Source organism: Bradyrhizobium sp. TM239, assembly GCF_036247985.1.
In the GTDB taxonomy this organism is placed as follows: domain Bacteria; phylum Pseudomonadota; class Alphaproteobacteria; order Rhizobiales; family Xanthobacteraceae; genus Bradyrhizobium; species Bradyrhizobium ottawaense.
Window position 1 is genome coordinate 56349 of record NZ_BTIR01000010.1, and the last position, 55429, is coordinate 111777.

Genomic DNA, 55429 nt, shown 5'->3' on the forward strand with positions numbered 1-55429 from the left:
CGTACCCCAACGCGGCGACGGCCACGGTGCCAATTGCAACCCTCGCGGCCATCGGGATTGCGAGCGTCTCCGCCTTCCCACGTTTGGCCTTGGCCCGCTTAGCCATATCTTTCTCCAGGGGTCACTGTGCCTGAAGAGGTACCCAGCAAAATTTAAGAAACTTCGAAGCGATAGCGCCCGGACGGGAACCGTCGGTGATGGTTAACGGCGCACTCTTGGGGCGTCACTTTCTACAGCAGAGCCTGGAACAGGCGCTCGAACTCGCTCGCAGTCACGCGCCCGCTGTTTGCGAGGTCCTTCAGTCTCACGACGAATTGCGCGGACGTTGCCAGCCGCTCCTCGTCCCGCAGCTCGTCGAGCCACGCGGGATCGTCACCTTCATACAGCAGCATGTCGGAGATGAGCGGGGTCTTGGAGAGTCGGTCATAGCTGTCGGCCGGCCGCGCTTCGTATGCATCAAGCTGCCACCACGCTTCGAGGCGGCGTTCGACCCGGGCGCGGAAATCCTCGCGCGTTCTCGCCTGGAGCTCGTCCGCCGTGTAGGTGCGCCAACCCAACGAGCGCATCATCTCCTTCATCCGCAGGACATGCTTCGCCGCCATGGCTTTGGTCGGCGCGTCTCCCGGATAGTCGCCGAACTTGAAGTCGAGATAATCCTCGCCCTTGTTGCGAAGGCAGGCGAACATATCATGGAGCCCTTCGAACAGGCCGATCTCATGCGCACCGATCTGCATCCATTCGAGATGCGCCAGCATGTGATGGGCGACGGCCGCGAACTCGTCGTCCGCCAGCGCCTCGACGAACGGCCGGTGCAGCGCAAGATCGCGTTCGAGCTGAGCGCCGACCTCGACCGCCGGAGGATCGTATTTGAGATCCTGCGAGGCGCGATCGCCAAACACGACGTCGGTCATGCGAATGTCGACGTCCCCGATGAGCCACCGCTTGTCGCCGCTTCCCTTGCGCCGCCACCAACTCATCATGCTTCGGTTCTGGACGTCGCCCCGCGTGCCGTCGGGCAGCAAGGCGTTTCGCGCGGAGACCGGGCTCGTTGTCTGTCCAGCGCAACCCCAACGCACGGTCGCAACGCCGTGTTGCGTCCGGCATGCGATCTGGTTCGGATTCGTTATGACCGGTGCGTTTGTGTCCGGCGAGAATGCGGCCCATGGCGCATACTTCCGGTCATGCAGCGGCTCGCCGATCCATCGCCAGACAAGCTTCGAGTGCCACAGGCGATCACACCACCTCTTCAGCGTCCAATAGGGACGGTGCAGCACGCTATAGTGAAGCTGCTCAAGCAGCGTCAGATCGAGCTGCAGAAAGCGCTGATAAGGATACCTTCGCATGTCGGGCCTCTCGATCCAGCGCGCGAGCGTGCGGGATCGACGTTAAATCACCTTGAAAACTTCGGGAGCACCCGGCGCACCATGGCCCATGCTTAATTTTGCGGTAACAGGGACATCGCTGGTCTCGATGTCTCTCTTGTATCGAGGGCTACCTGTTGCGATGGCAGCACCCTGTTCGGCTCAACCTTCAGAAAGCAGAGGCCAAGGACGGCACGGGCCAGAAGCTGACCTTTCAAAACTCACTCGGTGACCCGTCATCGTCGGAAAACAAGTTGGCCGGAACGGTTCTGCAGCTGAAATTTGGAGGCGGTGACCGCTAGTTGTTTCTTGGAGGATCAACGCACCTAAAGCCCCGCCCATCTTCACGCGGGGACAGTTTTCCTCCTTCTTTGGTACAGCGCTCTATACCGTTTCTGTCAAGAAATGGTTGGTTGGTCGACCCGCTGAACGCCAGGTAAGTTAGGGCCACCACTACAAAGACTACGGGTAGAGTTAAATTTAGCCAGTTTGCCTTTATTGCCGTCCGCAAGCTTCCCGCCGCTTCAACTTCAATGGGGCTTAGCCGATCGAACCTCCACATTGCGTACCCAAATAGAGCTCCCAGGAAGGCGCCTGAAAAGACGCAGGCCCAAAGCAAATCTTTTGTCGTCCCGTAGCCCACGGTATGAGCTAACAATTTCCCGGAGATCAACCCTGATCCTGCACCAAGAATCAAAAGGAAAACTGGCGCCCACGCTTTTGCCGGCCGAATAACCATCGCGGCTGCCGGAAGCGCGACGCAGGTAACTGGCCATGCGATTTGCGCCCCAACCAATACGGGTGCGACAACAACCATTGGCGAGGCGAACGCCAATACGGCACCCAGCCACACAGCTAACAGGGACGGCAGAAAGACGAGGCCGACATACCCCGCGAACAGGGTCGTCCCGATCATCAGCAACGAGATGATCCAAAGCCGCCTATACATTGCTCTCATCCGCCGTTCAAAGGCAGGATATATCCCGAGCGCTTAAATCATCCGGTACGAGCCCGGAGAGTTTTAGTGGATGGTTTGTTCAATGATTAATCGAATGACCTTGGTGTCCGCTTGGGTCACAAGGCGACGATCCCGGCGGCGGGCTGCGTGCCCACTTTACTCTCGAAGCGGATATCGCGGACTTGGAGTCCCCCTCAATTCAGGCCGTGAGGCCCCGCGAGCAGACCCAGCACGATCGAAAACAATTCGTTCTGCGAGGAGATGCCGAGCCGCTGATAGGCGCGCTTGCGGTAGGTCAGGGTCGAATGCAGGCTGATGCCGAGTTCTTGCGAGATCGCCTCGGAGCTGAAACCGAGCAGGATGCGGCGGCAGACCTCCTGCTCACGCGGTGTCAGGTTCGAGAGTGGCGCGCGCGTCGCGAACAATGTGGCGAGGCTCTGATCAGGCGTCGCGGTCGCGGCCTGCTGGAAATGACGTGCGACGCTGGCGCCGATCGCCGGTGCGATCGCCTGGAGCCGCTCGCGCTGGGCGGCGCTGAAACGGCCCTGGGCCGTGATGCGGTAGAAATTGACATAGAAGCAGGTGTCGCCGGTCCAGATCGCGGTCGCGCATTTGTCGACGATGCCAGAATCGTGGAAGAAGATCTTGCGGTAGCGCGCACCATACATGCGCGGCGCGAACGACGGCAGCATGATCGGCGCAGGGCCCTCACCTTCGAACAGCGCATCGCGGTTGGGATCGGATTCGTGGAACTGTCCGGCATAGGCCGCGCCTAGATCGCCGCCGATCGGGATGTTGCCGGCATCGAGCAGGCAGGTCGCGGCACCGGCACGGCTCAGCGCGAACACCATGCAATGGCCGACATCGGCGTGGCGGCGCAGCGTGTCGATCAGGATTTTTGGGAAATCGGAGCGGCCGATGGCGAGCACCGCGGGCGCGATATCGCCTGCCGCTGCAGTTGTGGACGTCCCGCAAGGGCGCATCGTCTTCTCCCTGTCGCTTTTGACGTGGTCTACCAGCAATGGCGGCGCGCCGGAAGGCCGCCCTGCGTGGCAGATTGCGCGAACGTCGCTGAGCCGAATGGACCGTAGCCGCTCGAAATCACTTTCTTCGCAGAATCTGGTCCATTGTCTTTCCCCGGGCCAGTTCGTCGATCAGCTTATCCAAGTAACGGATTTCCCGCATCGTTGGCTCCTTGATGTCCTCCACTCGAACGCCACACACCGCGCCTTTGATGAGGGCGCGCGAGGGGTTGATTGCAGGGGCCTCTGCAAAGAAGGTCTCAAAATCCGTCTGTCCTTCCAGTTGGACTTGCAGCTCCTTCGGACCATAGCCCGTCAACCAAGAGATGATCTGATCGACCTCGGCCTTCGAGCGCCCTTTCTTCTCCGCCTTCGCAACATAGAGCGGGTAAACGCTGGCGAAGCTGGTCGTGTAGATCCGGTGCTTTGGCAACGGAGCCCCCTACCCCGCCGCCGCCTTCGCCGGGGCGACACTGATCGCCAGCTTGCCGTAGCGGTCCGTAAAGGCCTCGGTGTCGATCTCCTCCAGCTTGATCTCGCCGCTCATCACGCCCTGCTTCCAGGCTGCCTGCGCCGGGTCGTTCTGGAACTCCGGCATCACCTCGCGGCCGAACAGCTCCAGCGATTCGCAGATGTGCTCGTGGCTGTTTTTGCCGGCTTGGTTGAGCAGGATGACCTGGTCGATATGCGAGGACTGGAAGCGCTTCAGCTTCTTGCGGATTGTCTCCGGAGAGCCGATCAGGCCGCCGCGCAAGGCTGCCTCCTGCGCCTCCGGATTGTCGCGCTTCCACTTGTTGTACTCGTCCCACATGTTGACGGTGTAGGGCGCCGGACGCTGGCGGTTCTGCGAGGCGCCGTAGAAGCGCAGCGCGAACTGGAAGAAGGTGGCACCGTCGGCGCGCGCACGCGCCTCCTCGTCGGTCTTGGCGCACATGAAGAACGAGACCAGCGCCATGTTCGGGTTGATCTGATAGTCCGCGAGCTTGTGCAGCCGCTTGGTCATCGCGTTGTAATAGGCGTGGACCCAGGCGTGGGCGGCATCCGCACTGACGAACTGGAAGCCGAGCGCGCCAAAGCCGTGGCGGCCGGCGCGCTCGATGGTCGGCAGCTGCGAGCAGGCCATCCATAGCGGCGGATGCGGCTTCTGCACCGGCTTGGGCACGACGTTGCGCAGGGGAATGTCGAAATACTTGCCGTGGTGCTCGGAGCCCGCATCCCTGAACATCGGGAAGATCGCGGCAACCGCCTCCTCGAACACCTCCTTCTTGGTCTCCATGTCGCGGCCGAACGGCGTCAACTCGGTGATGGACGCGCTCTCGCCCATGCCGAACTCGCAGCGGCCGTTGCTGAGCAGATCCAGCACCGCAACGCGCTCGGCAACGCGCGCCGGATGATTGGTGGTGAGCTGCAGGATGCCGTGTCCGAGCCGGATGTTCCTGGTGCGCTGGCTCGCCGCGGCGAGGAAGGATTCCGGCGAGGGCGAGTGCGAATATTCCTCGAGGAAGTGATGCTCGACCACCCAGGCATGGTCGTAGCCGAGCTTGTCGGCAAGCTCCATCTGCGTCAGCGCGTTCTGGTACAGGGCGAGCTCGTCGCCCGCCACCCAGGGCCGCGGCAGCTGCAGCTCGTAGAAGATGCCGAACTTCATGACGCCTCTCCCAAATCTCTCAGATTGTTCTTGTTACTTTCATCTTAGTGGACGAGGCCCCGCTGTCCATCACGGTGCAATTTCCGCGTCACGAGACAAGCCGGATTTACCCAACGCTAACTTGAGTCTACGATACGAATCAGTGCGACAAAATGTGTCGTAATGCGCGTTGATTCATATCAAGCGAGCCATGGTAGGGCTCGTTCACGTAAGCTGCCCGTAAGGCAACGGCCCGGATGCCGTTTTGATTCCAACGAGATTCAGTGAGACCGAATATGTCGGCCCCTGGCGACGATACGACTGACCATACGCGCCGACGGCGCATGGAGATTTTCGCGTTCCTGTTCCTGACGGCGGTCGTGATGCCCGCCCTCGCGGTCGGGACCGTCGGCAGCTACGGGCTGGCCGTGTGGATCTACCAGATGTTCGCGGGCCCGCCCGGCCCGCCTCCGACCCCGCATTGATATCCAGAAAGGCAGGCATATGGCCCAAGCCAAACTCAACCGTCGCGCGCTGATCACGGGACAGGTGCTCGGCGCCGACCGCATCGTGCCCCCGCCCGGGTGCGAGATTGCCAGTATCGTGGTGCAGGCGCGCCCCGAGCATCTCGCGGAGGTCGAAGCCGACATCACCGCCCTCGCAGGCTGCGAGATCTACGGCCGCGACGTGCGCGGCAAGCTCGTGGTCGTGGCCGAGGCGCTGGACGCCGGCAGCCTCGGCACCATGCTCAACACCATCCAGTCCCTGCGGCACGTCTATTCCGCGGCGCTCGTCTTCCACGCCATCGAAACCGCCTAAGGGCCGGGAGAGCCATCATGACATCGCCAAAGCTCGACCGCCGCCAGATGCTGAAGCTGGAGGCTGCCGCGATCGCGGCCGCCGCTGCCGGCATGCCGGTCCCGGCGCTCGCCGCCAATCTCGCCGCCGAGCGGGAGGCGAGCGAATTGAAATGGGACAAGGCCGCCTGCCGTTTCTGCGGCACCGGCTGCTCCGTGATGGTCGCCACCAAGGACAACCGCGTGGTCGCGACCCACGGCGACATCAAGGCCGAGGTCAATCGCGGCCTCAACTGCGTCAAAGGCTATTTCCTCTCCAAGATCATGTACGGCCACGACCGGCTGACGCAGCCGATGCTGCGCAAGGCCAACGGCAAATACGACAAGAACGGCGAGTTCACGCCCGTGTCCTGGACCGAAGCCTTCGACATCATGGAGGTGAAGTGGAAGGAGGCGATGAAGAAGCGCGGACCGAACGGCGTCGCCATGTTCGGCTCGGGCCAGTGGACGATCTGGGAAGGCTATGCCGCCTCGAAACTGTTCAAGGCCGGCTTCCGCACCAACAACATCGACCCCAACGCGCGGCACTGCATGGCGTCGGCCGTCGCCGGCATGATGCGCACCTTCGGCATCGACGAGCCGGCCGGCTGCTACGACGACATCGAGGCGACCGACGCCTTCGTGCTGTGGGGCTCCAACATGGCGGAGATGCACCCCATCCTGTGGACGCGCCTCGCCGACCGCCGGCTCTCGGCGCCGCATGTCCGCGTCGCCGTGCTCTCGACCTTCGAGCACCGCTCGTTCGACCTCGCCGACATCGGCATGGTGTTCAAGCCGCAAACCGACCTCTACATTCTCAACGCCATCGCCCATCACATCATCAAGACCGGCCGGGTCCACAAGGACTTCGTCGCCGCGCACACCATCTTCAGGCGCGGCCAGACCGACATCGGCTACGGCCTGCGGCCCGAGCATCCGCTGCAGAAGAAGGCGACGGGCGCGGCGAAGGCCAACGACTCCACCGACATGAGCTACGACGAATTCGTCAAGTTCGTCTCGGACTACACGCTGGAGAAAGCGGCGGAGATGTCCGGCGTGCCGCTGAACCGCCTCGAGGCGCTGGCCGAGCTCTATGCCGACCCGAAGACCAAGGTGGTCTCGTTCTGGACCATGGGCTTCAACCAGCACACCCGCGGCGTTTGGTGCAACAACCTCGTCTACAACATCCATCTGTTGACCGGAAAGATCTCCTCGCCGGGCAACAGCCCGTTCTCGCTGACCGGGCAGCCTTCCGCCTGCGGCACCGCGCGCGAGGTCGGCACCTTCTCGCACCGCCTCCCCGCAGACATGGTGGTGACCAACAAGGAGCACCGCACCAAGACCGAGCACCTCTGGCTGCTGCCGGAAGGCACCATTCCCGACAAGCCCGGCGCACATGCCGTGTTGCAGAGCCGGATGCTGAAGGACGGCCTGATCAACGCCTATTGGGTGCAGGTCAACAACAACCTCCAGGCCGGCCCCAACTCCAACGAGGAGACCTATCCGGGCTTCCGCAATCCCGACAATTTCATCGTGGTCTCGGACGCCTATCCGTCGGTGACGGCGCTGGCTGCCGATTTGATCCTGCCGACCGCGATGTGGGTGGAGAAGGAAGGCGCTTACGGCAATGCCGAGCGGCGCACGCAGTTCTGGCACCAGCTCGTCAACGCCCCCGGCGAGTCGAAATCCGATCTCTGGCAGCTCATGGAGTTTTCCAAGCGCTTCAAGATCGAGGAGGTCTGGCCCGAGGAGCTGATCGCCAAGAAACCCGAGGTTCGCGGCAAGACCCTGTTCGACGTGCTCTACAAGAACGGCCAGGTCGACAAATTCCCGACCTCCGAGATCGAGGAGGGCTACGCCAACGAGGAATCCAAGGCATTCGGCTTCTACGTGCAGAAGGGGCTGTTCGAAGAATACGCCTCGTTCGGCCGCGGCCATGGCCACGACCTCGCGCCATTCGAGACCTATCACCGCGAGCGCGGCTTGCGCTGGCCTGTCGTCAACGGACAGGAAACCAAATGGCGTTTCCGCGAGGGCAGCGATCCCTACGTCAAGCAGGGCGCCGACGTGCAGTTCTACGGCTATCCGGACGGCAAGGCGCGCATCTTCGCCCTGCCCTACGAGCCGCCGGCGGAATCGCCCGACGGCGAATATCCGTTCTGGCTCTCGACCGGCCGCGTGCTGGAGCACTGGCACTCCGGCACCATGACGCGCCGCGTGCCCGAGCTCTACAAGGCCTTCCCCGAGGCCGTGTGCTTCATGCACCCGGACGATGCGCAGGAGGCGAAACTCCGTCGCGGCGACGAGGTGAAGGTGGCCTCGCGCCGCGGCTTCATCCGCGCCCGTGTCGAGACACGCGGCCGCGACCGGCCGCCCCGTGGGCTGGTCTTCGTGCCGTGGTTCGACGAATCCAAGCTGATCAACAAGGTGACGCTGGACGCCACCGATCCGATCTCGCTGCAAACCGACTACAAGAAATGCGCCGTGCGCATCGAGCGGGTGTGAGCCATGATGAAGCGACTTGGCATTGCCGTGCTGGCGCTCGCGATTGCCGCGGGTGCGAGCGCGCTGACCGCGCAGACGCTCAATTCGGGCCTGCGCGGCCCGACCCCGCTTAACGACGAAGGGCCGGCGCCGACGATGCTGCCGAACCGCAACACCTCCGAGAAGGAGGTGCGCAACTATCCGGAGCAGCCGCCGGTGATCCCGCATACGATCGACGGCTACCAGATCGACCTCAACGGCAACAAGTGCCTGTCCTGCCATGCCCGCGCGCGCACGGCGGAGTCGCAGGCGCCGATGGTCTCGATCACCCACTTCATGGATCGCGACGGCCAGTTCCTGGCCTCGATCTCGCCGCGGCGCTTCTTCTGCACGGAGTGTCACGTGCCGCAGAACACCGCCAATCCGCCCGTGAGCAACGACTTCGTCGACATCGACACGCTGCTCTCGCGCGCAAGCCCCGGTGGCCGCCGATGAGCGCGACCACGGAGGAGTCCAAGCCCAGGCGCGGCTTCATCGCGCGAACCTGGAGCTTTGTGCTCGAGCTCTGGGGCGTGCTGAGGCGCCCGAGCTCTGTGTTCGCGCTCGGCACGCTGGTGCTCGCAGGCTTCGTGGCGGGTGTCATCTTCTGGGGCGGCTTCAACACCGCGCTGGAATTGACCAACACCGAAAAGTTCTGCACCGGCTGTCACGAAATGAAGGACAACGTCTATGCGGAGCTGAAGTCCACCATCCACTTCTCCAACCGCTCCGGTGTCCGCGCCACCTGTCCGGACTGCCACGTGCCGCACAACTGGACCGACAAGATCGCGCGCAAGATGCAGGCGTCCAAGGAAGTCTGGGGCAAGCTCTTCGGCACGATCGACACCCGCGAGAAATTCGTGGATCACCGGCTCGAGCTGGCCGCGCATGAATGGGCGCGCTTCAAGGCCAACGATTCACTGGAATGCCGCAACTGCCACAGCGCGGATTCCATGGACATCACGAAGCAGTCGCCGCGGGCCTCGGTTGCCCATCAACGCTACCTGTTCAGCGGCGAGAAGACCTGCATCGATTGCCACAAGGGCATTGCCCACAAGCTGCCCGACATGCGCGGCGTTCCCGGCTGGCAATAGCGCTTCTGCCCCCGCTTGAACCAGCGGGAGCAATGGCGCCCGCCGGTCCGGTGGGACGAGCCGGGATGCGGCCTCAGACCACGTGCAGCTGCTCGCTGCCGGCTGGAGGCTGACCGAGCAGAGCTGCAAGAGCCGCGATCGCCTCCTGGCTCGGCTCCGGCGTTGCCGCGACCGTCCTGAAATACTCGCCGGAGAAATCGGTCCAGGCTTGCTGGTTGCCGCTGGGAACGCCGATCACGAGGCTCTTGCCGGACTCGATGCAATGGGCAATCAGGTCGCGCAACCCTCCGCCCTCCGCCTCGGCCTTGCCGAACTTGTTGAGAAACACGATCTCGGCGTCGGCGAGCTGGGCTTCGACCAGTTGCGCCGCTTCGAGCAGGCGCGGCGTGGACAGACGGCAGGAGGTCGCACCTGCGCCGAGATCCTCGGAGATCGACATCGACCGGCCGGTGGCGAGCTCGTGCAGAACCATGTCGCAGCGTGTGCGACCCGGCTGCGGTACGTCCTCCTGGATCAGGCCCGCCAGGCTCTTGCCCGAGCCGCGAAGCGCGGTGACGAGATCGGCGAACCACCGGTTCACGGCGGGGCCCGAATCATAGACCAGGGCAACGCTGACGGCGGCGGAAGGCCGGGGCGCGCTATCCGCCGTATCGCGGGATTGCTGAAGCATGTCCATCACCTCGCCGCCTTCGCCTTGGCGACGTCGGCATCCTGCAGGAAGTCGATCATGCGCTGCACGGGGCCGACCTCGTCGATATGCTCGAGCATATCGCGATATCCCTCCTGCGCCTTGGGCGGCAGCTTGTGCGCGATGCCCTGGTGGCAATCGATGCAGGTCTTGCCCTGCGCGAACGCGGTCTGGTGCAGCTTGGAGGCGCGCGGCTCCTGCACCGCATACTCCATGTGGTCGAACTTGTGGCAGTTGCGGCACTCACGCGAATCCGTCGTCTTCATGCCGCGCCACACGCTCTTGGCAAGGTCGATGCGGTGGGCGTTGAACTTCTCGGGCGTGCCGATGGTACCGAGGATCTTGTGCAGCACCTCGTTCGAGGCCTGGATCTTGCGGACGACCTTGTGGCTCCATTCCTTCGGCACGTGGCAATCCGGACAGCTGGCGCGCACGCCGGTGCGGTTCGAATAGTGAACCGTGTTGCGGTATTCGAGATAGACGTTTTCCTTCATCTCGTGACAGGAGATGCAGAACTGCTCGTTGTTCGTCATCTCCATCGCCCAGTTGAAGCCGCCCCAGAACAGGACGCCGCCGGCGAATGCAACGATGGCGATCAGTCCCCAGGCGTAGCGCGCGGTCGGCGAGAAGAACCATCGCCACAGCCGTTTCAGGCGACCCGGCTGCGCTGCTGCGACGGCGGCAGAAGTGCTGGTGTCCTGCATGTCAGCCTCACTTCGCCTGCGTCGCGTTCTGGAAGATGTTGCCGACCAGCGGCTTCGCGTCGGCCTGCGGCACGTGGCATTGCTGGCAGAAATAACGCGTGCCGGCGACCTTATCGAGCCGCACGCCCTGGCGGTCGACGTAATGCGTCTCCGAGATCTTCGGCGCGTTGACGCGGGTATTGCCGGGCCAGTCGTGGCAGCCCATGCACGCGTTGTTCTCCGTCGTGATCTGATAGCCGTCGATCTTGTGGGGGATCAGTGGCGGCTGCTGGCGATAGGCGCGCTCGAAGCCGCTCGCCGGCACGGACTGCTTGGTCACGTCGGGCGGCGCCGACATCTCGGTCAGCGGGGCCTCGCGCAGCGCCTTGGGCTGTTTGGCCTCCTGCGCAAGCGGGCCCGACACCGCGAACGGAATTGCAACTGCGACGGCGACGGCCGCCGCCGCGATCAACGGAATCAGTCGAACAAACGTCATGGGAGGTCCCTTTCAAGGACGGCCGGCTGGGAAGAGACGACGCGCGCCGCTGGCGATGGCGCGGTCATGGAGGGGTCCGGACGCGCCGCATTGCGGCCGCGCAGACCGAGATGAAAGACCTGCTTGGAGCAGACGTCGATGCAGGCTCCGCAGAGCGTGCAATCGCCCGCGATGATGACCGGCGTGGCACCGCTGCGCTCGCCCCTGAGCGCGAGGCCGATGACATGCGGCTCCGGACAGACGGCGAAGCAATCCATGCAGTCGTTGCAGGCGGCACGGTTGTCGGCGGTGACGCGCAGCAGCGCGACCTTGCCGATCTGGCCGTAGAACGCGCCGACGGGACAGAGATGACCGCACCAGCCGTGCCTGGCGACGAGGAGATCGAACACGAAGATCGCCGCGGTGCCGCCGGCGCCGAACCAGAGACCGAACACCAGCGCGCGATGCAGCGCCGTCACCGGGTTGATCAGCTCCCAGGCGATCGACCCTGATAGTGCGGAGGCCGCGAAGACCGCGCCGACGAAATAGAGCCTGAGTTCCGGGCGGATCTTGGCCGTGAAGGTGATGCCCAGCCGCCGCCGCAGCCAGGCCGCAAGATCGGTCGCCGGATTGACCGGGCAGACCCAGGAGCAATAGGTCCGGCCGCCGAACAGCAGATAGGCGGCGAGCACGATGGCGGCGCCGATCACCGAGAGGCCTTCGGGCCAATGGCGCGCCGCGAGCGATTGCAAGAAGACGAAGGGATCGGTCAGGGGCAGCGTGCCGAGCGTCATCGACGAGGCCAGCGTGCCCTTGGCGATCCAGACGCCCAGAAGCGGCCCCGACAGGAACAGCGCGAGGAAGAACAACTGGCTTGCCCGCCGCAGCACCAGAAACCGCGAGGCGGCCCAAAGTCCCTTGACCGCGCGCGCTTCGACATAAGGCCTGGCATTCGCCGTCATGGCGTGCCTCCCTCGGGTCTGCGCACCGGCAGCTTGAGCGGCGCATCGACCAGGGCTCCGCCGGCCTTGGACTTCTCTTCCCAGCCGCGCTTGTAGTGCTCATCCTGCTTCAGCGCGGCGACCTCGATCGGCAGCACCTTGATGGCGGCATCGGTCAGCACGCAGGACTTCTCGCACTTGCCGCAGCCGGTGCAGTACTCGGCGTGAACGACCGGCTCGAAGATCGCGTGCTTGGTCGTGCGCGCGTTGTGCGAGACCTCGAGCGTGATCGCCTTGTCGATGGCCGGACAGACCCGATAGCAGACGTCGCAGCGCAAGCCCTGCAGATTGAGGCAGGTCTCGCGGCTGGTGATCACCGCGACGCCCATCTTGGCCTTCGCGATGTCGGTCAGCGCATGCTCGAGCGCGCCGGTCGGGCAGGCCTTGACGCAGGGAATGGTGTCGCACATCTCGCAAGGCACGTTGCGGGCGACGTAGAACGGCGTTCCCATCGCGGGCCCGTCGGCCCAGTCCGCGAGCTTCAGGGTGTCGTAAGGACAGTCGCGAACGCACAGGCCGCAACGGACGCAGGCCGCCAGAAAATCCTTCTCGGGCAGCGCACCCGGCGGCCGCAGCGTCTGCGCGGGCTTGGCCCGCGAGGACACGCCAAATGCCGTCAGCATCGTTGCGGCGACGGCTGCGCCGCCGCCGAAACGCGTCATATCCTGCAGCGCCTTGCGGCGGCGCGGATCGCGCGGGATGCCTGAGCTGGAATCCGACATGGCTCGTCCATCGAGGGTTTAGGCCGACGTCACGCGGCAGGCGCACTTCTTGAAGTCGGTCTCCTTCGAGATCGGACAGGTCGCATCGAGCGTGAGCTGGTTGGCGAGCTGGCTTTCGTCGAAGAACGGGAAGTAGACGAGGCCCCGCGGCGGCTTGTTGCGGCCCTTGGTCTCGACCCGCGTGACCACCTCGCCGCGCCGCGTCTGGATCTTCACCGGCTGTCCGCGCAACAGCTGGCGCTCGGCCGCGTCGTCCGGATGCATGAACAGCGTCGCGGCCGGCACGGCACGGTGCAGCTCGGGGACGCGGCGCGTCATCGAGCCGGAATGCCAGTGCTCCAGCACGCGGCCGGTGCACAGCCACAGATCGAACTCCTTGTCGGGCGTTTCGGCCGCCGGCTCGAACGGACAGAAGATGATGCGCGCCTTCTTGTCCGGCTTGCCGTAGAACGACACGCCCTCGCCCGGCTTGACGTAGGGATCGTAGCCCTCGCGGAAGCGCCAGAGCGTCTCCTTGTTGCTGACGACCGGCCAGCGCAGGCCGCGCGCCTGATGATACTGCTCGAAATCCGCCAGATCGTGGCCGTGACCGCGGCCGAACTTGGCGTACTCCTCGAACAGGCCCTTCTGCACGTAGAAGCCGAATGCGGCGCTCTCCGAATTGTCAAAGCCCTTCTGGCATTCGGTGACCGGGAACTTGTTCACCTCGCTGTTGGCATAGAGCACGTCGAACAGCGTCTTGCCGCGCACCTCCGGCTTCTTGGCGATCAGCTCCTCCGGCCACACGTCCTCGATCTTGAAGTACTTGGAGAACTCCATCACCTGCCAGAGATCGGAGCGCGCCTCGCCCGGCGCCTTCACCTGCTGGCGCCAGAACTGGGTGCGCCGCTCGGCATTGCCATAGGCGCCTTCCTTCTCCATCCACATCGCCGTCGGCAGGATGAGGTCCGCGGCCAGCGTGGTCACGGTCGGATAGGGATCGGATACGACGACGAAGGCAGCCGGATTGCGATAACCGGGATAGCCCTCCTCGTTCATGTTCGGGGCCGTCTGCATGTTGTTGTTGCACTGGACCCAATAGGCGTTGAGCTTGCCGTCCTTCAGCATCCGGTTCTGCAGCACGGCATGGTAGCCGATGTTGCCCGGGATGGTGCCCTCGGGCAGCTGCCAGACCTTCTCGGCCGTCTCACGGTGCTTCGGGTTGGTGACGACCAGATCGGCCGGCAGGCGATGGGCAAAGGTGCCGACCTCGCGCGCGGTGCCGCAGGCCGAGGGTTGGCCGGTCAGCGAGAACGGGCCGTTGCCCGGCTCCGAGATCTTACCCATCAAGAGGTGCACGTTGTAGATCATGTTGTTGACCCACGTGCCGCGTGCATGCTGGTTGAAGCCCATCGTCCAGTAGGAGACGACCTTCTTCTTGGGATCCGCATAGAGCTTTGCGAGCCGTTCGAGATTCTCCTTCGGCACGCCCGACATCTTGTGGGCGTAGTCGAGCGTATAGGGCTCGAGCAGCCTCTTGTACTCGTCGAAGCCGATCTTGTCCTTGAAGCCGGCCGGATCGAGCGCGCCGTCCTTGCCGGCCTTGTGCGAGGCGTTGAGCGCCTTGATCTCGAGCGCGTGCGTCGGCCGCAATCCGTAGCCGATGTCGGTGACGGTCGATGCGAACTCGACGTGCTTCTCGACGAAGTCCTTGTTCGTCGCACCGGAGTTGACGATGTAGTTCTGGATGTAGTTGAGGATCGCCATGTCGCTCTGCGGGGTGAACACCAGCGGATTGTCGGCGAGCTCGAACGAGCGGTGCTCGAAGGTGGAGAGCACGTGGACCTCGCAGCCCTCGTGCGTCAGACGGCGGTCGGTCAGGCGCGACCACAGGATCGGATGCATCTCCGCCATGTTCGAGCCCCACAGCACGAACGCATCGGCGTGCTCGATGTCGTCGTAACAGCCCATCGGCTCGTCGATGCCGAAGGTGCGCATGAAGCCGGTGACGGCCGAGGCCATGCAATGGCGCGCGTTCGGATCGAGGTTGTTGGAGCGGAAGCCGGCCTTGTAGAGCTTTGCGGCGGCGTAGCCCTCCCAGATGGTCCACTGGCCCGAGCCGAACATGCCGACGGTCGAGGGGCCACCGGCCTTCAACGCGGTCTTCCATTTCTCGGCCATGAGCTTGAAGGCGTCGTCCCACGAGATCGGCGTGAACTCGCCGTTCTTGTCGAACTTGCCGTTCTTCATGCGCAGCATCGGCTGGGTCAGCCGGTCCTCGCCGTACATGATCTTGGACAGGAAGTAGCCCTTGATGCAGTTGAGGCCGCGATTGACCGGCGCATCGGGATCGCCTTGCGTCGCCACGACCTTGCCGTTCTTGGTGCCGACGATCACGCCGCAGCCGGTGCCGCAGAAGCGGCACACGCCCTTGTCCCAACGGATGCCGTCGGTCTTGCCCGGCTGCGCGATCGCCGCATCCGGCAGCGTCACACCGATGGTCGAGGCGGCAGCAACCGCTGCGGCTGCCTTCAACGCATCGCGGCGCGTCGCCGTGGCTTCATTTCCGTTCGTCAACTTCGTAACCATCGTCGGTCTCTCCGGCTCAACGAATCTCAAATTGCGGAAGGGCGCGCGTGCGCGCCGGAATTCTGGCAGAGGCCGCCGCAGCAGGCGGCCGGCTCGGTCTCGATCGCGCTCTCGTCGTCGGGCGCATCGAAGGCGTGAAAGATCAGCGAGGCACTGACGACGCCCGGCAGGCGATGCATCGCGGCGATCTGGTCGATCGCCAGCGAGGCCGGCGTATCGACGACGGTCAGCGCAAGCCGGTTCTCGCCGGACACGGCCTCGAGCTCGACGCCGGGCAGCGCCAGGATCCGGTCCGTCAGACCGCCCGCGGCATCCGGTGCGAGATAGACGGCAACGCCGCAGATGTTGGTGGCTTCAGCCATTGTGCACGACCAGGTTTGCAAGTTCGGATACCAGCGCGATCCGGTCGCGCGGCGCGAGCGCGATGGCTTCGACCGGGCAGACCGGGATGCAGTCGCCGCAGCCGGTGCAGGCCGCGGCATCGATGACGGCGCCGAGCTTCTCGCGCGCGAGAATGCGGATGGCGGAATGCTCACAGGCTTCGACGCAGCGGCGGCAGACCACACCGTGTCTTTCGACGCAGGCGCTCGCGCTGGAGACGGTCGCCACCTGTTCGGGGCACGACTCGTTCACGCGCGGCGCAAGCGCGTCGCGGCCGGATGCGAAAGGCAGAACGGCAGAAAACAGTGAGCGTCGTGACATAGGTCTCGGCATATCCGAATCCTCACGGGCAGACCCGTGTTGAGGAATTTTCCAGGAGAATGCGCCCCATCGGGCACATCTCGGTCGACGCCGTTGTCACCGCTGCGGACCATAGGTTCGCGCTGTCCATGTTGCATTGCGCTAGATCAACCGGCGTCGCGAACGCGCGTAAGCAACGATTAACCTGCATGTCGTTTGCCGCACGAAATTGCGCAAACCGGGCAAGGTGTTTGCTTCACCTTCATCCCCGACGTGATGAGGCGGGTTCGCGAGCAATGAGGCGTCCACCGCAGGCCGACGACCGCCCTCAAAAGGGCGAATCTGCTGCAGCGATTTGAGGGGCGCGAGGACGGCCGCAGACGCCTCGATCTTCGCTGCTGCAGCCGTCTTGAAAGCGGGGGTCGAATGGTTAACTTGGAGCGAGGCGAATCGCCGCCTTTTCGCCCTCCCTCAAGACAGACATGCCGACATTCACCCCGCATCAGGATGCCGCTCTGAAGGCCGTTGGCGACTGGCTCAAGGCCAAGCCCGGCCGTAACGGCACACCGCCGGTGTTCCGCCTGTTCGGCTTTGCCGGCACCGGCAAGACCACCCTGGCGCGGCACATCGCCGACGGCGTCGACGGCGAGGTGAAGTTTGCCGCCTTCACCGGCAAGGCCGCCCTCGTCATGCGCAACAAGGGGTGCGACGACGCCTCCACCATCCACTCCCTGATCTACCGCGCCCGGGAGTCCGGCGAGGAGCAGCCGAGCTTCGAATTGTGGGACGACGCGCCGGCCTCGAAGGCGAAGCTGATCGTGATCGACGAATGCTCGATGGTCGACGCCGAATTGGGGCGCGACCTGATGTCGTTCGACTGCCCGCTGCTGGTGCTGGGTGATCCCGCGCAGCTGCCGCCGATCCAGGGCGGCGGCTTCTTCACCAACACCGAGCCGGACGCGATGCTGACCGAGGTGCACCGCCAGGCGCAGGACGATCCGATCGTGCGGATGTCAATGGACGTCCGCGAGGGACGCGAGCTCGACATCGGCCGTTACGGCGACAGCGAGGTGGTCTCGCGCAAGGAGCTCGACCCTGACAGGGTCATGGGCGCCGACCAGGTCCTGGTCGGCCGCAACAACACAAGGCGCGCCTACAACATGCGGGTGCGCCAGCGCCAGAACATCGAGGACGTCTTTCCGGTCGCCGGCGACAAGCTGGTGTGCCTGCGGAACAACCGCAAGAAGGGCCTGTTCAACGGCGGCCTGTGGCGCGTGAAGTCGCGCAACACCTCGCGCTCGAAATCGCGCATCCTTTCGATGCGGCTGTCGCCCGACGAGGATTTCGGCCACAAGGTGACCAAGGTCTCGGTGCGCGCCGATTGCTTCGAGGGCGGTGTCGAGCAGATCGCCTGGGAGCAGCGCAAGCCCTATGACGAGTTCGACTACGGCTACGTGCTGACCGTGCACAAGTCGCAGGGCTCGCAATGGGACGACGTCGTGCTGTTCGACGAGAGCTTTGCGTTTCAGGACTCGAGGGCGCGGTGGCTGTACACGGGCATCACGCGGGCAGCGAAAAGGTTGAGCATCGTGGTTTAGGTGCCGAGGCCCGAGCCTCGACCTCCGCTGTCGTCCCGGACAAGCGCAGCGAAGCGGAGCGCCGATCCGGGACCCATACCCACAGGAAGATGATTGACGAAGACTCGGAGTGGGAGTTTTGCCTCACGCTCCTCCCTGGGGTTATGGGTCCCCGCGTTCGCGGGGACGACAGCGGTTATGAGGTGGCGTTACCGCGCCTCACGCTCAGTTACTTCCCCGCAACAAAGTAAAAATCTTCCCGTCCCGGCGGCGAGCCGTAGGTGAACGGCTGCTGCTCGTGCCTGGTGGCGGCCCAGACGTCGTCGCGGATGATGTCGAACAGCTTCCGGATCTCGATGCGGGGCTGCTTGATCTCGCGGGCGAGCGCGGTGGCGAACGGGCTGTTGGCACTGCCGTCGCCGTCCATCGCGGTCTCGCCGTGCTTGGCGGCATAGACCACCATGAAGCCTGCGCCGGGCTCGATGTTGGAGAAGCCCTTGTCGACCAGCTTCAGCGACAGCGTGCGCTGCATGGCCGGCGCGAACGGATTGTCGCGGCAGGCATCCAGGACCACGAGACGCATTTTTCGCGCGGCACCGACCGCAGCGATCACCTGCTCGAGCGCGACCGCCTGGGTCTCGGCGTCCTTGTCGGCGGCGAGCTTGGCATCGACGGGAACGAGATAGTTCACCCCGCCGATCTCGAAGCCGTGGCCGGCGTAATAGACCACGGCCCAGTCGGCCTTCTCCGCTTCCTCCGCGAAGGCCTTCAACGCGTCAAAGAACTTGTCGCGGGTGAGGTCACTGACGGAAATCACGGTCTGGAAGCCGACGTCGCGCAGCACGCTCGCGATCAGTTTGGAATCGCGCGGCGGATTGGGCAAGGCGTGGACGTTCTTGTAGGCGCCGTTGCCAATCACCAGCGCCACGCGGCGCCCGGTTGCCCCGGCCGGCGCCTGCGGCGTCAGCGCCGCGAGCCGCTCCTGCGCGACGGCACGGGCGCGGGCGACGTCGGGCTCGTCGAACTTGGTCAGCGAATAGGCGGCCGCGCGGTAATCGGCGCGCGCCTGCGCGAGATCTTTCTTCCGCTCGTAGATCTGGCCGCGGCCGGAATGCGCGCGGATGTTGTTCGGATTGATCTGGATCGCCGTGTTGTAATCCTTCAGCGCGGCATCGAGGTCGCCCTTCATCATGCTGACATCGGCGCGGTTGTTGATCGCGTAGACGTTTTTCGGCTGCCGCTCGATCAGGCCGTTGCAGTCGGCAAGGGCCTGCGCATACTTGCCCATCATGCCGTAGGTGATGCAGCGGTTGCTGGCGATCTGCGGCGCGGCCGGGTCGATCTTCTCGGCCTCCGCGAAATCGGCGATCGCGCCGTCGAAATCCTTCATCAGCGTGCGCGCGCGGGCGCGATTGGTCCAGCCGAGCAGGAATTTCGGCGTGTATTTGATCGACAGGCTGAAATCGTCGATCGCGCTTTGCAGCGCGCCGCGGCGCGCGTAGATGACGCCCCGATTGTTGTAGGGGACGCCGTAGGCCGGGCGCTTCTGAAGGGCGAGGTTGTAGTCCGCCATGGCGAGGTCATCCTGGCCCTTGCGCTCATAGGCGAGGCCGCGCAGGTTGAGAGCAATGACGTAGTCCGGATCGAGATCGACCGCGATGGACAGGGTCTCGATCGCGTGGTCGTAATCGCGCTTGTTGATCAGCGTGTTGCCGCGCACGGAGAGCGCGATGGCCTTGTCCTTGCCGCTGAGCTTGTCGGCCTTCAGCAGATTGTCGCAAGCGCTCGCGCGGGCCTGGGCCTCCGCCTGGCGGTCGCGGCAGAGGGTGAGATCGTCGGCCTGCGGGTCGGCCGCCGCGCTGAACAGGCCGGCGGTCAGGATGACGAGGGTCAGGGAAACGACGCGCAGCATGGGTCAGGCCTGCTCCAGCCAGATTCTTCTTAAGTCGATCATCGATCGCACCGGTTCATCTAGCGCGGAGTTCCCGGTCTCGCCAAGCCGCAGTCGCCCGGCTATCCCGCGCGGCTCGTTTCACAGACTCGTGTCCGTCCCGCCGTAACAATCGGCGCCTGCGTCCGTACCTCGGATGGTGCGAAAACGCGGGCCGGGCAACTGTTCGTCCGGCCCCGACCGCCCTAGACTGTCAGACCTTCCGAAAGAGGATCCGCCATGCGCCGACCTGCCCTCGCCTCCCTGCTCGCCGCAACCACCGCCCTTTCGCTAACCTTTGCGCTGGCCTTTGCCGCGCCGTCCCGGGCCGCGGAGGATGCGGTCGTGATCCCCGCCCCCGCCATGGATGCGGCCCCTGCGAGCGGGATGCAGACCGCCGTGATCGCCGGCGGCTGCTTCTGGGGGGTCCAGGGCGTCTTCCAGCACACCGCGGGCGTCGTCAACGCGGTCTCCGGCTATGCTGGCGGCACCAAGGCGACCGCCGACTACCAGACGGTCTCGAGCGGCCGGACCGGCCACGCCGAGGCGGTCGAGATCAAGTTCGACCCGAAGAAGATCTCCTACGGAAAAATCCTCCAGATCTACTTCTCGGTGGCGCACGACCCGACCCAGCTCAACCGCCAGGGCCCCGACGTCGGCACGCAATATCGCTCGGCCGTCTTCACCACCTCCGACGAGCAGAAGAAGGTGGCGGAGGCCTATATCGCCCAACTCAACGGCGCCAAGGTCTTCACCAAGCCGATCGTGACCAAGGTCGGCGCGCTGGAGGCTTTCTATCCGGCGGAGGCCTACCACCAGGACTATCTGACGCTGCACCCGAACCAGCCCTACATCGCCTATAACGACCTGCCCAAGGTCGAGAACCTGAAAAAGCTGTTCGCGGATAACTACATTGAAAAGCCGACGCTGGTGAGCGCCAGCAAGGCCACCAACTGATCGCGAGATCACCGAAACAAACGGGAGACCCATGCCCGACACCAAGACGAAAACCACTGATAACAAGGTCATCAAGAGCGAAGAGCAGTGGCGGCGCGAATTGTCGCCGATGCAGTACGCGGTGCTGCGCGAGAAGGCGACCGAGCGTCCCTTCTCCGGCGAGTATGAGCACGACCACCGCGCCGGCACCTACACGTGCGCCGGCTGCGGCAATGTGCTGTTCGAGTCCGACGCCAAGTTCGATTCCGGCTGCGGCTGGCCGAGCTTCACCCAGCCCGCCGTCGAGAGCCACATCGACGAGGAGCGGGACGTCAGCCACGGCATGATCCGCACCGAGGTGCTCTGCTCCAAATGCAGCGGCCATCTCGGCCACGTCTTCCCCGACGGCCCCGGGCCGACCGGCCTGCGCTACTGCATCAACTCGGCCGCGCTGAAGTTGGAGCCGAAATAAGGTTGCGCGCGGCCCGGTTCCTTCATGGAACCCGGCCGCGCGATGTGCTTTTCTTGTCTGGCGGTGCGGCCGATCATCGCATTTGGCGGCCGCCAGGGAGGATGCCATGTCACTCGGGACCGTCCTGATCATCCTGGTGATCATCTATCTGCTCGGCGGCCTGTCCGGCCGCGTCGGCGGTTATGGCTATGGCATGGGCCATTCCGGCATGGGGATCGGCGGCGTCGTGCTGGCGGTCCTGATCGTCCTGCTGCTTCTTGGCAAACTGTAAGCCATATAAGGCATTGAAATTATTTGAATAATTTCGCCTGCGGGGCTGCCATGCGCGGATTCATCATCTCCCATCGCAGGGGTCGCATTTTTGTCAAATCGGCCTATATTAGAGGGCGAAATGGCATGTGCGGCGGGCTCGCTCGATTGCGGCCCCTGCCCTCCCAAACCCCACGCGCTTAAAGCCCCAGAGAAGAATCACGAGGTCTTTGACCATGCGTCCACTGCGTCCGTTCAACTTCAACACCTCCGCCGAACTCTTCCCCGCCGCGATCCGCAAGAAGAAGCGCGCAGGCTTCACCTATCGCCGGTTCGGCACCGCGGCCGAAGCCGTGCAGTTCGCGATGGAGCAATTGCCGACGGATTCGCTGAACGGCGCCTATCTTCAGGTCGAGGAAGCGCGTTTCGACCAGAACGGCATCCGCTCGCTCTATGAGAGCGAAGCCTTCCCGTTGGAGCGCCACCGCAAGCCGGAGCCCGTGGCCGCCGAGACCGACGCCGCCGACGCGGCCTAAGTTTTCGCTGAACCTTCCTATGTGCGCAGAAAGCGCGATGGCCGAAAGGCTGTCGCGCTTTCTGCGTTTTGCGGCTTTCTCTGCCGTCATTGCGCGCGGGGGAAACCAGCGCATTATCGACCAATGAACTCGCGGCGAGCGCTCTCAGCCGCCGCTGCTAGATTCGCGGCTGCTTGTCGAGCCAGCGGCGCAAAAGGCGCACGTTGCGCATATTGGCGCGGAACATCACGTCGAAAGCGTCGCCCGCGAACGGGACCATGCCGACCACGCCGTCGAGCGCGACATTGCCGAGCATGCGGGTGGTGATGTACCAGGGCGCGCCCAGCGCGCGGGCCTCCCGCACCAGCCACAGCGAGATCGCCGTGGTGATGATGTCGCCGACGACGGGGATCAGGCCTATCAGCCCGTCGATGCCGTAGCGGATGTTGGTGCCGGGCAGGACGAAGGCGACGTCGAGCAGCTTTGCGATCGCCTCGATCCGCGCGATCCGCTGCTCGCGCGTCAGATTGCCGAACGGGCTCCCGGCGAACGGATTGTCCTTGCCAAGCTCGAAACCGAACTCGCGAAACCCCTGCTCCAGCGTCTCGGGGCGGATTTCCCGGCCGTCCTGGTCGATGATCGGCCGGCGTGCCTCGCTGCCGGAAGAGGTCGCGCGCGAGCCGCTCCCCGAACGGGATCTGCGTGGAGCAAGGATGTCGTCGTCGGACATGGTCATGGCCTTCAGGGAACGCGCGGACGAGGCGGAGGTTGCTGCGCCGCGTCCGAACGTCGCGCGCTCAGGTCGGCGCCGCCACCGGGTGCGGCTCCTTGATGTATTTATGCACGAGCCAGGACGAAATCACCGCCGGCACGAACCCGACGAGGCCATACAGGATGAACTGCACCGCGCCCGAATCCGGCCCGCGCGAGCTGTAGGTGAGCGAGGCCAGCACGAAGGCGAACAGGCCGACCAGGAGCATCCGCAAGCCCGGGCCGATCCGCCTGACATGGGTCAGGATGTCATCGACTGCGCCGATCATCAGCGAAGGCAGGAAGCCGAACAGATAGCTGTATTGCAGGGTCTTGAAGAACACCGCGAACAGCTTGCCGACTTCGCCGAGACTGGTCTGGGCCCAATAGCCGGACTGATAGGTCGTCGTCAGCAGCAGCAGGAACCCGCCGACGAACGGGCCAACCAGCGCAAACACCAGATAGCGTTTCATCAAACACCCTCACGTTTCGCCGGTGTTATAGCAGCGCCGCGGGAACCTTGAATAGCGGGGCGAGCTCTGCCTTTGGAGGAACAAGTGGCAAGGCGACGAGTTCAGACAGGACCTGAATTATCCCTGTCAGATTGGAGCCGCCGATGGCCCGCAAATTTCTCCTGGCGACGATCACGCTGGCAGCCCTGAGTGGCCTGTCGAACGTACCCGCTCTTGCGCAAGGCCACATGGGCTCGCCGCAGGAACAGCAGGCCTGCTCGCGCGACGCCTCGCGCTTCTGTCGCAAGGACCTCGGCAATGACGGCGCCGTGCAGGGCTGCCTGCAAGCCAACCGGGCCAAGCTCTCGCGCTCTTGCAGCAAGGTGTTTCAGAGCCACGGCATGTGAGGACCGCGACCATCCCCAGCGAACGGAGAGTGAAGCCATGTTGCGCGACGAACAGCTCTCGATCCTGCGGGACATCTGCCAGTCCGTTGCCTTCGCCGACGACCGCCACGGCAAGATCGGCGAGCTCATCGCCGACGGCTACGTGATGAAGGACGGCGATCTCTTCGAGCTGACGGCCAAAGGCGTCACCGCCGTCGAGGAACACGCCGCCGCGCTCGGCGCAAGCGATGTGGAACAAGCGAGCGCGTCCTTCGATCGGATGATCTGATCGCGCGCACACGCATTGTGCGTGACGTCCACGCAACAGCTGCAAATTCCTTTGCACCTGCCATTGCAGCCGCGTGACAATGGCGCATACTTCGCTCGGGCGGCGCAGCACTTTTCGATTCGAACATCAAGAAATCGAGCGACCACATGCGGGACCAGAGTTCCCGACGTGAAGGCTGTGACATGCGGCAGATCAAGCCGCGTGCGGCGCCCCAAAAACCAAGTGGCTCAAGCCCACGGAAATCGGGGACGCATCCTGCATGACACGCTATCAGACCATCGCTTCGCCGCTCAAGACCACCGCTTCGCTGTTGGCCGTCGCAACCACCGCCATCGCACTCCAGACCTCACCCGGCCTCGCCTTCTCGTCCGAAGCGCAGCAGATGTGCACGGGCGATGCGATGCGGCTGTGCTCAAGTGAGATCCCCGACATTCCCAGGGTCAGGGCCTGCATGGTGCGGAACAAGGCCCAGGTCAGCCCCGGGTGCCGCGCCGTGATGGACCGCGAAGCCGCGGCATCAGCATCGCGCAAGCGGGAAGCGGCGGCGCAGTAAGCTACTCGGCGTCATTCCGGGGCGTGCGAAGCACGAACCCGGAATCCATTGGGCAGCATGTGACGCGGTGAAATGGATTCCGGGCTCGCGCTACGCGCGCCCCGGAATGACGGAGAACGGATCGGCTCGCCCTAATCGCCCCACTGCGCAAAGGCGTCGTTGAAGGCGCGCTCGCCGGGGGCGCCCTTCTCGATGGCGATGATGGCGCGGCGCTGGTTGGCATAGACCAGCGGCACGTCGAACCACGAGCGCTCCTTCAGGAGCTGGACGTTGCGGGAGCGGTCGGCGTCGACATTGGACAGGCCGACCAGGAAGAAGCCGTCGGTGACCTTGACCGCGAGGCCTGCCAGCGGCGTGCCGCGCGCCTGCTCGTTCGATTTCATCAGGATGCCCGGCACGTTGGAGACGCTGCCGCCCGGAAAATCCGGCGGCAGGATGAAGGTCAGCTCCGCCGTGTGGCTCGCCGGCAGCGACGAGTCGGTGTTGCGGCGGAACGACATCGTCATCTTGAACTTGCGGTCGGGGATCTCGATGTCGGCGCGCACGGCGACGTCGGCCTTCTGGTTGCCCGAGGCCTTGATCGGCTCCAGCCGCCACACCACCGAGCCGACATATTGCTTGCCCTTCGGATCGGACGGATCCTCGTCATAGAGCACGACCTTCTGCGCCACCGGCGCGACCGGCTGGTCGCTGGCCGAGGGCTGGCCGACGCGATCGGGAATCTTCGGCTTGCTCTGCGGCTGGGACGGATCCTTCGGGGCCTCCACGACCTGGGTCGGCGAGGACTTGAACAGGTTGGTCGCGATCTGGGCCAGTTGCTTGCCCCAGAGGATGCCGGCACCGACCAGGATCAGCACGATGCCGACGGCGATCGCGCTCTTGAACGGGAAGGTGGAGCGCGTGCGGGCGCGCTTCTTGGCGTCGCGCTCGGGCGCGATGCGCGGACGCGGCGACGGCGGCTGCGGCGCGTAGCGCTCGGCCTCCTCGATCGACTCGTCGTAGGAATAGGGCGCGTCCTGCTCGCCGGCACGGTTTTCCAGGCTCGGCTCGAGCCGGTCGAATTCCGGCGAGGGCGAGGGCACGTTGGCGTAAGTGCGGCGCGCGGCGCGGCTGGCCTGCGCGGCAGCGCCGCCGAGATCGTTGGCGTCGGCCGTGATGTCGCGGAAGCCGCGCACGCCCGGTGCCGGCGGCAGCGGCGGCGGAGGTCCGGCATCGGGCGGACGGCGAGCGCCGGCGCGATCGCGTCCGGCCGCTGGCTCCGGCATCGGTGGCGGGGCGGACGGTCCCGGTTGGCGCGGGGCGTCGAAACGGGGAGCGCGCGGCGGACGCGGGGGCTCGCCTTGGTCATCGACGTTGAAGGAGGGACGGTCGGCGCGCGGCGGCGGCGGAGCCGGACGCGTCCGCGGCGGGGCCGGCGCGCCCGCAGCCGGGCTGCCTTCGGCGGCTCGGGCGCTGGCGCGGCGAAAGGCATCGCCGCTGCTGCCGCCGCGGGCGCCGCCACCGGGGCGCGAGGCCTCGCGGGCACGCTGGGCAGCTTCCGATTCGACCTTGCGGACGGCCTCCTCCAGCGACAACCTTTCGCGGGTGATCTCGGATTCGGAGAGCGGCGGCTGCACGCTGCGCAACTGCGCGATCAACGCCGTGCGCGCTCGCTCATAGAGCGCGCGACGGCTTTCGCCGGGAGCGTTCGGGTCCAGGGCGGCAATAGCGCGGGCGATCAGCGGATAGTAATCAGCCATTTCAACTCAACTATACGCGCGTCCCGGTAAGATATCGTTAAGCCTCAAACGGATTTTGCACCAGGATAGTATCTTCGCGTTCGGGGCTGGTGGAAAGCAGCGCAACCGGGCACCCCACCAATTCCTCGATCCGCCGGACATATTTGATGGCCTGAGCCGGCAGGTCGGCCCAGGACCGCGCATTGGCGGTCGGCTCCTTCCAGCCCTCGATGGTCTCGTAGATCGGCTCGACCCGGGCCTGGGCGCCCTCGCCGGCGGGGAAGTGGTCGATCTCCTTGCCGTCGAGCTTGTAGCCGGTGCAGACCTCGATCGTGTCGAAGCCGTCGAGGATGTCGAGCTTGGTCAGCGCCAGGCCGTTGATGCCGCAGGTCCGGACCGCCTGGCGGACCAGCACGGCGTCGAACCAGCCGCAGCGGCGCGGACGGCCGGTATTGGTGCCGAACTCGCGGCCGCGCTCGCCGATCCGGCGGCCGGTCTCGTTGTCCTGCTCGGTCGGGAACGGGCCCTGGCCGACGCGGGTCGTGTAGGCCTTGCACAGGCCGAGCACATAGCCGACCGCGCCGGGTCCGAGGCCCGAGCCGGTCGCCGCCTGCGCCGCCACCGTGTTGGACGAGGTGACGTAGGGGTAAGTGCCGTGGTCGACGTCGAGCAGCGCGCCTTGCGCGCCTTCGAACAGCATGCGCTTGCCTTCGCGCCGCTTGATGTCGAGCAGCCGCCACACCGTCTCGGCGTAGGGCAGCAGCTCCGGCGCCAGCGCGGTCAATTCCTTCAGGATATCCTTGCCGTCGAACTCCGGCAGGCCGAGACCACGGCGAAGCGCGTTGTGGTGGGCAAGCAGCCGGTCGATCTTGTGCGGGAGGGTGTCGAGGTCGGCGAGGTCCATCAGGCGGATGGCGCGGCGGCCGACCTTGTCCTCATAGGCAGGCCCGATGCCGCGGCGGGTGGTGCCGATCGCGGTTGCTGCATTGGCGGATTCGCGATGCGCGTCGAGCTCGCGGTGCAGCGGCAGGATCAGGGTGACGTTCTCGGCCACACGCAGATTTTCCGGAGAGACCGCGACGCCCTGCGAGCGCAGCTTGGTGACCTCGTCGAGGAAGGCGGCGGGATCGAACACCACGCCGTTGCCGATCACCGACAGCTTGCCCTCGCGCAGCACGCCGGAGGGCAGCAGAGCGAGCTTGTAGGTCTTGCCGTTGATCACCAGCGTGTGGCCGGCGTTATGACCGCCCTGGAAGCGGACGACGATGTCCGCCTGCTCCGACAACCAGTCGACGATCTTGCCCTTTCCTTCGTCGCCCCACTGGGCGCCGACGACGACAACATTGGCCATTCGCGCGTAATCCTTCGAAGATTTCTCTGTAGGTGGCATGATCCGAACGGAAAATTGGTACCCACTTTTCCGGAATCATGCCTGCGCCCAGCCCAATTCCCGGCCAGAGGCCGTTCGCACGCGAGGCAGCCCAACCGGATAAAGGAAGCAGCCTCTCTAGGCAAGCAAGAACGGGGCATTTTCAGGGCTTCGAGGCTACTCCAAGCCTTTGATATCCCCTTAAAATCTCGAAACCTTCGGGATCTGAGGGCGGCAGAATTGACACGCATCAACCGTTCCGGGGGGCGATTGCGCCAAGGGATGACTGTCACCTCCGCAGCTTACCCTCCCCCGGCCCTGAAGCCTCCATGTCGGACATGCCGTGACCAAGCCACTGAACAGCCAGGCGAGCCAATCCTCGAGCCAATTCTGGCGCCTGTCGACCGACGCGCTCTGCACCCGGCTCGGCTGCTCCTTGCAGGGCCTTACCGCGCGTGAAGCCGCAGACCGCCTCGTCCGATTCGGGCCGAACAGCGACGCGCCGCCGCGCATCGAGGGCGCCATGCGCGCGATCCTGCGCCGGCTGCTGGAGCCGCTGTCGCTGATCCTGCTGGTTGCCGGCATCGTCTCGATGCTGACCGGCGACGACATCGGCGGGCTCATCATCGTCCTGATCCTGGCGCTCTCGATCGGGCTCGACACCGTCCAGGAGGGCCATGCGGTCCGCGCCGCCGAGCTTCTCCGCCGCTCGGTGGCGCTGAAGGCCGAGGTCAGGCGCGACGGCGTCTTCTGCGACATCGATGTCGATCACGTCGTACCCGGCGATCTCCTGCGCATCCGCGCCGGCGACATCATCCCGGCCGACGCGCTGATCCTGGAGAGCACCGCCTTCACCGCGGGCGAAGCTGCGCTCACGGGCGAGCCCTATCCGGTGCAGAAACGCGCCGGCCCTGCGGCCGCTGCCGACGACACCTCCAACGCGTTATTCCGTGGCGCGGTGGCGCAGACCGGCGAGGCGATCGCGTTCGCCGTGCACACCGGCCGCGACACCGTCTTCGGAGCGGCGGCCTCCGCGCTGGCGGAGACGCAGGCGCCCTCGCCCTTCGAGCGCGATTTGCACGAATTCGGCCTCGTGGTCGCGCGCGCCACGCTGGCGCTGGTGCTGGTCGTGCTCACCGTCCGCGTGCTGTTCGGCCGCGAGGTGCTCGACTCGCTGCTGTTCGCGGTCGCGCTCGCGGTCGGCCTGACGCCGGAGCTGCTGCCGATGATCACCACGGTGACGCTGTCGCGCGGCGCGCTGCGCATGGCCGGGCGCAAGGTGATCGTGAAGCGGCTGGCCGCGATCCACGATCTCGGCGCCATGACCGTGCTGTGCACGGACAAGACGGGCACGCTGACCTCGGCCGAGATCACGCTCGCGGGGAGCCTCGACGCCGAAGGCAAGGATGACGCCCGCGCCGCCAAACTCGGCGCCATCGCAGCATCGCTCGGCGGCGACCGCGGCTCGCTCGATGCCGCGCTCGTCGCCGGACGGCCGGACGCTGCGCAAGGCTGGACGCTGGCCGGCCGGCAGGCGTTCGACTTCTCGCGCCGGCTGGGATCGGTGCTCGCAACCGGCCCCGAAGGCGCGCTGCTCATCGTCAAGGGCGCGCCGGAAGCCGTGCTCGCATTGTGCACGATGGACGAGGGCGCACGTAGTGCTGCGATGGCCCGCGCGCATGAGCTCGCCGGCGAGGGCCTGCGCACCGTCGCCATCGCTTCGCGGACATGGCGCGGCCCATTGCGGGAGGTCGAGACCGACGACGAGACCGATCTCGTCTTCGAAGGCTTTTGCGCCTTCGCCGATCCGCCGAAGCCAACAGCGGCGGCAGCCATTTCCCGGCTCGCGGCGAGCGGCGTCGACCTAAAAATCCTCTCGGGCGACGATCCCGTGGTGGTGAAGCGGCTTGCGGGCCTGGTCGGGCTGAACCCCGAGCGCGTGCTGTCGGGGGCCGACATCGCCGAGCTCAGCGACGAGGCGCTGGCCGTGCAGGTGCGCTCCACCGACGCGTTCGGCCGGCTCGCGCCGGACCAGAAGTCGCGCATCGTAAAGGCGCTGCAGGCGGGCGGCGAGGTGGTCGGCTTCCTCGGCGACGGCATCAACGACGCACCGGCCCTGAAAGTTGCCGATGTCGGCCTTTCGGTCGATTGCGCGACCGGCGTGGCGCAGGCCGCCGCCGACATGATCCTGCTGGCCTCGGACCTCGAGGTCGTCGCCGACGGCGTCGCGGAGGGACGGCGCACCTTCGCCAACATCCTCAAATATGTCCGCATGGGCGCCAGCTCGAATTTCGGCAACATGCTGTCGATGGCCGCGGCCTCGATCGCGCTGCCGTTCCTGCCGATGCTGCCGACGCAGATCCTGCTCAACAACCTGCTCTACGATCTCTCCGAGCTCGGCATTCCGTTCGACCGGGTATCAGCGCAGGCAACGGCACAGCCGCAGGTGTGGAGCATGTCGCACCTGGTGCGCTTCGCCGCGATCATGGGACCGCTGTCGTCGGTGTTCGACGTGCTGACCTTCGTCGCGCTGCTGTACCTGTTCAAGGCCTCGCCGGAGGAATTCCGCACCGCCTGGTTCGTCGAATCGATGGCGACGCAGATCCTCGTCATCTTCATCATCCGCACCAACGGCCGGCCCTGGCGCAACTGGCCCGATCCGGCGCTCGCGGCGTCCTCGCTGATCGCCCTGCTGGTCGCGATGGTGCTGCCGTTCACGCCGCTGGGGACCTGGTTCGGCTTCGTTGCACCGCCGCCGGTCGTGATGGCCGGCATCGCGCTTCTCGTCGTGCTCTATCTCGCCTGCGCCGAGCTGTTGAAGCCGTTCGCGATCCGTGCGGCGCGAAGAGGAAAACGGGGTTCCGGCCGCATCAAGCCCGCGCATGGAGGCGATGCGCCTTCACCCCATTGATGTCCAGCGCATTTCCGTGTCTTTGAGCCAGGCCGGGTGATGAGCCGGCCCGGACACGGCCGGGCGGCAGCCTCGGCGCACGACACGGGGCCATCACAATCACAATGTCCGCCACCGGCCAGACCACGAGCGCGGAGACATCCGGTCACAGCTGGATCGCCAACCAGCCTTATCTGCTGCTCAGCATCACTGCGTTGTGCTGGGCCGGCAATGCCATCGTCGGGCGGCTCGCCGCCGGCCACATCCCGCCGGTCACGCTGTCGTTCCTGCGCTGGTTCTTCGCCTTCCTGCTGGTGCTGCCGTTCGCCTGGAAACATCTCGCCCAGGACTGGCCGGCGATCCGCAGCAGGCTCGGCCTGATGATCACGCTCTCGGTCACCGGCATCGGCGCCTTCAACACGCTGCAATACTGGGCGCTGGAGCATACCCAGGCACTCAACACGCTGCTGCTGCAGTCGGCCGCGCCGCTGGTCGTGGCGCTGTGGTCGCTGGCCATCCTCGGCATCCGCCTCACCGCGGCGCAGGCGTTCGGCGTGCTGCTGTCGATGTGCGGCGTGCTGACCATTCTGCTGCACGGCGACTTCACCACGCTGTCGAGTATCGACTTCAACAAGGGCGATCTCATCTTCATCGTCGCCCTCGTCATCTTCGCGCTGTATTCGGTGCTGACGCTGAAGCGGCCGCCGATGCACGGCCTGTCGTTCCTCGCCTTCACCTTCGGGGTCGGCGCGGCCTGCCTCATTCCGCTGGAGATCTGGGAATTGTCCGCGCGCCCGGTCATGAAGCTCGACGGACCGAACCTCTTGACGCTGTTTTACGTCGCGGTGTTTCCCTCGACGCTGGCCTATCTCTGCTTCAATCGCGGCGTGCGCCTGATCGGCGCCAACCGCGCCGCGCCGTTCTTCCACGTCGTGCCGGTGTTCGGCTCGATCATGGCGATGGCGTTCCTGGGCGAACACCCGCAGGCGTTCCACTTCATCGGATTTGCGCTGGTGCTGTCCGGCGTGTTCGTGGCGTCACGGAAGCAGGCGGCGTAGGACCAGCGAGAGGTCAACATATTAGCCGCCAAAGGCGCCTCCTCAGGGTTTGCCTGCATTGTAGCATTGCGGCCGCGTGACTTGTGCCGCGACGCCAATCCGGCGCAAGCTCGTATCCAACGCCAATGACGATTGCCTCGCCCGCGCCACCTGCCTCCAGTCCGGCCAGCTGGCTCAACAACCAGCCTTATCTGCTGCTCAGCCTGAGCTCGCTGTTCTGGGCCGGCAACATCGTGCTCGCACGTCATGTCGGCGCGCATGTGCCGCCGCTGACGGTGACCACGATCCGCTGGTTCGGCGTTTTCCTGATCCTGTTGCCGTTCGCCTGGCCGCATCTCAAGCGCGACTGGCCCGCCTTGCGCAAGAGCCTGCCGCTGATGCTGTTCCTGTCGCTGGTGGGCTTCGCCTTCAACAATGCGATCTCGTACTGGGCGATGCAGTACACGGAGGCGCTGAACGCGCTGCTGATCCAGTCGGCAGGTCCCCTGTTCGTGGCGCTGTGGTCGCTGGTGCTGTTCGGGGTGCGGCTGACGGGTGCCCAGTTCGCCGGCATCGCGATTTCGCTTGTCGGCGTGCTGATCATCATCCTGCGCGGCGATCTCGCCGCGCTTGCGAGCATCAGCTTCAACAGGGGCGACATCATGTTCGCCTCCTCCCTGGTGGCGTTCGGGATCTACTCGGCCTTCATCCCGCGCCGGCCCAAGATCCACCAGCTCTCCTTCCTGTCCTTCACCACCTGCTGCGGCGCGACGATGCTGCTGCCGACCGCGATCTGGGAGGCAGCAAGTGGCCGCGTGCTGCAATTCGACGGGACGACGCTGGCAACGCTGGGCTACATCCTGATCTTTCCCTCGACGCTGGCCTATCTGTTCTTCAACCGCGGCGTGGCGCTGATCGGCCCGAACCGCGCCGCGCCGTTCTTCCATCTGGTGCCGGTGTTCGGCTCGGCGATGGCGATCCTGCTGCTCGGCGAAAAGCTGCAGCCGTTCCACCTGATCGGCTACGCGCTGGTGCTCGCCGGCGTCGTGATCGCCTCACGCCAGGGCTCCGCGGTGAAGTAATTCCGTAGCGCGGACGGCGCGTGTTCGTATCCCGGACAAGAAGCGGCGCGCGAGCGGTGCGTCGCAGAGCCGGGACCCAGTTTGCCGCAGCATGGGCCCCGGTTCAGCAGCGCATCACGCCGCGAAGGGCGGCGCGCTGCACTGCGCCCGGGGCACGGGGTCCGGGAGCAAGTTAACTCCCGTCTTCCGATTTCAACGAAGAGACGCTAGGTTCCCCGCCAACGAAAAAGAGGGAACGTCTCAAGATGCTTTCAGGGCTGATTCGAAACCTGTGGACCGCCGGCGCGGCCGCGTTGTGCCTCGCCGCCGCATCCGCTGCGCGGGCCGATACCTGGCCGAGCCGAAACATCACGCTGGTGCTACCGTTCGCGGCCGGCAGCGGCACCGACACGACGACACGGCTGATCTCGCAGCATCTGTCGCAGGCGCTCGGCGTCGGCATCGTGATCGAGAACAAGGCGGGCGCCAACGGCATGCTCGCCGCAAGCTATGTCGCAAAGGCCGCCCCCGACGGCTACACACTGCTGGTGACGACCAACACCACGCATTCGGCCAATCCCTATCTGCTCAAGAGCCTGACCTACGATCCGGTCAAGGACTTCACGCCGATCGCGCGCACCGGCGACCTGCCCTTCATGCTGGTCGTCAATCCGGAAGTGCAGGCCAAGACCGTCGGCGAGCTCATCGCCTATGGCAAGGCCAATCCGAGCAAGCTGAGCTACGCCTCGGGATCGTCCTCCGCGATCGTGTCGGGTGCGACCTTTGCGCACAATGCCGGGCTCGACCTGCTGCACGTGCCCTACAAGAGCTCGCCGCCGGCGCTCAACGACGTCATGGGCGGCCGCGTCTCGATGATGTTCGTCGACATCCTGACCGGCCTGCCTCACGTCAACGGCAACGCGCTTCGCGCGCTCGCCGTCACCACCAAGGACCGCTCGCCGCTGGTGCCGAACCTGCCCTCGATGCAGGAGGCCGGCGTGCCGGATTTCGACATCTCGTCCTGGCAGGGCTATTTCGGCCCCGCCGGCATGCCGAAGGAGATCGTGACCAGGCTCAACGCCGAGATCCGGAAGATCGTCGAGAAGCCGGAGATCAAGGCCCAGCTCGCCACCCTCGGCATGGACGCGTTTTCGGGCACGCCGGAGCAGCTCGGCACGTTCGTGAATGAGCAGCTCGTGCTGTGGGAGAAGCTGATCACCAACGCCAAGATCGAGAAGCAGTAGGAAAGTATCGTGTCCCGGACGCGGCGCTGAGCCCGGGGCACGGCTCTCGTAGGTTGGGCAAAGCGAAGCGTGCCCACCGTTAGGCCGTCGCAAAAAAGAAAGGTGGGCACGGCGCTTCCGCGCCTTTGCCCACCCTACGAATTTCGAGCGTTTGGCCTTACGCCGCGCGCACCTTGGCGAGGAAGCCGTCGACGGCGCTGCGCAGCGCGCCGGACTGGCTGTCCAGTTCGCGGGCGTTGGTGAGCACGTCGGTTGCCGCCGTGCCGGTCGCTTCCGCGGCCGAGGTGACGCTGCCGATATTGGCGTTGATCTCGTTCGAACCGGCCGCGACCGACTGGATGTTGCGGGCGATCTCGCGGGTCGCCTCGCCCTGCTGCTCGATCGATGCGGAAATGCCGGCGGTGATCTCGCTCATCTCGGCGATGGTCTGAGTGATGCCGGAGATGGCCGTGACCGCGTCGCTGGTCGAGGTCTGCATCGCCGCGACCTGCGCGGAAATCTCCTCGGTCGCCTTAGCGGTCTGGTTGGCCAGCGCCTTGACCTCGGAGGCGACGACCGCGAAACCGCGGCCGGATTCACCGGCACGTGCCGCCTCGATGGTGGCGTTGAGCGCGAGCAAATTGGTCTGCGCGGCGATCGAATGGATCAGCTTGACGACTTCGCCGATCTTCTCGGCGCCGGTCGACAGCACCTGCACGGTGGCATTGGTACGCTCGGCGTCGCTGACGGCGCGGCTGGCGACTTCGGTCGAGCGGGTGACCTGGCGGGAGATTTCCGCAACCGAGCTCGACAGCTCTTCGGCGGCCGCCGCGACCGTGCCGACATTGCCCGAGGCCTTTTGCGAGGCAGCGCCGACCGTCGCCGCGCGCGAAGAGGCGTCGCTGGCGGTCGCGGTCATCGACTGCGCCGTCGTCTGCATGCCAGCCGCGGCCGAGGAGACCGAGCGGACGATGCCGTTGACGCTGCGTTCGAAGTCGTTGGCGATGCCCTCCATCGCGCTGCGACGTTCCGCCGCGACGCGCTCCTTGGCATCGGCTTCGGTCTTTTCGAGGTCGCGGATGCGGACCGCGTTGTCCTTGAAGATCTGGACGGTGGAGGCCATCGCGCCGACCTCGTCGCCGCGGCCGACGCCGGGAATGTCGCCCTCGAGCTTGCCGTCGGCGAGATCTTTCATGCGGGCGCCAAGCAGCGCCAGCGGGCGGCTGATGCCGCGGCCGATCAGCCAGGCGACGCTGCCGGCGACAATGAAGATGCCGAGCATGGCAAAGCCGAGCATCCAATAGACCGGGCCCATCTTGGCGTCGATGTCGTCGAGATAAGCGCCGGTGCCGAGATACATGTCGAAGCCAGGCACCGCCACCGCGTAGCCGATCTTGCGGATCGGCGTCGGCTGACCGGGCTTCATATATTCATAGTGCAGCAGGATCGACCCGTTGGCCTTGACGCCGTCCATCAGCTCGACCGACAGTTTGCGGCCGTTGGTCACGACGTCCATGCGGTTGGCGCCGATCTGCTTGGGATCGGGCGCAAGCTGGGTGATGCCGTCGTACGACGTACCGAACAGGTAGCCCGCGCCGTTGTCATAGGTCATCGAATTGCCGTAGCGCCGAAGATCGGCCATGGCCGCGTCCTTCGTCAGCTCGCCGGCATCGACCCGCTTCTTCAGAGCGCCCGCGTAGTTGCGTGCCAGCTCGACGATCGCCTTGGCCTGATCGATGCGCGCATTCACCATCTCCTGCTTCATCAGATAGCCGGCGAGGACACCGGAGATGCACAGGCCGAACAGGGTGACGCCGACAAGGATGCCGAGCTTCGGGGCGATCTTCAGATTGCTCAATTTCACGATTAGCTCCGGCAATAATGGGATACGGGCGCGCGACAGATCGATCGAAATCGAAACAACTTTTAGGGAGAGAGCCTTAGCAAGTTACTTACGTGCCTCCGTAGAAGCCCGGACGCAGCCGCAAAATACGGCACTTGATCCCCGCGCCGGCAACCGACGATTGTACGCGACCGCCCCGATTTCGCGTAAAAGACGCAAAGGCCCGCCCGCGGAGGCGGGTCACAACAAGAACCGACAAACCAAATCGGGAGCGAGAAAATGCCGAAATACAGGGTGGTGACGCCGAAGGGCGCGAGCTTCACGGTCGCGGGCAGCGACTATTCCTATGAGCGCGAAGCGCTCGATCCGATCGACGCCGAGATCATCGAGGCCCCCGCCGACGAGGCCGGGTTCATCGCCGCCGCAAGGACCGCGGACGCCATCTATGCCAAGGGCATCCCGATCACCAAAACCATCATCGACAGCCTGCAGACCTGCAAGGTCATCACGCTCGGCTCGGTCGGCGTCGACAGCGTAGACGTCAAGGCCGCCACCGCGCGCGGCATTCCCGTCACCAACATCCCGGACACCTTCATCGAGGAGGTCGCCGATCACGCCATGATGCTGCTGCTCGCCGGCTTCCGCCGCCTGGTCGAGCAGGACCGCATGGTGCGCAGCGGCCGCTGGGCCGAGGGCCGGCCGGCGCTGCTCAAGGTTCCGAGGCTGATGGGCCAGACGCTCGGCTTCGTCTCGTTCGGCCGCGTCGCGCGTGCAGTTGCGAAACGCGCGGCGCCGTTCGGCCTGCGCATGATGGCCTACGATCCCTTCATCCAGGAAACGCTGATGTACGACCACGGCGTGATCCCGGCGACGCTGAACGAGGTGCTGTCGCAATCCGACTTCGTCTCGATGCATGCGCCGGCAAGGCCCGAGGTGCACCACATGCTGACCGAGAAGCACTTTCGGCAGATGAAGAAGGGCTCGATCTTCATCAACACCGGACGCGGCGCCACCGTGGACGAGGAGGGCCTGATCAAGGCGCTGCAGGAGGGCTGGATCGCACACGCGGCCCTCGACGTGCTGGAGAAGGAGCCGCCCTCGCACAACAATCCCCTGCTCGGCATGGAGAACGTGACCCTGACCGCTCACGTCGCTTCGGCCTCGGCACGGTTTGACGAAGCGCGCAAGCGCCGCGTGGGCTACGAATTGTCACTGGTGCTTCAGGGCATGTGGCCGGTAAGCTGCGTCAATCCGTCGGTGCTGCAAGACACCACGCTCCGCCGCTGGCAGCCCGTCAGCATGGATCGCGGGCCGAACAGCTAGGCGGCCGGCGCAAAGGCGCCAGAGGCGAAACGGCCCTTCACCGGCGATCAACGCCGGGAAGGAGACATCATAGGGAGGAACTGATGAGGAACGACATCACGCGTCGTGATGCCTTGGCGCTGGGCCTGTCCGCTGCAACGCTCGCTGCTACCGGTGCTGCAGCGCAAACACAGCCGTCAACGATCAAGGCCGCCGACGTGGCGGCGCCCAAGCTTGCGATCGAGAAGGGCGCATCCTTGCGCATGCTGCGCCCGGTGCGCTTCGTGCAGGCCGACGAGGATGTGTTCCGCGCCAATGCAGCAAAGTTCACCAAGGAGACCGGCGTCGAGGTCAAGGTCGATTTCGTCGGCTGGGAGGACATCAACCAGCAGACCGCGGTCACCTCGAACTCCGGCGCGGGCCCCGACATCATCATCGGCTTCTCCGACGCTCCCCACATCTACGTCGACAAGCTGATCGAGCTGACCGACGTCGCCGATTATCTCGGCAAGCGTTACGGCGGCTGGCTGCCGCTGGCGCAGAAATACGGCAAGAAGAGCAAGAGCGAGTCCTGGATCGGCCTGCCGTTCGGCGCCACCGCAGGTCCCCTGATCTACCGCAAGTCGATCCTGCAATCGGTCGGCTTCGACAAGGTGCCGGAGGATCATGCCGGCGTCGTCGACCTTTGCCGCAAGCTGCACAAGGCCGGCAAGCCGGCCGGCTTCGCGCTCGGCAACGCCAAGGGCGACGGCAACGGCTTCGCCAATTGGGCGCTGTGGTCGCACAACGCGTCCCTGCTCGACGAGGAAGGCAATGTCGTCATCAACAGCAAGGAGACGATCGCCGCGCTGAACTGGGTCAAGGAGCTGTACCCGACCTTCATCGCCGGCACGCCGTCGTGGAACGACGTCAGCAACAACCGCGCCTATTCCTCGCAGGAGATCTCCCTGACCGCCAATGGCGTCTCGCTGTACTTCTCGCTCAAGAACGACCCGGCGACCAAGGCGATCGCCGAGGACAGCGAGCATCAGCTGCTGCCCAAGGGCCTGGCCAAGGTCTCTCCGATGGCGGGCCTGACGCTCAATGCCATGGTGTTCAAGCACAGCCAGTACCCCAACGCCGCAAAGGCCTTCCTGCAATACATGCTGGAAAAAGACCAGTACGAGCCCTGGCTCAACGCCAACTCCGGCTACTGGTCCCAGCCGCTGGCCGCCTATGCCGAGGCCGCGGTGTGGTCGCAGGATCCCAAGGTGAAGCTGTTCAAGGACACGATGAACAGCACCTACTACGACGGCTACAAGGGCCCGATCTCGACGGCGACCGGAGCCGTCAGCGCCGACTACGTGCTGATTCAGATGTGCGCGTCCGTTGCGACCGGTGCGGCTACGCCGGAGGCCGCCGCCGCGGAAGCCGAGCAGCGCTGCAAGCGGTACTTCCGGCGGCAGAAATAGCGCCGACAGAGTGTCCGTCATTGCGAGCGAAGCGAAGCAATCCAGAGCGTGTCCGCGGAGACAATCTGGATTGCTTCGTCGCACCAGTGCAAAATTGCTCCGCAATTTTGTCACGGCTCCTCGCAATGACGATGTGGTGACTTTCACAGACAGGACAACAAACTGATGTCCGTGACCACGCTTTCCTCTCCCGCACTGGCGCAGCGGCAGCCGTCGTGGCTGGTGCGGCTGTTCGACTACAAGCCGTTCCTGATCGTGATGTGCCTGGCGCCCGCAATCGGGCTGCTCTCGGTGTTCCTGACCTATCCGCTCGGCCTCGGCATCTGGCTCGCCTTCACCGACACCACGATCGGGCGGCGCGGCGTCTTCGTGGGCCTGGAGAATTTCCAGTATCTGCTCACCGATCCCCTGTGGTGGAACGCCGTGTTCTACAGCGTGGTCTATACGGGCATCGCGACCTTCGGGAAGTTCGCGCTCGGCTTCTGGCTCGCGCTGCTGCTCAACAACCATTTTCCGTTCAAGAGCATCCTGCGTGCGATCATCCTGCTGCCCTGGATCGTGCCGACCGTGCTCTCGGCGCTGGCGTTCTGGTGGATCTACGATCCGCAGTTCTCGATCATCTCCTACCTGCTGGTCGACGTGCTGCACTGGCGATCGGGCAATGTCGACTTCCTCGGCTCGCCCTGGCCGGCGCGCTTCTCGCTGATCGCCGCCAACATCTGGCGCGGCATTCCCTTCGTCGCGATCTCGCTGCTCGCGGGCCTGCAGACCATCTCGCCCTCGCTCTACGAGGCCGCGATGCTCGACGGCGCCAGCGCTTGGCAGCGCTTCCGCTACATCACCTTCCCGATGATGATGCCGATCCTCGCCATCGTCATGACCTTCTCGATCATCTTCACCTTCACCGACTTCCAGCTGGTCTACGCCATCACCCGCGGCGGGCCCGTCAACTCGACCCATCTGCTGGCGACGCTGGCGTTTCAGCGCGGCATCGCCGGCGGCGAGCTCGGCGAAGGTGCGGCGATCGCGGTGTCGATGATCCCGTTCCTGATCTTCGCGACGCTGTTCTCCTATTTCGGCCTGGCGCGCCGCAAATGGCAGCAGGGAGAGGCCAATGACTGACACCGTCGCGCAAACCGCCACTGTGGCCGACGCGAAAGCGGCACCGGACACCATGGCTTGGGATTCCGGGCTGCGGCGGCTGATGATGATCTATTTGCCGCTCAGCTGCTTCGTGCTGGTCCTGCTGTTCCCGTTCTACTGGATGGCGATCACCTCGTTCAAGCCGAACGCGGAGCTGCTGAACTACAAGGAGCATAATCCGTTCTGGATTTCCTCGCCGACGCTGGCGCACATCAAGCATCTGCTGTTCGACACGGCCTATCCGCGCTGGCTGTGGACGACGATGACGGTGGCGATCGGCTCGACCACGCTGTCCCTGATCGCGAGCACGCTCGCCGCCTATGCGATCGAGCGCCTGCGTTTCCGCGGCAGTCCCTATGTGGGCCTCGGCATTTATCTCGCCTATCTCGTGCCGCCCTCGATCCTGTTCATTCCGCTGGCAACCGTGATCGTGCAGTTCGGCCTCTTCGACTCACCGCTTGCCTTGATCCTGGTCTATCCGACTTTCCTGGTGCCGTTCTGCACCTGGCTCCTGATCGGCTACTTCAAGTCGATCCCCTACGAGCTCGAGGAATGCGCGCTGGTCGACGGCGCCACGCGGCTCCAGATCCTACGGCGGATCACGCTGCCGCTCGCGGTGCCCGGGCTGATCTCGGCCGGCATTTTCTCCTTCACGCTGTCCTGGAACGAGTTCATCTACGCGCTCGCCTTCATCCAGAGCGGCGCCAACAAGACCGTGCCGGTCGCGATCCTGACCGAACTCGTCACCGGCGACGTCTACCAATGGGGCGCGCTGATGGCGGGCTCGCTACTGGGATCGCTGCCAGTCGCGATCTTCTACTCGCTGTTCGTGGACTATTACGTGTCCTCGCTGACCGGCGCGGTCAAAGAGTAGACGGCGGTTGCACGCGACGATCGTGCAATCGCGATAGATCGCATGCCTGCTCTGGTGCTACCTGCTGCACCGGCGGCGGGGGGAGCATTGGCGCTACCGATACTCGCTCCAGAAAGCGAGAATTGCATGGCAACGCCAAAACTCAATTCGTTATCCCGACGCAGCTTTTGCCTGTGTTGCGTCGGCGGCGCGACGTTCGCCGCCTCCGCCGGATGGCTCACGCCGCGCGAGGCCTACGCCGAAGCGCGCGGCCTCGTCAGCCTCATCAAGGATAGCGCGGCAACGTCGCCGATTGCGACCCACAAGCTCCGCAACAATATCAGTGTCCTCGAAGGGTCAGGCGGCAACATTGCCGTCCTCACAGGCACCGACGGAAAGCTTCTGGTCGATGCCGGCATCGGCGTCTCACGCCCTCAGCTCAGCAAGGCGCTGGCGGAGCTTGGCAACGAGCCGGTCGCGCACCTGATCAACACCCACTGGCACTTCGACCATGCCGACGGCAATGAATGGCTGCAGGCGGCCGGCGCGAAGATCATTGCGCACGAAAACACCCGCAAGCACCTCTCCGTGGTTCAGCGCGTCGAGGATTGGGACTACAATTTCCTCGCCTTGCCCGCCAAGGCCATCCCGTCCCAGGTCTTCGCGAAAGAGCACCATCTCAAGCTCAACGGCGCGTCGCTCGCGCTGAAATATTACGGGCCGGCACATACCGACAGCGACATTTCGGTCATGTTCACTGAGGCCAACGTCCTGCACGTCGGCGACACCTTCTGGAACGGTATCTATCCCTTCATCGACTATTCGACCGGCGGCAGCATCGACGGCATGATCGCGGCGTCCGACGCCAATCTGGCCGTGGCGAAGAACGACACGATCATCATTCCCGGTCACGGCAAGCCGGTCAGCAACAGGGCCGAGCTCCAGGAATTTCGCGACATGCTGGTCGCCATCCGAGACAATGTCGGCAACCTCAAGAAGCAGGGAAAGACGCGGGACGAAACGGTTGCCGCCAAGCCCACTGCGGCGTTCGACGCGAAATTCGGCCAGTTCGTCATCGATCCCGGCTTCTTCACCAGGCTCGTCTACGAGGGCGTGTAGGACCGGGCCGGCCCCGGGATACAGCGCGACTCAATCAGGACCGGCCCCGAGTTCGCGGCAGCCGATGCACGAAATCATCACAAACTTTGACTGGAGATCGACATGAGCACCGAAAGCACGCGCCCATCGACCAACCTCGACCGCCGGCACCTCGTCCTTGGCCTGTCCGGAATTGCCGTTGCAGCGGCGGCGCCAGCAGCCGCGGCGAAGCCACAACGCGCTGACGGCGGCTATCCGGTCACTTACCACCGGACCAAAACCGTGGACGGCATCAAGATATTCTACCGCGAAGCCGGGCCGAAGGACGCTCCCGTGGTGCTTCTGCTGCACGGCTTTCCCACCTCCTCCCACATGTTCCGCAACCTGATCCCGGCGCTCGCGGATCGCTACCACGTGATCGCTCCCGATTATCCCGGCTACGGCCAGAGCGACATGCCACCGCGCGAGTCGTTCAAGTACACGTTCGATCGCTTCGGCGAGCTCGTCGACGGCCTGCTCGACCAGCTCGGCGTCAAGCGCTATACGATGTACGTGATGGATTACGGTGCTCCCGTCGGCTGGCGCCTGGCACTGAAGCATCCGGAGCGCGTCAGCGGCCTCATCATCCAGAACGGCAACGCCTATGACGAGGGGCTGAAGGAGTTCTGGAATCCGATCAAGCAATACTGGGCCGACGGGTCAGCGACGAGCCGTCAGGCCTTGATGAAGCTGCTGACGCTGGAGACGACCAAATTCCAGTACACCGACGGCATGTCGGACGTGGCCCGGATCTCGCCCGACAACTGGGTTCATGACCAGGCGCTGCTGGACCGGCCGGGCAACAACGACGTCCAGCTCGACATGTTCTACGATTACCGGACCAATCTGCCGCTCTATCCGGCGGTGCAGGCCTATTTCCGCAAGCACAAGCCACCGACGCTGATCGTCTGGGGCAAGAACGATTTCATCTTTCCCGCGGACGGCGCCCATCCCTACAAGCGCGATCTGCCTCAGGCGGAGTTTCATCTGATCAACTCCGGTCATTTCCTGCTCGAGGACAGGTTCGACGAGGTCACGCCCCTGATCCGCGATTTCCTCGCCCGCAAGATTGCCTGACGCCCGCCCGGGTTGCCGCGAGGCTGCGGCATGTGCGGCAGCCTCGCTGGATCCGGGCAGGGTACGGGAGAGCGCTGCGGCGTTTGGCCCGGTTTCACAAAACTGCAACACGCGATCCGCATAACGCGTGCGTTCGCCAACAGGAGACGCACATGCGCGCGACTTTTCTTGCCACCGTCGCAACGATCATTCTCGCCGCGAGCCCAGCGCTCGCGCAGAGCGAAGGTGAATTCCCCGCCAAGCTCGCCGGCCACGTGGTGATGCCGGCCGCCACCTTCATCGACGCCCCCGCCGATGCCCCCGCCGATCTCAAGACTTCAGGCAAATACACCACCGGCAAGCGCGTCGATGCGCTCGGCACCGTGATGGGCAAGTCCTATGAGCGCCCGACCGGCGTGGCGCTGCCGTTCAAGGGCCAGCCGCTGCAGGGCCATTCCGGCATCAAGACCATGCCCGACGGCAGCTTCTGGGTCATCACCGACAACGGCATGGGCGCGCGCGCCAACTCGCCGGATTCGATGCTGTATTTGAACCGCTACAAGATGGACTGGGCCGGCGGCAAGATCGAGCGGCTGGAAACGATCTTCCTGCACGATCCCGACAAGAAGGTCCCGTTCCGCATCGTGCACGAGGACACGCAGAAGCGCTATCTCACCGGCTCCGACTTCGACACCGAAGGCTTCCAGCTCATCGGCGACACCTTCTGGATCGGCGACGAATTCGGCCCCTACATCCTGAAGGCCGACAAATCGGGCAAGATCCTGGCCGTGTTCGACACGGTGGCCGATGGCAAGCCGGTGCGTTCGCCGGACAATTGGGCCGTGGCGACGCCGGGTGCGCCGGGCGCGACCTACACCAACGTCAACCTCCGCCGCTCCAAGGGCTATGAGGGCTTTGCGTCCTCCAAGGACGGCAAGTTCCTCTACGGCCTGCTCGAGGGACCGCTATGGGATGCCGAGAAGAAGGACTGGGAGAAGGTCGACGGCAAGGAAGCCTCCCGCATCCTCGAATTCGACGTCGCTGCGGAGAAGTTCACCGGCCGCTATTGGCAGTATGTGTTCGAGCAGAACGGCAACGCCATCGGCGATTTCAACATGATCGATCAGGCCTCCGGCCTCATCATCGAGCGCGACAACGGCGAAGGCACGGCGGACAAGGCCTGCCCGCAAGGCCAGCGCGGCGAGAACTGCTTCCCGGATCTCGCCAAGTTCAAGCGCATCTACAAGATCGAGCTCACGGAGGCCAATGTCGGCAAGCCCGTGCGCAAGATCGGCTATATCGACCTCATGAAGATCAAGGATCCCGACAAGAAGGCGAGGAAGCCGCTCAACGACGGCGTCTACACCTTCCCGTTCTTCACCATCGAGAACGTCGATCGCGTCGACGACACCCACATCATCGTCGGCAACGACAACAATCTGCCGTTCTCCTCCAGCCGCGATCCCAACAAGGCCGACGACGACGAGTTCATGCTGCTCGAGGTCGCGGATTTCCTGAAGGCGAAGTAGGGCAACGGTCGCTCTTCAGCCGCCACAAACTCCGCCGTCGTCCCGGATCTGCGCGCGCTTAGGGTGCGCTTGTCCGGGACGACGGCTGAGTTTGTTGGGACGGCCGACTACCGCACCGTGAACTCCACCGGGATCGTAAAGCTCATGGTCCCGTTCCTGATCTCGTCCGGCACCGGCGGAAATGGTGAGGCCTGACGCACCATCGACATGGCCTGGGCATCAAAGGCGGCCACGCCGGACGAGCCGCCGATACGGCTGGACGTGACCTGCCCGCTGCGGCTGAGGGTGAAGCTCAGCCTGGCAACGCCGCGCTGACCGCCGCCACCGCTGGGATATTGGTGAAAGCGCATCAAATGCGCGCGGACGCGTTGATTGTAGGATGCAATCACGGAGGCCGCCGCGCCGGCGCTCTGGGCCGATGCCATCGGCGCCTCGCGCTCGGCGCGCGATGGTGCGCTGGTGCGCGGCGCGGGCGTCGCCTCCGACGGCTTCTTGGCCTCGCGGCGAACCACCTTCGGCTTCACCGGGGCCGGCTTTTCGACCGGCACGATCTTCGCGGGCTCCGGCCTGGCAGGGGTCGGCTCCGGCTTCTGCTCCGGCGGCGCCACGACATCCGGCTTCTCCTGCGGCGGCGTCGGCGCGATCGTCTCCTCTGCCATCTGCTGCTGCACGGGCTCCGGCGGCGAGGCGTCGGCCTCCTGCATCACCGGTCCCGGCGCAACATCATCCTGCGTCGACTGCGGCGCCGAGGTCACCTGTGCCATGTCGACCATGATCGCCGGCAGGCTGACGCCCTGTTCCGGTTGCGACCTGATCCAATTCATCGCAAGCAGCGCGACAACCGCATGCAACATCACGATCACCACCGCCGAAAGGCCCCAGCGCGTGGCTTCACGCTCTCGAAGCGGCTCGTGCAGGGCGAAGGTGTTGGCACTCATCAGCTACGTCCGTCGAGGCCGACCAGCGCGACCTTGAGATAACCGGCGTTGCGCAGGGTGTTCATCACCTCCATCAGGTCACCGTAGGAGACCGCCTTGTCGGCGCGCAGATAGATACGCTCGTCCTTGCGGCCCTTGGTGGCGGCGTCGAGCGAGGCGCTGAGTCCAACGCGAGCCACGACGTCCTCGCCCACCGCAATCGAGAGATCCGGCTTCACGGTGACGAAGACCGGCTTGTCGGGCCGTGGCGCCGGCTCGGCGGCAGTTGCCGGCAGCTCGACGCCGATATCGACGGTGGCGAGCGGGGCCGCGACCATGAAGATGATCAGCAGCACCAGCATCACGTCGATGAACGGCGTGACGTTGATCTCATGGGTGACGTCGAGATCATCCGGGTCGCCGCGCTTGAGCGGCGAGCGTGCGCCGAGCTTTGCGCCCATGGCCTACTCCGCCGCCCGTGCCAGGCGGAATTCTCTGTGGTCGCGCTGGCGGCTGACCAGCAACATGAGCTGCGCCGAGGCATCGCCGAGCAGGGCGCGATAATTAGCGATGCCGCGGACGAGATGATTGTAGATCACGACCGCCGGGATCGCCGCGACGAGGCCGAGTGCGGTGGCGAGCAACGCCTCCGCGATGCCGGGCGCGACCACCGCGAGGCTGGTGGTGTGGCTCTCGGAGATGCCGATGAAGGCGTTCATGATGCCCCAGACGGTCCCGAACAGGCCGACGAAGGGCGCAGTGGCGCCGATGGTCGCGAGCACGCCGGTGCCGCGCGCGATCTGCCTGGACATCGCCGCCTCAACCCGCTCGAGCCGCAGCGCGACCCGCTCCTGGAGGCCGTCGTCGAGAATGCCGCCGGAGAGCTCGGCTTCCCTGGCGCAGGACTGGATCAGTTGGGCGACGGCGTCGTGCGCGTCACCGGCCCGTGCCGATGCCTCGGCCAGCGTCATGTTGCCCTCGAGCGCGCGCGTCCGCCTCAAGGCGAGCGCGCCCTTGCGACGCAGCTCGATGGTCTTGGCGAGCCACACCGTCCATGTCACCAGCGAGGCGACCGCGAGCCCGACCATCACTATCTTCACGATAATGTCGGCGCCGACGAACATGCCCCAGGGCGACAGATTGCGCGGCAACAGCGCTTCGTCGATCGCGAAGGCCGGTGTCGGCACAAGCGCAGCCAGCAGGATGGATCCGATCACGCGCCGAAGCCCAAAAATGCCCTGCATCCTGATCTCCCGACAGACAGAGAAAGCTACGCAGCCGACTGCTCCGCGATCCGGGCCGCAAGCTGCCGGAACCGCGTCAGCTGATCCGTCCGCAGCGCCCTTGTCTCGTCGCGGCCGACGAACACCTTGAACATGATGCCGCCATCGGCGTTCACGAACGCGACGAAGGCCGACGACTTGCCCATGAACGGGCGCTCGACGAAGGCGACGCCTGCGCAACGCTCGTGGCGAAGATGGCCGTGCAGACCCTTCGGCTGCATCAGGTTGAAATAGCCGCGGCCGATCTCGCCGGCGGGAATGGCGCCCGTGAATTCGAAGATCGCATCATCGGTGTGCACGATCAGCGTGACCTCGCCCCACTCCGCGATGTCCTGCATGGCGGCGGCAAAGTGCTCGCCGCCACCGATCCGCACCATGGAGGATGGCAGCGCCTCGATCACCGCGCGCGGGCTGACGTTGCGCTCACGCGCAACGTCCTCGATCACCGCGCCCGGATTGTCGACCATATGAACCCTGAGGTCGGCAAGATCGGTCCTTAGCATGTCCGGCTCCTCTGCCATTGCCATCTAAGCGGCCGCGGCCTTGCGCTCGCTCTGGATTACCTCGAAGCCTTCGAACCTGGGATGGCCGAGATACAGGCTCTCGCCGGTCGGGTTGTCGGCGCGGGCATGGGCACGACGAAATTGGTCCGAGCGCGTCCAGGCCTCGAACGCCGCCTTGTCGACCCAGCTGGTGTGCGACGAATAGAGTGTGTGGTCCTCGGCCTCCGGGCCCTTCAGCAGGTGAAACTCGACGAAGCCCGGCATGCTGCCAAGATAGGATTCGCGCGTGGCCCAGACGGTTTCGAACGCGGTCTCCGCGCCCTTCTTCACCTGGAAACGATTCATAGCGATGAACATCGAAGTCTCTCCTTCTGATCAAAACGAAGCGCGCCGAAGCCGCGCTGGAGCATCAGCGCGGCCCGGGGAATTGGCGGCGTTGCGAGCCCTCGCCTACGCACCTCCAAAATGGATCTTCATGCCGGCCTTGTAGACCCGGCCCGGTCCGGGGCTCGACCACAGCACGTCGTTCTGCGTGGTGCCGTCGGTCGACGTGCCGGGAATGGCGTAAGGCCGGTAGTACTGGTTCAAGAGATTGTCGATCGACGCCGAGAACACGATGTCCTTCGTCGCGTTGTAGGTCATGTACAGATTGACCAGCTCGTACCCGGTTGCAGGCAGATAGCCGGCGGGTACGTCGTTGTTGGCACCGAACGAGGCCCATTGCGCCGTCAGGATCAGCGAGCGGTCGAGCAGGCGTACGCCGCCGGTCGTGACGACCTTGCGCGGGGTAATGGTCGCGAGCCCGACATTGGTCACGGCGTTCTTGCCCTGGATGTAATGGCCGGCGACACCGATGAACCAATTGCCGGCATCGTACATCGTCTCCGCCTCGAAACCCTGGATCCGGGCCTGCGCGATGTTCTGGTACTGGTAGAACTGGCTGAACGAGCCAAACCCGGTCGGGACCGGCGCCGAGGCGACGAGGTCGATGTAATCGCTGACATCGTTGCGGAACAGATTGATCTTGCCGCGGAAGGAGTCACTGGCGCTGAAGATGTTGTCGTACTTCAGATTGACGCCGACCTCCTTGTTCTTGCCGACCTCGGGTCGAAGGTTCGGGTTCGGCAGAAAGCAGAACAGGCCGACGGTCCCGTCAGGACAGGGGAAGAAGGCCGGCCCGCCACCGGTCGCATGCGCGCCTGAGATCACGGTCTCGGTGATCGACGGAGCGCGATAGCCTTCGGCGTAGCTGACATAGGGCTGGAAGCCGGGAACGGGCGTGACGGCGAGAGTGATCTTCGGCGAGAAGCGGTCGCCGCTGCCGTTGGTCTTGCCCGACTCCAGATCGTAGCGATCGTAACGGATCGCGCTCACCGCCTCGAACCAGGTGCTGTAGTTCTGCTTCAACTGCAGGAAACCGCCCGACACGGTGCGGATGCCGCTCGGCGTGGTGATGTTGGAATTGCCGCGGCTGTCGGTCGTGATCACATCGTCCTGAAACGCATCGAAGCCCACGGTGAGTGCGTTGCGCCAGTCACCGACGTTGAACCGCGTGGTGTTGTTGGCGTCGATGCCGTAGGTATTGAGGACATAGCCACGCTTGTCGCCGACGCAGCCGGAGATGTTGTTGCCGAAATTGCCGGTGCCGCACAAAGCCGCACCCGAGGTCGAATAGTGGTAGGTCTTGGTCTGGTCGTTATCGACGCGGTTGCCGTAGACTGACATGTGCCAGTCGAACAAATTGTCACTCGGCAGCGCATAATTCCAGGTGATCGTGCCGGTGTAGTTCTTGGCATCGGAAGCGTAGACCGACGAGCCCTGATAGAGCGCGCGCTGGGCGGCGGTCGCGACGGGCCCCCTGTTGAACTGGCCGACATCGTATTGATAGTCCTGGAAGATGGCGCCGAACTTGACCTCGTGGCCGAGGGCGGGACGCACCGTGAGCTTCATCAGGCCACTCTCGACCTGGTTGCCGGTGTTGCCGATCTCGGTGCCGTTGCCGTCCTTGTAATTGCCTTGCGTGCGATAGACCGCCCCGCCGAAGATATCGACGTCCGGTGTGGCGCGCACGCCGCCGAAGACCGAGCCGAGGCCGCGATTGTTGTTGGAGCCGTAGGAGCCCGAGAGATCGACGCCCCAGCGCTCGCCGGGACGTAGCACATCGTCGATGTCCTTGGTGCGGAACGAGACCAGGCCGCCGATCGCGCCGGAGCCGTAGATGTTGGCGGTCGGGCCGCGCACGACGTCGACGCCGCCGACCAATTCAGGATCGAGGAAGAAGGAGCCGCTGGCGTTATGACCGGTGCGCTGGTAGTTCTGGCGCGCACCATCGACGACCACCGCAACGCGCCCGAACTCCTGCAGGCCGCGGATGTTGATGACGGTCGCGGGATCGTCGCCGCGCTCCTGGAAAGACACGCCGGGGACAGCATAGAAGATGCCCGACAGCCGGTTCGGCTGGAGTCCCTGGATCTGATCGAGCGAAATGGAGCTGACGGGCGCGAGCGAGTCGATGGCGCGCTCCTTGGTCTTCGTTGCGGCTGCGGTGATGGTGTCGAGCGCCTGAACCGGCGTCGTGCCGCCGGCCTGGGCTCGGGCGTTCATCATCTCCGGCGTTGCCTGCTGTGCAACTGGCGGCTTCGCCTGCTTGCGCTTGGCCTGCTTCGGCCGTTCCGTCGACGCACTTTCGGCTTGCGGCGATGCGGTCTGCGCAAGACCGCTCTCCGTCGTCATTGCCGCAAATGAAACCACCGACGCGCCCAAAATCAAGGCGCGCGAATATCTAGCCCCGTCAGCCATATCAGCCCCAGCCTGCACTACGCTCTGCTTTTTCAGGTCTTTTGGCTGGCGTGCGTTCGCAACGCGAACGACTGGCTGGCTGATTTTCTCAAGACGCGGGCAAGTCGCCCTGCCGCCACAATTGGTTACGTGGCAACACTCTGACGGTCAATGTCACAAGGTTGCAGTTTATATCGATTGTAAATTGCAGCCGTTGGAATGCGCTTCGTGCCGCTTATACAAACAAGCAGCACTCCAGAGTTTCGAAAGCGCATCACACCCAACATGTCAGCAACATCAGGAGACAGCGGCGGCGGCGCAGCGGAGTCGGCAGGAAGCTCTTCTGCGACAACGAGAACGCTCACCATGCGGGGGAGCCGGATCGACAGTCGCGAGCTGTTTGCCGCCGAGCGCGAGATCATCATCGCGCATGGCGAGGACAGCTATCGGCTTCGCCTGACCTCGCAGAACAAGCTGATCCTGACGAAGTAACCTGAAATGACATTTTGCCGCACCCTCACAAGCCTCCTGCTCTCCAGTGCGATCGCGCTCGCCTCTGTCGCGCACGCCGCCGGCATCACCGTGCATGACGCGCGCAATCGCGACATCGCCGTGACCGACTTCGCGCGCACGGTCTCGATCGGCGGCGCCATCACCGAGATCATCTATGCGCTGGGGCTCGAGAGCCGGCTGGTCGGCGTCGACACCACGAGCCTTTATCCAGCGGCGGCACTACAAGACAAACCCAATGTCGGCTATATGCGTCAGATCTCTGCCGAAGGCGTGTTGGGCCTCAACCCCACTCTGATCCTGGCGATCCAGGGCTCGGGCCCGCACGCTACCATGGAGATCCTGGAAACGGCGAAGGTGCCGTTGGTGCTGGTGCCCGACACCTTCTCCGAGGACGGCCTGATCGAGAAGATAAGACTGGTCGGCCACGCCATGGGGGTCGACGCGCGCGCCGCGTGCCTGAGCGCCGCGGTCGGCGCCGATTTTGCTCAGCTCCGCACCCTGCGCACCAAGGTGGCCAAGCCGGTGCGCGTGATGTTCGTGATGTCGCTGCAGAACGGGCGCGCCATGGTCGCAGGTCACAAGACCGCGGCCGACGAGATCATCCAGCTTGCCGGCGCCGCCAACGCCGTCGACGATTTCGACGGCTACAAGATCATCGGTGACGAGGCGATTGCGGCGGCAAGACCCGACGTGGTGCTGTCGATCGAGCGCGGCAAGGACTCGGTTCAGCCCGACGCGATCTATGCCCATCCCGGCTTCGCCCTGACGCCGGTCGCGGCCAACAAGAGCCTCATCGCCATGGACGGGCTCTACCTGCTTGGCTTCGGGCCACGGACGGCAGCGGCGGCGCGCGATCTCTCGGTAAAACTCTATCCGGCATTGGCAGAACCGGGCGCTGCATTCACTTCGGCGCTGCCGGCGGCGAATTGCCGGCAATGAGCGTGGCGATCGGCACTGAAGCGCGCAGCCTGGGACGACGCGCCAGCGCGAGACGGCGGTCCGCATCGATCGCGATCCCTCTCCTGATTGCGGTGCTCGCGGTCGCCGCGATCGTCGCGCTGAGCTTCGGCGCCGCCGGCATCCCCCTCTCCCGCCTGCCTGCCGCACTCGGGCTATCAGGCGAAGGCACGGCCATGACGGGCCGCGACCAGCTCGTGCTGTGGTCGATCCGCGTCCCCCGGATCGCCGCGGCGGCGATGGTCGGTGGCCTGCTCGCCGCGGCCGGCGCGATCATGCAAGGGCTGTTTCGTAACCCGCTGGCCGATCCCGCGCTGGTCGGCGTCTCCAGCGGCGGCGCGCTGGCAGCCGCAAGCGCGATCGTCTTCACCGATTCGCGCTTCGGCGAGACGCTGCGCTTCCTCCAGACCGAGCTCCTGCCGCTCGCGGCATTCGCGGGATCGCTGGCCACGACCGCGATCCTCTACGGCATCTCGAGCCGCTCGGGGCGCACCTCGATCGCGGTCTTCCTGCTCGCCGGCGTCGCCATCACCGCCATCGCCAATGCCGGCATCGGGCTTCTGGTGTTCATCGCCGACGACCGCCAGCTCCGCGACATCACGTTCTGGCTGCTGGGCTCGATGAGCGGGGCGACCTGGACCAAGGCCGCCGTGCTCGCGCCGATCCTCATCGTCGGGCTTGCCACCTGCACCTTCATCGCACGCGGCCTCGATCTCCTGGTGCTCGGCGAGGCCGACGCCTTTCACGGCGGGGTTGACGTCGAGCGTCTCAAACGGATCTCGATCGTCATGGTCTCCGCCATGACCGGCGTCGCAGTGTCGATCAGCGGCGTCATCGGCTTCGTCGGCATCGTCGTGCCGCATCTGCTCCGTCTCGTCATTGGACCTACGCATCGGCTATTGTTGCCGGCCTCGGTGCTATCAGGTGCGATCCTGATGGTCGGTGCTGACACGCTGGCGCGCACCATCGTGGCGCCGGCGGAGATGCCGATCGGCATTCTGACCGCGGCGGTCGGCGCGCCGGTCTTCCTCTTCATCCTGCTGCGGCAGCGCGGCCTCGCCCCGCTATGAGTGCCGTGATCGAGGCGCACGCCTTGAGCAAGCGCGCCGGCCGCGCGACGCTACTCGATGGCGTCGGCCTGACGGTTGCGGCCGGAGAGATGGTCGCGATCATCGGCCCGAACGGCGCCGGCAAGTCGACGCTGCTGCGGCTGCTCTCCGGCGATCTCCGCCCGAACGCGGGGGCGGTACGCCTGAAACAGCGCGATATCAGCGGCTATGCGCCGCGCGAACTCGCCGCGCGCCGCGCCATGCTGTCCCAGCACATCAACGTCACCTTTCCCTTCACCGTCGAGGAGATCGTGCTGATGGGCGCGGGCGAGCGCAGCGGGCGTGAAGCGGGCTCGCTCGTCGACGCTGCCCTCGACGAGGTTGGGCTCGCGCATTTCCGCGAACGGCAATTACCGACGCTATCAGGCGGCGAGCAGCAGCGCGCCCATTTCGCCCGCGTGCTGGTGCAGCTCGCCTGCGGCGAAGCCGAGCATGGTCCGGGACTTCTGCTGCTGGACGAGCCGACCTCGAGTCTGGATCTGCGTCACCAGATCGACCTCGTCGAAGCGGCGCGCCGCCGCGCGGCCGGCGGCACGGCCGTGATTGCGATCCTGCACGACCTCAATCTCGCGATCCGCTTTGCCGACCGGCTGGTCGTGCTGGCAGGTGGCAGGCTCACGGCCGACGGTCCGCGCGCGGACATCGTCACAAGCGAAATCATCCGCGACGTGTTCGAGATCGACGCCGTCGTTCACCAGGCCGATGACGGCGTGCCATATGTGCTGCCGCAATCGATGCGGGCAGTTCAGATTGGAATTTAGCCAATCCTGCTTCTGCAAAGACGGTGCGCTCCCTCCCCCGCTTGCGGGAGAGGGAGCGAATCTCGCTCGGGGCGGACAACCTACCCCGCCGGGACTATCACCATGCTCTTGTCCTTCGGCCAGCGGATGCGCCAGGCGAAGTTGATATCCTTGACCTCGCCGGGCTTGGCGTCGAACGACCATTCCAGCACGCCGCGGCGGTCACGGATGTTGCTGGCGGTCGGCGGCGTGGTCGCGGGCAGCATCTCGACGACGATGTCCTCGCTCTCGCTGACCGGCAACTGATCCTCGATGGCGACCTTGATCGGGAAATCATGACCGTTGCGGATGGTGGTCTTGAACGTGCGCTCGTCGGTCTTGGACGTCGTGACCAGGAGACCGGCCGAGCCCTCGTTGCGCTTGAGCACGGCGCGCTCGATTTTGACCTTGTCGTCGGCGCCGAAGCCGAGCCGCACGATGTCGTCCTTGGCGGAAGCGGAGAGCTTGCCGCGGCCGACGAAGACGCCGTCGCGGTAGATCGCGACCTTGCCGGGCAGCAGAGCCGAGTCATCCGCCTGCTTGAAGCTGGCTTCGAGGAAAGCGGTCGGATCCAGCACCGGTGCCGCGCGCACCGCGAGATCGGCAGGCACGGTCATCGACGCAATCCGAAGGCTCTTGGCGCCCTCGGCGGCGCCGAGGCTGACGCGGCCGGGGATTTTGAAGGTGGCCTGGAAGTCGCCGATCTCGGCGACAGCCTGCTGCTCTTCGGCGCGCTCGGCTATATTGAGGTCTGCCCTCGACCTCGCCGCGTACTCGCCGGTTTCCATCTTTCGCAGCATTGGTGCGGGAGCGGCGGGCCGCGCCAGATCGGAGACCGAGCCTGCTGCCAGCGGCCTCGGCACTTGTGGATATTGCGCGACCAGCGAATGCAGCTCCGGCGCGCTGCCGCCGCGGCTGATGCGCGTCGTGGAGACGCCGAGCGTCACGTTCGACCAGTCCTCGCCAGTCGATTGCGTGATCTCGGCGCGGCGGACCAGCTCGAGCTGCGGCTTGCGGTCCTTGGCGCCGGTGTCGAGCCGGGCGTCATAAAGCGGCATCCAGCGCGCATTGCGCACGGCATACGTCACGCGCAACGTCGCCTTCGTCGCGGCAGTCGCGGCAACATCCATGCGAACCTCGAGCTTGCTCGGCGGCTTGGCCTTGCGCTCGACCTCGAGTTGGGCGATCTGCCGGTCGATCTCGCGCGTCTTGCGCGTGGCGTCACGGACGGCGGTATCGGCGCTCGCAATTTCTTCGCCGACCGCAGCAAAGGCCGCGCGCCATTCGGCGATCGGCCGCGCCTCGCCCTTGTCGCCGATCCCCGCGGGGGAGGTTTCCGCAAAGTGCTCCGCAAACTTGCGCCGCGCATTCGCCGAGTCGATCGCGCCTTGCAGATCGGCGCGCTGATCGTTCAAGGCCTCGATGCGCTTTTCCAGCTCGGGCAGATTGACCGGCGCGGCGCGCGGCGACCGCGCATCGATCGTGCCGATGGTGAGCTTTGCGCCGCTCTCACCCTCGACGCGGATGGAGGAGGCATCGAGACCAAGCGGGAAGTCCTTGGCAACCAGCGTCGAATCCCCGGACGGCAGGTCGACCGTGATGATGCGGGTGACGGTGGCGCCATCGGGGTAAACCGTGACCGTATCGATCGCCGATGTGGCGTCCAGATCGGCGGCCCATGATGGCGACGCCGCCGCCATGGTGACCAGAACCAGGCTCGTCGTTGCCAAATATCTTGCGGTGATGCGCATGAAGTCCCTCCTGCCGGATCGCCGCGCCGCCAGCCGGACGCGCGCGATCAAATGCCTCGCCAACATGGTTGGACGCGGCAGGGAAGGAACTGGTTCGATTGGGGTTTCCGTGGGGCGCCGCGGCGGCGGCACCAAGGCCGCGGAACGTATCGCAGCCCCGCGGCAGGTCTCAGGCCTGGGTCGGCGACCCCTGCCCGAAGATGCGGCGGAGCAGGTCGGTCACGTTCTTGGCCCCGGCTTTCTTCAGGATGCCGGCGCGATAGCCCTCGACGGTCCGTGCGCTCAGATGCATGCGCCGGGCGATCTCCTTGTTGGTGAGGCCGGCGGCGAGGTGCTCGAGCACGTCGCCTTCACGCGCGGTCAAGGGCTCGCAGCCGGGCAGCCAGCGCTGCCGGTTCGTGCCGGGCTGCGCGAATTCGTCGATGGCGGCATCGATCCGGCCGATGATATCGTGGGTGCGGAACGGCTTTTCGATGAAGTCAGCCGCGCCGCTCTTGATGGCGTCGACCGCCATCGCGATGCTGCCATTCGCCGAGGTCACCAGCACCGGCGCCATGCAGTTTTCCTCGCGCAGCCGCCTCAGCATATCGAGGCCGGAGCGATCGGGCGGCAGCTCCATCAGCACGCAGGCCGGCATCCGCGCCTTCGCTTCGGACAGAAGTGAGGCACCGTCAGCGAAGCAGATCACGTCATAGGCGCTCTGTTGGAGCGCGGTCGAAAGTTGTTCGCGGGAGGCAGCGTCGGTGTCGATGACGAATACCTCGCCCTTGGAAAGCATGTTCCCCGGCATAATTCCGATCCAGCAATGTCTTGGTCAAATGGTCCGAGACGGAAAGCGGGCCGCATCGCCCTGCCGCGCCGTCGTGAGCATGGCATTCA

56 protein-coding genes (1 of these 56 running past the window's edge) are annotated in these 55429 nt (G+C 65.1%); 28 read left to right on the plus strand and 28 right to left on the minus strand.

The window, feature by feature from the left end:
* From AABA84_RS17765 to AABA84_RS17790, 6 genes are all read right to left on the minus strand, one after another.
* On the minus strand, nucleotides 1-106 hold the 5' portion of the coding sequence (locus AABA84_RS17765) for a L,D-transpeptidase (protein WP_338305498.1). The gene continues 779 nt to the left of window position 1, outside the view; 106 of the gene's 885 nt are visible here — the first part of the coding sequence; its start codon is at nucleotides 104-106; its stop codon lies off the left edge, out of view.
* A gap of 124 nt (nucleotides 107-230) precedes the next feature.
* Entirely contained in the window at nucleotides 231-1343 is a 1113-nt protein-coding gene (locus AABA84_RS17770) for a hypothetical protein (protein WP_338312629.1), read from the minus strand.
* Between the two features lie 316 nt (nucleotides 1344-1659).
* A complete protein-coding gene (locus AABA84_RS17775; RefSeq protein WP_338312630.1) occupies nucleotides 1660-2283 on the minus strand; it encodes a hypothetical protein in 624 nt (207 codons plus the stop codon).
* Between the two features lie 230 nt (nucleotides 2284-2513).
* Nucleotides 2514-3302 (minus strand): helix-turn-helix transcriptional regulator, encoded by a 789-nt coding sequence (locus AABA84_RS17780; RefSeq protein ID WP_338312631.1) that lies wholly within the window; start codon nucleotides 3300-3302, stop codon nucleotides 2514-2516.
* A gap of 118 nt (nucleotides 3303-3420) precedes the next feature.
* A complete protein-coding gene (locus AABA84_RS17785; RefSeq protein ID WP_028140223.1) occupies nucleotides 3421-3774 on the minus strand; it encodes a DUF2200 domain-containing protein in 354 nt (117 codons plus the stop codon).
* Between the two features lie 9 nt (nucleotides 3775-3783).
* Nucleotides 3784-4989: an LLM class flavin-dependent oxidoreductase gene (locus AABA84_RS17790; protein WP_338312632.1), complete on the minus strand. Its 1206-nt coding sequence runs from the start codon at nucleotides 4987-4989 to the stop codon at nucleotides 3784-3786.
* A gap of 275 nt (nucleotides 4990-5264) precedes the next feature.
* Between AABA84_RS17790 and napE the strand changes: the two genes are divergently transcribed.
* From napE to AABA84_RS17815, 5 genes are read left to right on the plus strand one after another with little or no spacing between them, the layout of a single operon-like run.
* Nucleotides 5265-5453 carry a periplasmic nitrate reductase, NapE protein gene (gene napE, locus AABA84_RS17795; protein ID WP_212248939.1) on the plus strand — a complete coding sequence of 63 codons (189 nt, stop codon included), beginning with the start codon at nucleotides 5265-5267 and terminating at the stop codon, nucleotides 5451-5453.
* Nucleotides 5454-5472: 19 nt separating this feature from the next.
* Nucleotides 5473-5787: a chaperone NapD gene (locus AABA84_RS17800; RefSeq protein ID WP_338305505.1), complete on the plus strand. Its 315-nt coding sequence runs from the start codon at nucleotides 5473-5475 to the stop codon at nucleotides 5785-5787.
* A 17-nt stretch (nucleotides 5788-5804) separates the two neighbouring features.
* Nucleotides 5805-8309: a nitrate reductase catalytic subunit NapA gene (gene napA / locus AABA84_RS17805; protein ID WP_338312633.1), complete on the plus strand. Its 2505-nt coding sequence runs from the start codon at nucleotides 5805-5807 to the stop codon at nucleotides 8307-8309.
* A 3-nt stretch (nucleotides 8310-8312) separates the two neighbouring features.
* Nucleotides 8313-8783, plus strand: coding sequence for a nitrate reductase cytochrome c-type subunit (locus AABA84_RS17810; RefSeq protein WP_338305507.1), 471 nt, complete (start codon nucleotides 8313-8315; stop codon nucleotides 8781-8783).
* The gene (locus AABA84_RS17815) at nucleotides 8780-9421 is read left to right on the plus strand and encodes a NapC/NirT family cytochrome c (protein ID WP_338312634.1); all 642 of its coding nucleotides are present in this window, start codon (nucleotides 8780-8782) and stop codon (nucleotides 9419-9421) included. Before AABA84_RS17810 ends, AABA84_RS17815 begins: the two co-directional genes overlap by 4 nt.
* Nucleotides 9422-9494: 73 nt before the next feature.
* Here AABA84_RS17815 and AABA84_RS17820 read toward each other — a convergent pair whose 3' ends face one another.
* The 8 genes from AABA84_RS17820 to AABA84_RS17855 are packed head-to-tail and all read right to left on the minus strand — an operon-like array spanning nucleotide 9495 to nucleotide 16260.
* Nucleotides 9495-10091: a DUF2478 domain-containing protein gene (locus AABA84_RS17820; protein WP_338312635.1), complete on the minus strand. Its 597-nt coding sequence runs from the start codon at nucleotides 10089-10091 to the stop codon at nucleotides 9495-9497.
* 5 nt (nucleotides 10092-10096) lie between these two features.
* Nucleotides 10097-10813, minus strand: a complete 717-nt coding sequence (locus AABA84_RS17825) for a NapC/NirT family cytochrome c (protein WP_063615300.1) — start codon at nucleotides 10811-10813, stop codon at nucleotides 10097-10099.
* Nucleotides 10814-10820: 7 nt separating this feature from the next.
* Nucleotides 10821-11288: a nitrate reductase cytochrome c-type subunit gene (locus AABA84_RS17830; RefSeq protein WP_038970850.1), complete on the minus strand. Its 468-nt coding sequence runs from the start codon at nucleotides 11286-11288 to the stop codon at nucleotides 10821-10823.
* Nucleotides 11285-12229, minus strand: a complete 945-nt coding sequence (napH, locus tag AABA84_RS17835; RefSeq protein ID WP_212248803.1) for a quinol dehydrogenase ferredoxin subunit NapH — start codon at nucleotides 12227-12229, stop codon at nucleotides 11285-11287. The genes AABA84_RS17830 and napH overlap by 4 nt, the downstream gene beginning before the upstream one ends.
* Nucleotides 12226-12990: a ferredoxin-type protein NapG gene (gene napG / locus AABA84_RS17840; RefSeq protein ID WP_212248802.1), complete on the minus strand. Its 765-nt coding sequence runs from the start codon at nucleotides 12988-12990 to the stop codon at nucleotides 12226-12228. Before napG ends, napH begins: the two co-directional genes overlap by 4 nt.
* Nucleotides 12991-13008: 18 nt before the next feature.
* On the minus strand, nucleotides 13009-15558 hold the full coding sequence (gene napA, locus AABA84_RS17845; RefSeq protein WP_212248801.1) for a nitrate reductase catalytic subunit NapA: 2550 nt from the start codon (nucleotides 15556-15558) through the stop codon (nucleotides 13009-13011).
* A gap of 26 nt (nucleotides 15559-15584) precedes the next feature.
* Entirely contained in the window at nucleotides 15585-15920 is a 336-nt protein-coding gene (locus AABA84_RS17850) for a chaperone NapD (protein ID WP_338312636.1), read from the minus strand.
* Nucleotides 15913-16260 (minus strand): 4Fe-4S dicluster domain-containing protein, encoded by a 348-nt coding sequence (locus AABA84_RS17855; RefSeq protein WP_049801839.1) that lies wholly within the window; start codon nucleotides 16258-16260, stop codon nucleotides 15913-15915. The genes AABA84_RS17850 and AABA84_RS17855 overlap by 8 nt, the downstream gene beginning before the upstream one ends.
* A 461-nt stretch (nucleotides 16261-16721) precedes the next feature.
* Between AABA84_RS17855 and AABA84_RS17860 the strand changes: the two genes are divergently transcribed.
* A complete protein-coding gene (locus tag AABA84_RS17860) occupies nucleotides 16722-17837 on the plus strand; it encodes an ATP-dependent DNA helicase (protein WP_212248798.1) in 1116 nt (371 codons plus the stop codon).
* Nucleotides 17838-18045: 208 nt separating this feature from the next.
* Here the strand turns inward: AABA84_RS17860 and AABA84_RS17865 are convergent, their stop codons facing one another.
* Nucleotides 18046-19728, minus strand: a complete 1683-nt coding sequence (locus AABA84_RS17865) for a caspase family protein (RefSeq protein WP_338312637.1) — start codon at nucleotides 19726-19728, stop codon at nucleotides 18046-18048.
* 258 nt (nucleotides 19729-19986) lie between these two features.
* On the opposite strand from AABA84_RS17865, the gene msrA reads away from it, so the two are divergent.
* The 4 genes from msrA (at nucleotide 19987) to AABA84_RS17885 (ending at nucleotide 21939) form a co-directional block, all read left to right on the plus strand.
* Nucleotides 19987-20703: a peptide-methionine (S)-S-oxide reductase MsrA gene (msrA, locus tag AABA84_RS17870; RefSeq protein ID WP_338312638.1), complete on the plus strand. Its 717-nt coding sequence runs from the start codon at nucleotides 19987-19989 to the stop codon at nucleotides 20701-20703.
* Between the two features lie 31 nt (nucleotides 20704-20734).
* On the plus strand, nucleotides 20735-21154 hold the full coding sequence (msrB, locus tag AABA84_RS17875; RefSeq protein WP_338305513.1) for a peptide-methionine (R)-S-oxide reductase MsrB: 420 nt from the start codon (nucleotides 20735-20737) through the stop codon (nucleotides 21152-21154).
* 106 nt (nucleotides 21155-21260) lie between these two features.
* Nucleotides 21261-21425: a DUF3309 family protein gene (locus AABA84_RS17880; protein ID WP_212248794.1), complete on the plus strand. Its 165-nt coding sequence runs from the start codon at nucleotides 21261-21263 to the stop codon at nucleotides 21423-21425.
* 214 nt (nucleotides 21426-21639) lie between these two features.
* Nucleotides 21640-21939: a hypothetical protein gene (locus tag AABA84_RS17885; protein ID WP_338312639.1), complete on the plus strand. Its 300-nt coding sequence runs from the start codon at nucleotides 21640-21642 to the stop codon at nucleotides 21937-21939.
* Nucleotides 21940-22096: 157 nt separating this feature from the next.
* On the opposite strand, the gene AABA84_RS17890 is transcribed toward AABA84_RS17885, so the two are convergent.
* A complete protein-coding gene (locus tag AABA84_RS17890; RefSeq protein WP_212248793.1) occupies nucleotides 22097-22654 on the minus strand; it encodes a DUF4112 domain-containing protein in 558 nt (185 codons plus the stop codon).
* Between the two features lie 61 nt (nucleotides 22655-22715).
* Nucleotides 22716-23141 carry a DUF5413 family protein gene (locus tag AABA84_RS17895; RefSeq protein WP_028140238.1) on the minus strand — a complete coding sequence of 142 codons (426 nt, stop codon included), beginning with the start codon at nucleotides 23139-23141 and terminating at the stop codon, nucleotides 22716-22718.
* Between the two features lie 143 nt (nucleotides 23142-23284).
* Here AABA84_RS17895 and AABA84_RS17900 point away from each other — a divergent pair, with 143 nt between their 5' ends.
* The 3 genes from AABA84_RS17900 to AABA84_RS17910 all read left to right on the plus strand — a co-directional run bounded on the left by AABA84_RS17900 (nucleotide 23285) and on the right by AABA84_RS17910 (nucleotide 24348).
* Nucleotides 23285-23527 (plus strand): hypothetical protein, encoded by a 243-nt coding sequence (locus AABA84_RS17900; protein WP_212248792.1) that lies wholly within the window; start codon nucleotides 23285-23287, stop codon nucleotides 23525-23527.
* 37 nt (nucleotides 23528-23564) lie between these two features.
* Nucleotides 23565-23795 (plus strand): hypothetical protein, encoded by a 231-nt coding sequence (locus AABA84_RS17905; protein ID WP_212248791.1) that lies wholly within the window; start codon nucleotides 23565-23567, stop codon nucleotides 23793-23795.
* 259 nt (nucleotides 23796-24054) lie between these two features.
* A complete protein-coding gene (locus tag AABA84_RS17910) occupies nucleotides 24055-24348 on the plus strand; it encodes a hypothetical protein (RefSeq protein ID WP_338305516.1) in 294 nt (97 codons plus the stop codon).
* 131 nt (nucleotides 24349-24479) lie between these two features.
* Here AABA84_RS17910 and AABA84_RS17915 read toward each other — a convergent pair whose 3' ends face one another.
* Complete coding sequence (locus tag AABA84_RS17915) at nucleotides 24480-26087, minus strand: hypothetical protein (protein ID WP_338312640.1); 1608 nt, start codon at nucleotides 26085-26087, stop codon at nucleotides 24480-24482.
* A 37-nt stretch (nucleotides 26088-26124) separates the two neighbouring features.
* A complete protein-coding gene (locus AABA84_RS17920) occupies nucleotides 26125-27417 on the minus strand; it encodes an adenylosuccinate synthase (RefSeq protein ID WP_212248788.1) in 1293 nt (430 codons plus the stop codon).
* Between the two features lie 361 nt (nucleotides 27418-27778).
* Between AABA84_RS17920 and mgtA the strand changes: the two genes are divergently transcribed.
* The 4 genes from mgtA (at nucleotide 27779) to AABA84_RS17940 (ending at nucleotide 33667) form a co-directional block, all read left to right on the plus strand.
* Nucleotides 27779-30346, plus strand: a complete 2568-nt coding sequence (mgtA, locus tag AABA84_RS17925; protein ID WP_338312641.1) for a magnesium-translocating P-type ATPase — start codon at nucleotides 27779-27781, stop codon at nucleotides 30344-30346.
* Between the two features lie 104 nt (nucleotides 30347-30450).
* The gene (locus AABA84_RS17930; RefSeq protein ID WP_212248787.1) at nucleotides 30451-31383 is read left to right on the plus strand and encodes a DMT family transporter; all 933 of its coding nucleotides are present in this window, start codon (nucleotides 30451-30453) and stop codon (nucleotides 31381-31383) included.
* A gap of 125 nt (nucleotides 31384-31508) precedes the next feature.
* The gene (locus tag AABA84_RS17935; protein ID WP_212248786.1) at nucleotides 31509-32444 is read left to right on the plus strand and encodes a DMT family transporter; all 936 of its coding nucleotides are present in this window, start codon (nucleotides 31509-31511) and stop codon (nucleotides 32442-32444) included.
* Between the two features lie 245 nt (nucleotides 32445-32689).
* Entirely contained in the window at nucleotides 32690-33667 is a 978-nt protein-coding gene (locus AABA84_RS17940) for a Bug family tripartite tricarboxylate transporter substrate binding protein (RefSeq protein WP_338312642.1), read from the plus strand.
* 157 nt (nucleotides 33668-33824) lie between these two features.
* Here the strand turns inward: AABA84_RS17940 and AABA84_RS17945 are convergent, their stop codons facing one another.
* A complete protein-coding gene (locus tag AABA84_RS17945) occupies nucleotides 33825-35510 on the minus strand; it encodes a methyl-accepting chemotaxis protein (RefSeq protein ID WP_338312643.1) in 1686 nt (561 codons plus the stop codon).
* Between the two features lie 258 nt (nucleotides 35511-35768).
* Here AABA84_RS17945 and AABA84_RS17950 point away from each other — a divergent pair, with 258 nt between their 5' ends.
* The 7 genes from AABA84_RS17950 to AABA84_RS17980 all read left to right on the plus strand — a co-directional run bounded on the left by AABA84_RS17950 (nucleotide 35769) and on the right by AABA84_RS17980 (nucleotide 43960).
* Nucleotides 35769-36812, plus strand: coding sequence for a C-terminal binding protein (locus AABA84_RS17950; RefSeq protein ID WP_212248783.1), 1044 nt, complete (start codon nucleotides 35769-35771; stop codon nucleotides 36810-36812).
* Between the two features lie 83 nt (nucleotides 36813-36895).
* Complete coding sequence (locus AABA84_RS17955) at nucleotides 36896-38242, plus strand: ABC transporter substrate-binding protein (RefSeq protein ID WP_212248782.1); 1347 nt, start codon at nucleotides 36896-36898, stop codon at nucleotides 38240-38242.
* Nucleotides 38243-38407: 165 nt separating this feature from the next.
* On the plus strand, nucleotides 38408-39364 hold the full coding sequence (locus AABA84_RS17960) for a carbohydrate ABC transporter permease (protein ID WP_212248781.1): 957 nt from the start codon (nucleotides 38408-38410) through the stop codon (nucleotides 39362-39364).
* Nucleotides 39357-40259 (plus strand): carbohydrate ABC transporter permease, encoded by a 903-nt coding sequence (locus tag AABA84_RS17965; protein WP_338312644.1) that lies wholly within the window; start codon nucleotides 39357-39359, stop codon nucleotides 40257-40259. The genes AABA84_RS17960 and AABA84_RS17965 overlap by 8 nt, the downstream gene beginning before the upstream one ends.
* Before the next feature lie 126 nt (nucleotides 40260-40385).
* On the plus strand, nucleotides 40386-41357 hold the full coding sequence (locus AABA84_RS17970) for an MBL fold metallo-hydrolase (protein ID WP_338312645.1): 972 nt from the start codon (nucleotides 40386-40388) through the stop codon (nucleotides 41355-41357).
* A 102-nt stretch (nucleotides 41358-41459) separates the two neighbouring features.
* Complete coding sequence (locus AABA84_RS17975) at nucleotides 41460-42452, plus strand: alpha/beta fold hydrolase (protein ID WP_338312646.1); 993 nt, start codon at nucleotides 41460-41462, stop codon at nucleotides 42450-42452.
* Between the two features lie 152 nt (nucleotides 42453-42604).
* Nucleotides 42605-43960, plus strand: coding sequence for an esterase-like activity of phytase family protein (locus tag AABA84_RS17980; protein ID WP_338312647.1), 1356 nt, complete (start codon nucleotides 42605-42607; stop codon nucleotides 43958-43960).
* A gap of 107 nt (nucleotides 43961-44067) precedes the next feature.
* On the opposite strand, the gene AABA84_RS17985 is transcribed toward AABA84_RS17980, so the two are convergent.
* The 6 genes from AABA84_RS17985 to AABA84_RS18010 all read right to left on the minus strand — a co-directional run bounded on the left by AABA84_RS17985 (nucleotide 44068) and on the right by AABA84_RS18010 (nucleotide 49462).
* Nucleotides 44068-44898, minus strand: coding sequence for an energy transducer TonB (locus tag AABA84_RS17985; protein WP_338312648.1), 831 nt, complete (start codon nucleotides 44896-44898; stop codon nucleotides 44068-44070).
* Nucleotides 44898-45338 carry a TonB system transport protein ExbD gene (gene exbD / locus AABA84_RS17990; RefSeq protein ID WP_338312649.1) on the minus strand — a complete coding sequence of 147 codons (441 nt, stop codon included), beginning with the start codon at nucleotides 45336-45338 and terminating at the stop codon, nucleotides 44898-44900. Before exbD ends, AABA84_RS17985 begins: the two co-directional genes overlap by 1 nt.
* Nucleotides 45339-45341: 3 nt before the next feature.
* Nucleotides 45342-46121, minus strand: coding sequence for a tonB-system energizer ExbB (exbB, locus tag AABA84_RS17995; RefSeq protein ID WP_338312650.1), 780 nt, complete (start codon nucleotides 46119-46121; stop codon nucleotides 45342-45344).
* A 26-nt stretch (nucleotides 46122-46147) separates the two neighbouring features.
* The gene (gene hutX, locus AABA84_RS18000; protein ID WP_338312651.1) at nucleotides 46148-46663 is read right to left on the minus strand and encodes a heme utilization cystosolic carrier protein HutX; all 516 of its coding nucleotides are present in this window, start codon (nucleotides 46661-46663) and stop codon (nucleotides 46148-46150) included.
* A gap of 24 nt (nucleotides 46664-46687) precedes the next feature.
* Nucleotides 46688-47020, minus strand: a complete 333-nt coding sequence (locus tag AABA84_RS18005) for an antibiotic biosynthesis monooxygenase family protein (protein WP_338305531.1) — start codon at nucleotides 47018-47020, stop codon at nucleotides 46688-46690.
* 93 nt (nucleotides 47021-47113) lie between these two features.
* Nucleotides 47114-49462 carry a TonB-dependent hemoglobin/transferrin/lactoferrin family receptor gene (locus tag AABA84_RS18010; RefSeq protein WP_338312652.1) on the minus strand — a complete coding sequence of 783 codons (2349 nt, stop codon included), beginning with the start codon at nucleotides 49460-49462 and terminating at the stop codon, nucleotides 47114-47116.
* Nucleotides 49463-49726: 264 nt separating this feature from the next.
* On the opposite strand from AABA84_RS18010, the gene AABA84_RS18015 reads away from it, so the two are divergent.
* Genes AABA84_RS18015 through AABA84_RS18030 form a run of 4 tightly spaced genes read left to right on the plus strand, consistent with a single transcriptional unit; the run spans nucleotide 49727 to nucleotide 52781 of the window.
* Nucleotides 49727-49933, plus strand: a complete 207-nt coding sequence (locus tag AABA84_RS18015) for a hemin uptake protein HemP (protein WP_338306136.1) — start codon at nucleotides 49727-49729, stop codon at nucleotides 49931-49933.
* Between the two features lie 6 nt (nucleotides 49934-49939).
* Nucleotides 49940-50893, plus strand: a complete 954-nt coding sequence (locus tag AABA84_RS18020) for a heme/hemin ABC transporter substrate-binding protein (RefSeq protein WP_338312653.1) — start codon at nucleotides 49940-49942, stop codon at nucleotides 50891-50893.
* Entirely contained in the window at nucleotides 50890-51981 is a 1092-nt protein-coding gene (locus AABA84_RS18025) for a FecCD family ABC transporter permease (RefSeq protein ID WP_338312654.1), read from the plus strand. Before AABA84_RS18020 ends, AABA84_RS18025 begins: the two co-directional genes overlap by 4 nt.
* Complete coding sequence (locus AABA84_RS18030; protein ID WP_212248768.1) at nucleotides 51978-52781, plus strand: heme ABC transporter ATP-binding protein; 804 nt, start codon at nucleotides 51978-51980, stop codon at nucleotides 52779-52781. Before AABA84_RS18025 ends, AABA84_RS18030 begins: the two co-directional genes overlap by 4 nt.
* An 80-nt stretch (nucleotides 52782-52861) precedes the next feature.
* Here AABA84_RS18030 and AABA84_RS18035 read toward each other — a convergent pair whose 3' ends face one another.
* Entirely contained in the window at nucleotides 52862-54550 is a 1689-nt protein-coding gene (locus AABA84_RS18035) for a mucoidy inhibitor MuiA family protein (RefSeq protein ID WP_338312655.1), read from the minus strand.
* 169 nt (nucleotides 54551-54719) lie between these two features.
* Nucleotides 54720-55340 (minus strand): response regulator transcription factor, encoded by a 621-nt coding sequence (locus AABA84_RS18040; RefSeq protein WP_212248766.1) that lies wholly within the window; start codon nucleotides 55338-55340, stop codon nucleotides 54720-54722.
* Between the last annotated feature and the right edge of the window lie 89 nt (nucleotides 55341-55429).

Bases quoted from the DNA above. Each gene is read 5' to 3' on its own strand.
- msrB (WP_338305513.1), top strand. From the start codon at position 20,735: ATGCCCGACACCAAGACGAAAACCACTGATAACAAGGTCATCAAGAGC.
- AABA84_RS17920 (WP_212248788.1), bottom strand. From the start codon at position 27,417: ATGGCCAATGTTGTCGTCGTCGGCGCCCAGTGGGGCGACGAAGGAAAG.
- AABA84_RS17850 (WP_338312636.1), bottom strand. From the start codon at position 15,920: ATGGCTGAAGCCACCAACATCTGCGGCGTTGCCGTCTATCTCGCACCG.
- AABA84_RS17970 (WP_338312645.1), top strand. From the start codon at position 40,386: ATGGCAACGCCAAAACTCAATTCGTTATCCCGACGCAGCTTTTGCCTG.
- AABA84_RS17975 (WP_338312646.1), top strand. From the start codon at position 41,460: ATGAGCACCGAAAGCACGCGCCCATCGACCAACCTCGACCGCCGGCAC.
- AABA84_RS18040 (WP_212248766.1), bottom strand. From the start codon at position 55,340: ATGCCGGGGAACATGCTTTCCAAGGGCGAGGTATTCGTCATCGACACC.
- exbB (WP_338312650.1), bottom strand. From the start codon at position 46,121: ATGCAGGGCATTTTTGGGCTTCGGCGCGTGATCGGATCCATCCTGCTG.
- AABA84_RS18015 (WP_338306136.1), top strand. From the start codon at position 49,727: ATGTCAGCAACATCAGGAGACAGCGGCGGCGGCGCAGCGGAGTCGGCA.
- AABA84_RS17890 (WP_212248793.1), bottom strand. From the start codon at position 22,654: ATGACCATGTCCGACGACGACATCCTTGCTCCACGCAGATCCCGTTCG.
- AABA84_RS18010 (WP_338312652.1), bottom strand. From the start codon at position 49,462: ATGGCTGACGGGGCTAGATATTCGCGCGCCTTGATTTTGGGCGCGTCG.
- napE (WP_212248939.1), top strand. From the start codon at position 5,265: ATGTCGGCCCCTGGCGACGATACGACTGACCATACGCGCCGACGGCGC.
- hutX (WP_338312651.1), bottom strand. From the start codon at position 46,663: ATGCTAAGGACCGATCTTGCCGACCTCAGGGTTCATATGGTCGACAAT.
- AABA84_RS17895 (WP_028140238.1), bottom strand. From the start codon at position 23,141: ATGAAACGCTATCTGGTGTTTGCGCTGGTTGGCCCGTTCGTCGGCGGG.
- AABA84_RS17780 (WP_338312631.1), bottom strand. From the start codon at position 3,302: ATGCGCCCTTGCGGGACGTCCACAACTGCAGCGGCAGGCGATATCGCG.
- AABA84_RS17930 (WP_212248787.1), top strand. From the start codon at position 30,451: ATGTCCGCCACCGGCCAGACCACGAGCGCGGAGACATCCGGTCACAGC.
- AABA84_RS18025 (WP_338312654.1), top strand. From the start codon at position 50,890: ATGAGCGTGGCGATCGGCACTGAAGCGCGCAGCCTGGGACGACGCGCC.
- napG (WP_212248802.1), bottom strand. From the start codon at position 12,990: ATGTCGGATTCCAGCTCAGGCATCCCGCGCGATCCGCGCCGCCGCAAG.
- AABA84_RS17860 (WP_212248798.1), top strand. From the start codon at position 16,722: ATGCCGACATTCACCCCGCATCAGGATGCCGCTCTGAAGGCCGTTGGC.
- AABA84_RS17910 (WP_338305516.1), top strand. From the start codon at position 24,055: ATGACACGCTATCAGACCATCGCTTCGCCGCTCAAGACCACCGCTTCG.
- AABA84_RS18035 (WP_338312655.1), bottom strand. From the start codon at position 54,550: ATGCGCATCACCGCAAGATATTTGGCAACGACGAGCCTGGTTCTGGTC.
- AABA84_RS17900 (WP_212248792.1), top strand. From the start codon at position 23,285: ATGGCCCGCAAATTTCTCCTGGCGACGATCACGCTGGCAGCCCTGAGT.
- AABA84_RS17880 (WP_212248794.1), top strand. From the start codon at position 21,261: ATGTCACTCGGGACCGTCCTGATCATCCTGGTGATCATCTATCTGCTC.
- AABA84_RS18005 (WP_338305531.1), bottom strand. From the start codon at position 47,020: ATGTTCATCGCTATGAATCGTTTCCAGGTGAAGAAGGGCGCGGAGACC.
- AABA84_RS17940 (WP_338312642.1), top strand. From the start codon at position 32,690: ATGCTTTCAGGGCTGATTCGAAACCTGTGGACCGCCGGCGCGGCCGCG.
- napH (WP_212248803.1), bottom strand. From the start codon at position 12,229: ATGACGGCGAATGCCAGGCCTTATGTCGAAGCGCGCGCGGTCAAGGGA.
- AABA84_RS17820 (WP_338312635.1), bottom strand. From the start codon at position 10,091: ATGCTTCAGCAATCCCGCGATACGGCGGATAGCGCGCCCCGGCCTTCC.
- AABA84_RS17815 (WP_338312634.1), top strand. From the start codon at position 8,780: ATGAGCGCGACCACGGAGGAGTCCAAGCCCAGGCGCGGCTTCATCGCG.
- exbD (WP_338312649.1), bottom strand. From the start codon at position 45,338: ATGGGCGCAAAGCTCGGCGCACGCTCGCCGCTCAAGCGCGGCGACCCG.
- AABA84_RS17800 (WP_338305505.1), top strand. From the start codon at position 5,473: ATGGCCCAAGCCAAACTCAACCGTCGCGCGCTGATCACGGGACAGGTG.
- AABA84_RS17865 (WP_338312637.1), bottom strand. From the start codon at position 19,728: ATGCTGCGCGTCGTTTCCCTGACCCTCGTCATCCTGACCGCCGGCCTG.
- AABA84_RS17830 (WP_038970850.1), bottom strand. From the start codon at position 11,288: ATGACGTTTGTTCGACTGATTCCGTTGATCGCGGCGGCGGCCGTCGCC.
- AABA84_RS17915 (WP_338312640.1), bottom strand. From the start codon at position 26,087: ATGGCTGATTACTATCCGCTGATCGCCCGCGCTATTGCCGCCCTGGAC.
- AABA84_RS17965 (WP_338312644.1), top strand. From the start codon at position 39,357: ATGACTGACACCGTCGCGCAAACCGCCACTGTGGCCGACGCGAAAGCG.
- napA (WP_212248801.1), bottom strand. From the start codon at position 15,558: ATGGTTACGAAGTTGACGAACGGAAATGAAGCCACGGCGACGCGCCGC.
- AABA84_RS17955 (WP_212248782.1), top strand. From the start codon at position 36,896: ATGAGGAACGACATCACGCGTCGTGATGCCTTGGCGCTGGGCCTGTCC.
- AABA84_RS17790 (WP_338312632.1), bottom strand. From the start codon at position 4,989: ATGAAGTTCGGCATCTTCTACGAGCTGCAGCTGCCGCGGCCCTGGGTG.
- AABA84_RS17810 (WP_338305507.1), top strand. From the start codon at position 8,313: ATGATGAAGCGACTTGGCATTGCCGTGCTGGCGCTCGCGATTGCCGCG.
- AABA84_RS17950 (WP_212248783.1), top strand. From the start codon at position 35,769: ATGCCGAAATACAGGGTGGTGACGCCGAAGGGCGCGAGCTTCACGGTC.
- AABA84_RS17825 (WP_063615300.1), bottom strand. From the start codon at position 10,813: ATGCAGGACACCAGCACTTCTGCCGCCGTCGCAGCAGCGCAGCCGGGT.
- napA (WP_338312633.1), top strand. From the start codon at position 5,805: ATGACATCGCCAAAGCTCGACCGCCGCCAGATGCTGAAGCTGGAGGCT.
- AABA84_RS17905 (WP_212248791.1), top strand. From the start codon at position 23,565: ATGTTGCGCGACGAACAGCTCTCGATCCTGCGGGACATCTGCCAGTCC.
- AABA84_RS17985 (WP_338312648.1), bottom strand. From the start codon at position 44,898: ATGAGTGCCAACACCTTCGCCCTGCACGAGCCGCTTCGAGAGCGTGAA.
- AABA84_RS17770 (WP_338312629.1), bottom strand. From the start codon at position 1,343: ATGCGAAGGTATCCTTATCAGCGCTTTCTGCAGCTCGATCTGACGCTG.
- AABA84_RS18030 (WP_212248768.1), top strand. From the start codon at position 51,978: ATGAGTGCCGTGATCGAGGCGCACGCCTTGAGCAAGCGCGCCGGCCGC.
- AABA84_RS18020 (WP_338312653.1), top strand. From the start codon at position 49,940: ATGACATTTTGCCGCACCCTCACAAGCCTCCTGCTCTCCAGTGCGATC.
- msrA (WP_338312638.1), top strand. From the start codon at position 19,987: ATGCGCCGACCTGCCCTCGCCTCCCTGCTCGCCGCAACCACCGCCCTT.
- AABA84_RS17855 (WP_049801839.1), bottom strand. From the start codon at position 16,260: ATGTCACGACGCTCACTGTTTTCTGCCGTTCTGCCTTTCGCATCCGGC.
- AABA84_RS17935 (WP_212248786.1), top strand. From the start codon at position 31,509: ATGACGATTGCCTCGCCCGCGCCACCTGCCTCCAGTCCGGCCAGCTGG.
- AABA84_RS17885 (WP_338312639.1), top strand. From the start codon at position 21,640: ATGCGTCCACTGCGTCCGTTCAACTTCAACACCTCCGCCGAACTCTTC.
- AABA84_RS17980 (WP_338312647.1), top strand. From the start codon at position 42,605: ATGCGCGCGACTTTTCTTGCCACCGTCGCAACGATCATTCTCGCCGCG.
- AABA84_RS17960 (WP_212248781.1), top strand. From the start codon at position 38,408: ATGTCCGTGACCACGCTTTCCTCTCCCGCACTGGCGCAGCGGCAGCCG.